Consider the following 55,477-nt stretch of genomic DNA (forward strand, 5'->3'; position numbering starts at 1 on the left):
TTCCTGCTGGCCGTGCTCACCTTCGGCGTCGGACTGGCCGCGCGCCGCCGCCACCTGCCGCGCGCGCTGACCGGCCTGGGAACCATCAGCTACTCGGTCTACCTGATGCACCCGGTGCTCCTGGCGGCGATCGACGACACGGTCGGCCGGTGGCGACGGGACAACCTCCTGCTCGAACTGGCCTTCTTCGCCACGCTGTTGCCCCTGAGCGTGCTCACCCACCGATGGATCGAAGCGCCGGGCCAGAGATGGGGCCGCGAGCTGGCCCGGCGAGTTCGCTCACCACGACGGCGACGAGTTGCTCAGCCCCGCCAGTCGTAGCGGGCGCGTGCTCGGACGACCGTCTCGGGGTCGACGGCTCCGGTGCGTGCCAGCTGGTGCAGGGCCGCGACGACGATCGACTCGGCGTCCACATGGAAATAGCGGCGCACGGCGTCACGGGTGTCCGACAGCCCGAAGCCGTCCGTGCCGAGCGACGCGTAGTCCTGCTCGACCCACTGGCTGATCTGGTCGGGCACCTGCCGCATCCAGTCGCTGACCGCCAGGACGGGCCCCGGTGCGCTCGCCAGCGCCTCCGTCACATACGGGACGCGCTCCTCGCCCCGCAACTGCGCGCTGTCGGCACTCAGGGCGTCTCGGCGCAGCTCCGTCCAGGACGTCACCGACCAGACGTCGGCGCGGACTCCCCAGTGGGACGACAGAAGTTCCTGGGCCTTGAGCGCCCAGTGGATGGCCGTGCCGGAGGACAGCAACTGGATACGCGGTCCGGCGTCCTGGGGCTCCGCCCGCCGGAACCGGTACATGCCGCGCAGGATCGCCTCCTCGATCAACGGCGCCTCGGGCATGGGCGGTTGCCGTTTGGGTTCGTTGTAGACCGTCAGGTAGTAGAAGACGTCCTCGGGCCGGTCGCCGTACATCCGGCGCAGGCCCTCCTCGACGATGACCGCGATCTCGTACGCGAAGGCCGGGTCGTAGCTCACGGCGGCCGGATTCGTGGAGGCCAGCAGGTGCGAGTGACCGTCGGCGTGTTGCAGTCCCTCGCCGGTCATCGTCGTACGGCCGGCCGTCGCACCGATCACGAAGCCGCGCCCCAACTGGTCGGCCAGGGCCCAGAACTGGTCGCCGGTGCGCTGGAACCCGAACATGGCGTAGAAGATGTAGAACGGGATCATGGGTTCGCCATGGGTGGCGTACGACGTCGCCGCGGCCGTGAACTCGGCCATCGACCCGGCCTCGGTGATGCCCTCGTCGATGAGCTGGCCGTCCGTGGCCTCCCGGTAGTGCAGAAGCTGGTCGGCGTCGACCGGCTCGTAGGTCTGGCCCTTCGGCGAGTAGATCCCGGCCGTCGGGAACAGGGACTCCAAGCCGAACGTACGTGCCTCGTCGGGGACGATGGGCACCCAGCGCCGCCCCGTCCCCTCCACGCGCATCAGGTCCTTGACCAGCCGGACCAGCGCCATGGTGGTGGCCACCTCCTGCTTCCCGAACCCCTTCCGGAGGGTCTCGAAGGGGCCGGCCGGCGGCTGCCGGAGCGGCTTGGCCACCACTCTCCGCACCGGGACGGGGCCCGCCAGCGCGGTACGCCGCTCGCGGAGGTACCGCACCTCGTCCGAGTCCTCACCGGGGTGCCAGTACGGCACCAGGTCGCCGCTCAACGCGCTGTCCGGGATGGGGAGTTCCAGGGTGTCGCGCATCCGGCGGAACTGCGCCATGGTCAGCTTCTTCATCTGATGGTTGGCGTTGCGGGACTCGAAGCCCGACCCCAGCGTGTGGCCCTTCACCGTCTGGGCGAGGACCACGGTCGGCTGCCCCCGGTGCTCGACGGCGGCCCGGTAGGCGGCGTACACCTTGAGGGGCTCGTGCCCGCCCCGGGAGTTCTCGAACAGATCGGTGAGCTGGGTGTCGCTCAGGCCTGCCGCGAGGTGGGACAGCTCATCGCCGACGAAGAAGTGTTTGCGTATGTAGGCGGCGTCCCGTGCCGCGTACGTCTGGAGCTGGGCGTCGGGCACCTCGCCGAGGCGGCGGACGAGGGAGCCGTCCGTGTCCTGCCGCAGGACGGGATCCCAGGCCTCGCCCCACAGTGTCTTCACCACATGCCAGCCGGCGCCGCGGAACCGCGCCTCCAGCTCCTGCACGATCTTGGAGTTCGACCGAACCGGGCCGTCCAGCCGTTGCAGATTGCAGTTGACGACGAAGGTGAGGTTGTCGAGATCCTCACGGGCGGCGAGTTCCAGCGCGGCCGTCGACTCGGGCTCGTCCACTTCTCCGTCGCCCAGGAAGGCCCAGACCCGTGACCCGGAGGTGTCCTTGATGCCCCGGTGGTGCAGATAGCGGTTGAATCTGGCCTGGTAGACGGCGGCGAGCGGGCCGAGTCCCATGGAGACGGTCGGGAACTCCCACAGCCAGGGCAGACGCCGGGGGTGCGGGTAGGACGGCAGGCCGTGACCGTCGGCCTCCCGCCGGAAACCGTCCAACTGCTCCTCGCGCAGCCGCCCTTCCAGGAACACCCGGGCGTAGACGCCGGGCGAGGCATGGCCCTGCAGATACAGCTGGTCCCCGGACCCCTCGCCGTCCTTGCCCTGGAAGAAGTGGTTGAACCCGATCTCGTAGAGCCAGGCCGCCGAGGCGTAGGTCGAGATGTGACCGCCGAGACCCAACGGGGAACCACGGGTCACCATCGCGGCCGCGTTCCACCTGTTCAGCGCGGTGATACGGGACTCCATGGCGAGGTCGCCCGGGAAGGCGGGCTGGGCCGACGCCGGGATCGTGTTGATGTAGTCCGAGGACAGCAGCCCCGGGAGGGCCACCCCGGACCTGGCCGCGTACTCGTGCACGCGCCGCAGCAGATACACGGCGCGATCGGGCCCCGCGTGACTGATGACGGCGTCGAGCGAGGCCCGCCATTCGGCGGTCTCCTCGGCGTCACGGTCGGGCAGCTGATCGAGCTCACTCGTCGCGGAGAACGCCGCGGGGATCTCCGCGTGGGACTCCGGGGGGAAGTCCGCGAGGGACTCCGGAGGGAACTCCGTGGGGTAGGCCGGGTCACTCATGGCGATCAGCCGTTCGTGGGGACGACGGGCCGGGCGAGCCACTCGGTGAACGACACATGGCCCACATGGGCGTCCGCCCCGGGCAGCAGCGTCCGCTCCCGCAACTCGGCGCCGAAGTACCGCGCCTGTGCGTCGGGGACCACGACCCGTTTGTCATCGCGGGCGGTCAGCACCTCGGACGCCAGCTCGTCGAGCCGGCGCACATCCGGGCCGGCGACCTCGCGGAGACCGAACAGCGGGAGACCCACGGCGACATGAGCGACGGTGACGGCGACGTCCTCCGTCGACACGGGAGGGACGAGAACCGGCGCGACGCGGACCCGGTCGTAGTAGGTGTTCTTCTCCACCATGGCCTCGATGGACTCGAAGAACGGAGTGGCCCGCACGACGGAGTGGGGGACGGGCGAGTTGCGCACCATGTCCTCCTGGAGCAGCTTCGCGCGGAAGTAGTCCGACCACAGCAGGTTGGCCCCGACGGCGGAGAGGACCACATGGTGCTCGACACCGGCCGCGACCGCGGCGGCCAGCAGATTGGTCGTCGCGGTACGGAAGAAGTAAAGTCCCGCCCCCTCGGTGCGCGCGGGCGCGTCGGTGACGTCCACCAGTACCTCGGCGCCCCGCAGCGCCTCGTCCAGACCGTCCCCCGTGATCACATCGACACCGTGTCGGCGGGAGACGGGGACGACCTCCACACCGTGGTCCCGGAGCCTCGCTACCGTCCTGGAGCCGATCCGACCGGTGGCCCCTGCGACAACTACCCTCATCTGGATCCCTTTCCCTGAGTCTCCGCATGCACCACAGCGTCTCCGCGTGCACACATACGACAGGTCAGGTCCCACTGTTGTGACAGCGAGCACGAGGAGTGTCACAGAAGCACGGTGTGCCCGGTCTCCCCGTCGAGGCAGTGCGCGAAAGGCCTCGTACGCGAAACCGACGGAGGTGCGACAGTGTCAAGCAACGACTCGACGGCCACGACGACCGACGACCAGCCGCGTTCCGGGACCTGGCAGACCGCTGCGACGGTGCTCCAGGACGCCGAGCCGCCCCATATCCCCGAGGGCGCCTCGGGGATGACCCTCCTGGTCGAGTGGCCGCCCGGTGACGTCGGCACCCCGCCGCACCGTCACTCGGGGCCCGCGTTCGGGTACGTGATCGAGGGCGCGGTGCGCTTCGAACTGGAAGGAGAGCCGGAGCGCGTGGTCAAGGCCGGGGAGACCTTCTGGGAACCGGGCGGCGACGTCATCCACTACCAGGACGGCAACGCCCTGACGGACGCACCCTGCCGGTTCGTGGTGACCATGCTGTGCGCGCCGGGCGAGCCGATGCTCACCCTGGTCGACGAGGAGGAACTCGCCCGGCGGGCCCCGCTGCGCGCACCGCGCCCCGAGCGCTGACCCGCCCCCGCTCGTCGGCCCGCGCCTGACGGTCTCCTTGGGCCTCTTGTCACAGCGGGGCGAGGACGGTTGACGCCGCACATGGTCCGTCTCCCCGCCGAAGCTCGGGGCGGCGGGGAGACGGACCATGTGCACCTGGCGGGGGTGTCTAGCCGAACTGGCCCGGCTGGTAGTCCCCGGCAGGCTGCTGGTTGATGACGTTGATGCGGTTGTAGGCGTTGATGATGGCGACGAGGGAGAGCAGGGCGACGAGTTGCTCCTCGTCGAAGTGCTTCGCGGCGTTCGCCCAGGCCTCGTCGGTGACACCGCCGGCCGCGTCGGCGATACGGGTGCCCTGCTCCGCCAGTTCCAGCGCGGCGCGCTCGGCCTCGGTGAAGACCTTGGCCTCACGCCAGGCGGCCACCAGGTTGAGGCGCTGCTGGGTCTCTCCCGCCTGGGTGGCTTCCTTGGTGTGCATGTCGGTGCAGAAGCCACAGCCGTTGATCTGGCTCGCGCGGATCTTCACCAGTTCCTGGACCGCGGCGGGCAGCGTCGAGTCCGAAACCACCTTGCCGGCCGAGTTGATGTGCTTCAACACCTTTCCCGCGAGGGGGTTGCCGAAGAAGTTGAGACGCGATTCCACGGGGATCTCCTTGCCGTGTGGCGGATACACCCTACTGACCAGGTGGGCCCGGCGATGTGTGACAACAAGACGGGTGTGACGTGCGTCTCATGGGTGGTCGCGCCAGAGGTCGGGGCCGAAGACCTCGTAGTGGATGGCGGAGGGGTGCAGTCCCTTGGTCAGCAACTCGCCCCGCACCATGCGCATGAAGGGCAACGGTCCGCAGAGGTAGGCGGTGGTGTCGGGGGTGGGGGCGAGGTGGTCGAGGGTGGCGCGGCCGGTGAAGACGTTGGCGGCGGGGGAGCGGTGGGCGTCGTTCTCGTACCACAGGTGCAGATCGGCGCCGGTCAGACGGCTGACGAGGTCTGCCTGTTCGTCCCCGTGGACATGGTCGTGCGGGCTGCGGTCGGCGTGGACCACGGTGACGGGACGCGTGGAGGAGGTGAGCGCGAGATGGCCGAGCATCGACAGCATGGGGGTGATGCCTATGCCGGCGGAGGCGAGGAAGAGCGGGGTGCCGGCCTCGGGCAGTACGAGGTCACCTGCGGGCAGTGACACATCCAGGAGGTCACCCACCTTGGCGTGGGCGTGCAGCCAGGACGAGACCTCGCCGTCGGGCACGGTGCCGTCGGCGGCCTTCTCCCGCTTGACGGTGATGCGCCAGGTCTTGTGGTCGGGCGCGGTGGACAGGCTGTACTGCCTGATCTGGTGGGCGCCGTCGGGCAGTTCCACGCGGACACTGACGTACTGCCCGGGCCGGAACGCGGCGGTGGGACGGCCGTCGGGCCGGCGCAGGACCAGGGAGACGGCGTCGGCGGACTCCCTGCGCAGCTCGGCGATCTCCATACGCCGCCACACATCGCCGTTCTCCACACCGGCCTCGGCGTACAGGCGGGCCTCGATGGCGATCAGGGCGTTGGCCATCAGCCAGTAGACCTCGTCCCAGGCGGCGCCGACCTCGGGTGTGACCGCGTCACCGAGGACCTCGGCGACCGCGCCAAGAAGGTGGCGGCCGACCAGGGGGTACTTGTCGGGGGTGATGCCGAGCGAGACATGCTTGTGGGCGATACGCGCGAGGATGGCGTCCGGGCGTTCGTCGGGCCGCTCGACCAGCAGGGTGGCGAAGGCCGCCACCGAGCCGGCCAGGGCCTCGCGCTGGGCGCCGGTGGCCTGGTTGGTCCGGTTGAACAGATGCCGCAGCAGCTCCGGACGCTCCTCGAACAGCCGCCGGTAGAACAGCTCCGTGATCGTGGCCAGCGAGGCTCCCACCACGGGAAGCGTCGCCCGGACGACGGGGGCCGACTGTGCGGAAAGCATTAGGCACACTCCTGGATCGACGATGATCGACTTAATTGGTATTCAGAATGCGTATTTTTGGTCGCGGCAGCTCTGTCCGCTGGTCGCGATCCAGCCTTGTGAAACGATGGGATGTGATGGCCCCGTGGTGTCACCGGCGGCCGAGTGGTCGGGTCAGCCCGGGGGAGCGCCCAGTGACAGCAGTACCGGTCCCGTCGGTGAGGTCACCAGATCGGCCACGGTCACCCCGTTGAGCGAGGAGTAGAAGGCCTCCTGCGCCTCCCGCAGCGCTCTCCGCAGCCGGCAGGCACCCGCGAGGGGGCAGGGGGCGTCCCCCTCGCACACCACGGCTTCCCGGTCCCCTTCCAGCGTCCTGACCAGGTCCCCCACCTGGGTTCTCCGGCCCGCGTCGGTGAGCGTCAGCCCGCCGTTGCGTCCCCGCCGCGCCTCGATCACCCCCAGGTGCTGCAACTGCGCGATGGCCTTCGCCATGTGCGTATAGGGGACGTTCATGGAGTCGGCGATCTGCCGTGTGGTCAGCAACTCCTCGCTGTCCACGACGGCCAGGCGCATCACTGCCCGAAGTGCGAGATCCGTGTATCTGGTCAGCCTCACGGTGGCAGCCTATCAATGTTGCATCATAGATGCGTATTTGAGGCGCGTGGTCTACGTCTCCTCAGCACAAGGACGGCCTTCGCCAGGAAGGCAGCCAGGACGATGCCGACGACCCAGTGCTTCCACGGGCCGGACGACGCCAACAGAAGTCCCCCCAGCCCCAGATGGACGGCCACGACCACGGAGACCACGGCGACGAGGCCGAGCGTCGTCCGCGGACGGTGGCGGGGACGACGGAGGAGACGGGGACGGGGGTTCTCGACGCCCATGATGAGGAACTCGCCTTCCGCGATTGCACTGGATCTCCTCCACAAGACAAGGCGGCATGGCGATGTGTGACAGCCGCACCCCGGCCCGCGCCTTGAGGACGGAAGATGACCGCAAGCCTTCCTACGGTCGGGCCATGACACAGACGCAGAAGATCCTTGTCACCGGCGCCACCGGAACCGTCGGCCGTCAGGTCGTCGCCGAACTCCTCGCCCGCGGCCACACGGTCCGCGCCCTCACCCGCGATGCGTCGAAGGCCGCCCTCCCGGCCGAAGTCGACGTCGTCCAGGGTGACTTGACCGAACCCGACAGCCTGATTTCGGCCCTGGAAGGCGTCACGGGGGTCCATCTGATCACCTTCGGCGGGCCCTACTTCGCCCCGCTGGAGACCGGCCCGCGGATCCTGGCCCTGGCTCGCGCGGCCGGCGTACGCCGGGTCACGGTGCTGCACGGTGGCGGCCCGACTCCGCTTGAGGACAGCGTACGCACCGCCGAGGGAGTGGACTGGACCGTGCTGATGCCGGTCGAGTTCATGTCCAACGCCCTGGAGTGGGCGGACGGCATCGTGGCCTCCGGCGAGGTCCGTGAGCCGTTCGTCTCCCGGCTGAGCGCCATGGTCCACGAAGGCGACATCGGCGCCGTCGCCGCGGTCGCGCTCACGGAGGAGGGTCACGCGGGCCAGGAGTACGTGATCACCGGACCCGAACTGCTGACCGTGGGCGACAAGGTGGCGTCGATCGCCGCAGCCCGGGGCCGGGAGATCGCCCTGATCGAACTCACCGAGGAAGAGGCCGTCGCACAATGGCGCGCGGCGGGCCAGCCGGAGGACGTGATCGACTTCCTGCTCCAGGTGTACGGGGACACCCCGGAGGCGGGCCGTACGGTCGTCGACACCGTGGAGAAGGTCACCGGCCGTCCGGCCCGCACATTCGCCCAATGGGCCGCGCAACACGCTGATGCCTTTACGGCGACGGCGCCCGTGTAACGCGTAGTACGGGGACTTGGGGTCTTTGGGACTTGAGGCCGGGGGGCGCGCCGCTCCACGCATCATCAGGACCGCATCATCGGGACCGCATCATCAGGACCGCATCATCGGGACCGCATCATCAGGACCGCATCATCGGGACCGCGTCAGCAGGACCGCGTCGTCGCGACCGCGTCGTCAGGGCCGACCGCACCTGACGCGCCGCCCCCGCCCCCGGCCTGCTACCGCACGCGCCCGGACAGCCGCTTCACTTCCCGGGTGGCCTCGCGGGCCGCCTCTTCGGCCCGGGAGGTGGCGTCGCCGGCCGCCTGGCACCGTTTCTCCGCCTCCCGCTGTTCCTTCTCCGCCCGCTGAAGCTCCTCGCGTGCCTCCCGCAGCCGCTGCTCGGCGGCGGACATGTCCCTCCCGGCCCGGTCGTGCCGGTCGCGGGCCCGCTCCAGTCGCGCTTCGGCGTCCGCTCGTGCGGCACGCAGATCACGCAGCTGCCGGTCGGCGGCCCGGGCCGCCTCGCGGGCTTGGCCGAGCCGCTCCTGCTTCTCGCGGCGCCGCTCGGCGACCTCGTCCTTCGCGCGAGACCGAGCCGGAGCCGGTGCGGCCGTGGCTCGGGCCGGCTTCCGGGATGTGCCGGTCGTCGCGGTCGTACGGCCGGGAAAGTCCGCCGGCGGCGTCAGGGCGCTCTCCAGACGGCCGGTGGCCCACCGGTCCGCCGCGTCCTGGTCGGTGAGCACGGCACGCAGGGTGGCCTCGACGTCTCGCCGTACCGTGTCCGAGAGCCGGTGCCCGGCCTGCGCGGCAAGCTCGGCGGCCTGTCGCGACATCGCGGCGACGATGCTGCGGCGCTGCTCGGACAGCTCCTTGACCCCGCCGGCATCCAGGTTCAGGTAGGCCTCGCGCAGCGCACGGCCCAGCTCCAGGAACCGCCGGCTCTCCTCCGGCTCGGAACGCAGCAGCAGGTTCGCCGACCAGGCGGCGAGGGAGGGGCGGCGAGCGGCGTGGATCCGACGAGCATCCTCCGCGCGTCCGTCCGTCTTGGCCTCGGCCGTCAGCACCTCGCGACGCGGGACGAACGCGGTTGGCGGCGTGGCGTAGAGCTCGTCGAGAGCCTGCTCCACGTCGGCCTTCTCCGCGTCAGCCTTCTCCACGTCGGTCATTTCCAGGCCGGCCTTCCTCACGTCGGCCTTCTGAGCGTCGTTGCCTCCGCCGCCCCGCGCACCCTTACCCCGCATGTTCCTCAGATTCGCTCGCCCGGGACCGCCACGCACCTCGGGGCCGATACCCGACGCGATGCCGGTGGTCGATGCCGGGCCCAGCCGCAGACGGGTCGGAGAGGCTCTGGCGCAGCCGCCGGGCCTCGTGGAAGAGGCGGTTCGTGTGGTCCGCCAGTACGCCGCCCAGGAGGAGTTCCGGGGTGTAGAAGGACCGCGCTGCGGCGGCCACCTCGCGTGCGGACAGGGCGATCTGGATGATGTCGGTGCGGCGGATCTCGTCGATCGAGCTGGCCCAGACGACGCGTCGCAGATTCGCCCAGGCCATCGCGCTCATGCACATCGAGCAGGGTTCACCCGTGGTGTAGAGGGTCGTCTCGGCCCAGCCCTGGTTGCCGTGGCGGTCCACGTAGTCGTTCATGGCGACCACCTCGCCGTGCAACAGCGGACTGTCCGCCCCGGTGTTGACCCCGCTCCCCAGGACCTCACCGGTACGGCTGTGGACGATCACCGCGCCGAACGGCCACTCGGGGTTCCTCCGGGCCTGCTCGACGGCCAGCCACATGAACCTCTCGTGACCGCCACCGCCACCGCCACCGCCGTCGGCGTCGCTACCGGTACGGGTACCGGCGTCGGGAGCCGGGCGGGCGTGGCTCTCCTGGAGCATGTGCCGGGGGAGGGCGAGCGGTGCCGCGGCTCCCGTCACCACGGCTCCCCACTTCCCGAGAAACCGCCGCCTGCCTGAGTCCACACGCTTTTCCTCGCCTGACGCGGACCGTTCCGCAGAGTGATCGAGTCATCACACACCGTGCCCTCCTCGGCTCTGGCTCATGCACCATGCCGTCACCGGGTGTCGAGCGCTCGGCGGCTCTAGCCGCCCGGGGTCGTGGTCCTGTCCGGGTGGCCGCCCGGGCCGAGAAGGCCGGTGGGGTGGACGAGCTGTTCGGTTTCGAGGCGGGGGAGGGTGCGGCGGGTCGCGCGGAGGACGAGGGGCGGGATCGCGGCTCGGGTCAGCTGGGTCAGGCGTAGCCATCGGGGGATGTAGACGGCGGTCCGCCGTTGTTCCACGGCGTGTGTCAGACGGGCGGCGACGATGTCGGCGGGTTGGACGCGCCGCGCGGGGCCCGGCATGTGAGCGCGCAGCTCCCGCAGGGCCGCGTACCGGTCGGCGTCGCGGATCAGGTCGGTGTCGGTCCAGCCGAGGTAGGCGATGCCCACGGCCACACCGTGGTGGGCCGTCTCGGCGCGCAGGGTGTGCGTGAAGGCTTCGACGCCGGACTTGGAGGCGCAGTACGCGCTCATCAGGGGAGCGGCGCCGATCGAGGCCAGCGAGGCGATCTGCAGGTGGTAGCCGGCGGTCCGGATCAGGTCCGGCAGGAACGCCCGTGCGGTCTGGGCGCTGCCGATCAGGTTGACGTCGATCACCCGGCGCCATGTGGCGGGGTCCGACTCGGCGAAGGAGCCGCCTTCGGCGATTCCCGCGTTCGCCACGACGGCCGACGGCGGGCCCAGACGCCTGCGGACGGCTTCGGCGGCGGCGTGGAGGGCCTCTCCGTCGGCGACATCGACCCGGAGGGCAAGCGTCGTGCCGGGGAGGGCGGCGGCCGTCGCCTCCAGTGCCGGTTCGTCGTGGTCGAGGAGGGCCAGTCGTGCGCCGCGCCGGGCGAGCGCGGTCGCCAGCGCCGCTCCGACGCCGCGTGCCGCTCCGGTCACCACGACGGTGCGGTCCTTGAGGGGGCTGTCGTCCACGGCTGGTCCCTTTCTGCTCCGCTTCTGCTTCTGCTCCTCTTCTGCGCGGTGTCGGATTCTGCTCGGTGCCGGGCGCGCCCCGGCCGCTGTACGGGAGGGAACCTCAGCGGGGGAGGTCCGGTTTCCGTCCGGTGCGGTCCCGGTGGGCGAGGACGCGCTGTGCGCGGGTGAGGCCGGGCAGCCGGTGCCGGCGCAGCGCGGCGCGGGCGGCGTTGGCACCGGGGGCGCCGTGGACCCCGCCGCCCGGGTGGGCGGAGGCGGAGGCGAGGTAGAGGCCGTCCACGGGTGTCTCGGGGCGGCCGGTGCCGGGGGCGGGGCGGAAGAAGAGCTGCTGGTGCAGGGCCGCGGTGCCGCCGTTGATGGCGCCGCCGTGCAGGTTGCGGTCGAGCGACTGGAGGGTGGGCGGGGCCAGCACACGCCGGGCGCGGATACGGGAGCGGAAACCCGGCGCGAACCGCTCGACCTGGCGTTCGATCCGGTTGGCCATCACCTCCTGCTCCGTGCGGCCCCAGGTACCCGTGAGGCCCTCTTCGCCCGCGTCGGATCTGATGACGTGCGGCACATGGGTGTAGGCCCAGGCGGCTTCGGTGCCCTGGGGAGAACGGGAGGGGTCCGCGGTCGTCATCTGGCCGAACAGGGCGAAGGGTCGGTCGGGTACCTGGCCCATGGCGATCTGGGCGGCGCAGCGGGTGAGTTCGTCCACGCCGTCGGCCAGGTGGACGGTCCCAGCCCGGGCCGCCGCCTCGGCCTGCCAGGGCACGGGCCCGTCGCAGGCCCAGTCGACCTTGAACGTGGCGAAGTCCCACTGGAAGCGCTTCAGGTCGGCCATCAGCTGGGCCGGGAGATCGTCGGCCTCGACGAGTCCGCCGTACAGGGCCGGCGCGGACACATCCGCCAAGACGGCGCGGCGCGCGGTCACCGTCTCGCCGTCGGCGGTCAGCACCCCGGCGGCCCGTCCGCCGCGCACGAGGACGCGGCGCACCCGCTGCCCACAGCGGAGGCTGCCGCCACGCGCCCGCAGCCGGCTGACGAGGGCCGCTGTCAGGGCGCCCGCCCCGCCGGCCGGTACGGGGAAGCCGTGCGTCTGTCCGAGCATGCACAGCAGCCAGCCGTAGCCGCCGCTGCCGGCGGCCTCCGGTCCGAGGTCGGCGTGCAGCGCGTTGCCGGCCAGCAGCAGTTTTCCGCCTTCGCCCCCGAACTCCTCGTCCCCCATCCGGCGCACCGGCGTGATCAGGGTGCGGGCCATCCGCAGGCCGCCGGCCGCCTTCAGCCTGACGGCGAGGCGGGCTGTGGCGCGCAGCGGCGGGAACGGGGTGAACAGGGCGTCCACGATGTCGGGGCCGAGGCGTTCCCAGGTGCCGTGCAGGCGTTTCCAGGCGTCTCCGTCGCCCGGGTGGAAGGCGTCGAGGGAGTCGGCGGTGGCGTCGATGTCGCGGGAGAGGACCGCGCACCTGCCGTCGCCGAGGGGGTGGGCCAGTACGTGGGGCGCGTGGCTCCAGCGCAGGCCGTACGCGTCGAGGCCGAGACGTGCCAGTACCGGGGACGCGGCGGCGAGCGGATAGAAGGAGCTGAAGAGGTCGCTGACGAAGTCGGGGTCGACGCCCCTGTCGTGGCGCACCGCGCCGCCGGGCTCGGGCTGTTCCTCAAGGACCTCCACGGTCCAGCCGGCGTCGGCCAGCAGGTTGGCGGCCACCAGCCCGTTGGGGCCGGCGCCGATCACCACCGCGTCAGGCATGGCCGCCGGTGCCGTGGGCCGCCGCCCTGCGCCGCGCGTGGAGACTCGTCGGCCGGTCGGCCTCGGTCCCGGGCTCGGCCTGGGTCTCGCAGAGCCGGGCGAGCCGGGCGAGCATCGCGCGATGCCGCAGTTGGATCAGCGCCTCCACACCGACGTTGTGGAGCACTCCGCCCATCCCCTGCAGCGGGTGTTCGTCCGCGATCACCAGGCAGTACGACCCCCAGGGGCGCAGCTTGATGAAGATCCGCGCCGTCCCCAGTGCGCCCGCCTTCGCCTCCAGCTCCAGTTCGGAGCCCTCCACGCAGTGCCGTACGACCGTTTCGTTGGTCAGTCGCAGGGGGCCCACCCGGACCTCGTACCCGATCGCCGAGTCCACCCGCGGCCACTGCCCCCGTACCGGCTCGGAGGCCGACGTGCCCACCACCCACTCCGCGTACCGGGAGCCGTCCGCGAGAACGGCCCACACGGCCTCGGGACTCACCTTGATCAGACGATGCCGTATCGCCATGCCGCACCTCCAGCCAGCCCCGCCTCGGTCGCCGCACGAGTGCCCGGCCCGCCGAGATCCACACCAGGCCGTACGCGGCCCGAGTGAGGGACCCCTCATGGACACCTCGTGCACAGGAGTGGACCCGCCGCCTCCCCCGAGCCGATCGTGGGCGGATGAACGATCACTCCAGGTCACCCGGCGACCCGGCTGACCCCGCCGAACCCGTCCCCGTCCGAGTCCCCGTCCCGGTCCCCGCCCCCGGCATGGGCGAGGAGGCCGGTGAGATCCGCCGGTTCTGGCAGTCGCTCGGTCTCCCGGGGCTGGTCGACGTCCACACGCACTTCATGCCCGAACGCGTCCTGCGCAAGGTGTGGGAGTACTTCGACGCGCTCGACCGCTGACCGGCGGGATGGAGTGGCCGATCACGTACCGCCATGAGGAGGCGGAACGGGCGGCCCTGCTACGGGAGTTCGGCGTGTGGGCCTTCACCGCGATGCTCTACCCGCACAAGCCGGGCATGGCCCGCTGGCTCAACGGCTGGGCGGCCGACTTCGCCCGCCGCACCCCCGACTGTCTGCACACCGCCACCCTCTACCCCGAGCCGGGTGTGGAGGCGTACGTCCGGGAGGCCGTCGAGGCGGGCGCGCGTGTCTTCAAGGCGCATGTGCAGGTGGGGGCGTACGACCCGGCCGACGAACTCCTCGACCGGGCCTGGGGGCTGCTGGCCGAGGCGGGCATCCCCGTGGTGATCCACTGCGGCTCGGGCCCCGCACCCGGCAAGCACACCGGCCCCGAGCCGGTCACGCGGGTGCTGGCACGACACCCTCGGCTGCGGCTGATCGTCGCGCACCTGGGGATGCCCGAGTACGAGGAGTTCCTCGGCCTCGCCGAGCGGTACGGGGAGGTACGGCTCGACACGACGATGGCGCTCACCGACTTCACCGAGGCGTTGATGCCCTTCCCCCGCTGCGCCCTGCCCCGGCTCGCCGCCCTCGGCGACCGCGTCCTCCTCGGCTCCGACTTCCCCAACATCCCCTACCCGTACCTGCACCAGCTCCGCGCCCTGGAACGGCTCGGCCTGGGGGAGGAGTGGCTGCGGGCGGTGTGCCACGACAACGGGGCCGAGCTGTTCGGGCTGTGAGAGCCGGGGCCTGCTGCCCGGCGAGCGGTGCGCGGGATCGTCGTCCGGGTGCTGCCCTCGGTGGACTTGATAGGCAAGTGTTTGCTTGCCTATTGTGGGGTCGTGGCCGACGACCTGTTCAAAGCCCTGGCCGATCCCACCCGCCGGATCATCCTCGACGAGCTGACCGAGAAGTCCGGACAGACACTGTTCGAGATCTGTTCGCGGCTGAGCATGAGGCATCAGCTCGGCATCTCGCGCCAGGCGGTCTCCCAGCACCTCGCGGTGCTGGAGGCCGCCGGGCTCGTGGAGACCAGGCGGGAGGGCCGCTACAAGTTCCACGACCTGAACACGGCCCCGCTGCGGCGGATCGCCGAGCGATGGCTCGTGGCCGACACCCCCGGACCGCAGGAGAGCACCCCATGAAAATTCATCTGACCAGCGTCTTCGTCGAGGACCAGGCCAAGGCCGAGCACTTCTACACCGAGATCCTCGGCTTCGTGAAGAAGTACGACGTCCCGGTGGGCGAGAAGGACCGCTGGCTGACCGTCGTCTCGCCCGACGAGCCCGACGGCACCGAACTCCTCCTGGAGCCCGCCGGCCATCCGGCCGTCAAGACCTACCGGGACGCGCTCGTGGAGGACGGCATCCCGCTCGCCCAGTTCGCCGTCGACGACGTGACGGCGGAGTACGAGCGCCTGCGCGGCCTCGGCGTGCGCTTTACCCAGGAGCCCCTGGAAATGGGCCCCGTCACCACCGCCGTCTTCGACGACACCTGCGGCAACCTGATCCAGATCGCGACGAAGCCGCAGTAGAGGGCGCGGGCCGGGGGCGGACAGGCGGCGCCGACTCCTGGTGGAGGCGATGGCCGAGCGTTCGTGTCAGCAGCCCTACGGTCCCCAGCTCAGCCCGGGGCTCAGTCCCAGCTCAGCCCGAGGTCGGCGAGCCGCTGGAGCTTGTCGGCGCCGAGCTTGGCACGCCTCGTTTTCGTGTTCGACAGAAACACCCCGAGCTTCACCTCGGTGCCGTCCGCCAGCCGCTCCACATGGGCCCGGGGGACCGTCACGGAACCGGTGCGGGCCCGGTACTGCGCCAGGGCCGCGACGCCCCGATCGAAGGCCCCGGAAGCCGTCCGGGACGCCTCCTTCGGCGCTTCCTCCTGCGGCGCGGGCAGCGGTACGACACCCAGGGCTTCGAGGCGTTCCCGCTGACCGCCCGTCAGCCCCGTCCAGACGGTGTGCTGACGCTGCTTGCGGAGCCATCGCCCGACGTCCTGGCCATGGACCGTGACCCCCGGCAGGATGTCCGCCCCGTCCTCGTCACGCAGGAGCTCGCGCACGGCCGCGTAGTGCCGCTGCCAGTCGGCGGGCCAGGCGGGGTTCCAGTCCGGGTCGATCTCGCGCAGCGCGGTCTCCCACTCCGGGTGACCGTCCAGCGCGCCGGGACGGCGGAGGTTGGACAGCCACTGACCGAGGGGCCGGTCCAGCGCCGTCGCCGTCCGGGGCGCGCAGAGCGTCCAGCGCTCCTCGTAGTACACCCGCGCGGCCGCGAGGTTCTCCTGGAAGCGTTCGTCCGCGAGGCTCCAGACCATGCCGAGCGTCTCCAGCCGCCGGGCACGCCTGCCGGGCATCTGCCCGGCCCCGTAGGCACGCCGCTGTTCCGCGACCCACTGCCCAAGAGGCTGGGCTCCCTCCTTGTGGTCGTAGGGCACGCGCGCGTGCCCCTCGCGTTCCACATAGCGCCGCAGCGCCATGTAGCCCCGGGCCCAGTCCTGGCGCTCGGTGTCGATCACGTTGAAGCTGACCCACTGCGCGACCATCACCGGATCACGCGGGGCCGCGAAGCGCAGCAGCAGACGGGATTCCTCCCCGCCCTCCTCCGGCGCCGCGCCGATGTGCGTGGACGGCTGTGCCACGCCCTTCTGGGGCTCCTGAGGGATGGCGAGCAGTTCCACGGCCTCCTCGTCGTGAGCACGCAGCCCTTCGAGCACCTTCACCAAGGGCCGGTACGACCCGGAGGTGAACATGTCCTCCGGCCGCTCTCCCGGCCGAAGGAACACGGGCACGATCAGTGACGCCACTTTCCCCTGCCCCGGCTTCTGCCGCAGGGCCCGGCCGATCGCCTGCACGATGTCGTGCGGAGCGCCCTTCGGATCCAGCAGGGCGACACTGTCCACACTTCTGATGTCGACGCCCTCGCCCAGGACACGGCAGTTGGACAGGACCGCCCGCCGCCCCGTCGAAGCGAAGGCACCCAGCACTTCGCGCCGGTGTTCGGGCGCGTGTTCGCCGCACAGCCAGTCGGCCCAGATCCGCTCCGGGTACCTCTGCGGCTGGTCGGCGTGCAGCTTGGCCGCGACCCCCTGAAGGCCCTCCGCATACGCCTGCGCCTCCATCGTCCGGTGGTGGAACGTGATGCACGTGTTCAGGTCGTGGTCCGCCATGGTCCGCAGCAGCGCCGCGTGAAGTGCCCCGAGCCGCTGCCCGCGCACCTCCTCGCCACGCCGCTCCTCACCCATCAGCCGCTCCGGGGTGACCACCGGGTCCTGGAGCTCCACGACGACGATCTGGTACCGGGCGAGCAGGCCCCGGGAGACGGCCGACGCCAGCGACAGCCTGTACAGGACCGGCCCGAAGACCTCCTCGTCGTCCATCGAGGCCGCCAACTCCTCCGGCAGCGCGTCCCGTACGCCCTCGGCGACCTCCCAGTGCGGGGGCCGCTCCTGCCAGATCCGGGGCGTCGCCGTCAGATACAGCCGCCGGTGCGCCGGGATGACGGTCTGGTCGTGGATGCCCGCCCAGGCCTTGCCCAGCGAGCCGCTCGTCCTGTGGGCCTCATCCACCACCGCGAGGTCCATCGGGGCCAGCCGCTGGCCGTACGCGCCCTCGAAGGCCTCCGCGAGGACGCCCAGGCTGGCGTACGTCGCGTAGACGGTCACCGGCCCCTGGCCGTGCCACAACGCCAACTGGATGGGGTTGGTGGTGCACCGGACCCGCAGATTCCACAGCTCCGGGTCGTCGTGGAGCGAACACACCGCGACCGCCGGACCCTTGTGCCCGGCCGCGTGCCACGCCTTGACCGTCTGGGTCAGCAGCTCCAGCGTCGGCACCACGACGAGAACCCGTCCTCTGGGCACCATCCGCTTCGCCGACGCGGCGGCGATGACCGTCTTTCCGGTCCCGCACGCGGCATGCACCTGCCCCCGCAGACCGTTCGCGGGAATGCCCCCGGCCGGCGGGACGTCCAGGCCCCGCACGATCGCGGCCACCGCCTCGACCTGATGGTTCCGAAGCCGAATACCGGTCACCGACCGTCCCTTTCCCCGCGCCGTACAGCCGGGCCCACCGTTCCGCATCACCGCATCCGTCCGTGCCTGACGGAGACCGGCCTCCCGGACAGGGCCGGCCGGGGTCGACTGCCGGGTGCAGCCCGCCTACTTGTCCTGCTGCCGGCGTACCAACTCGGTGATCCAGACGGGAGCGAACGGCGAAGTACAGCCCGGGGAGGTCGGGTAGTCCTTGAGCACCTCCAGGCGCTCACCGATGTCGATCGCGCGGGCGCGGTGCTCGGCGTGGTCGATGCCGATCTGGGCCAGGCAGTGGTTCATCGCCCACTGCAGGCGGTCCGGGGCGTCCTTCATCTCCGCCTCGATGACGTCGAGCAGCCCGGGGAGGTCGAGGCCCTCGGGCTTCTTCGCCACGCGCTCGGTGGTCAGCGCCCAGCCCGCGCCGGCGACCACGGGATCCGGATCGGCGGACCAGGACAGGCGCAGCTCCTCGGCGTGCGGGTTCTTCTTGACCACGTAGTTCACAAGCCAGTCGTGCACCTTGGGCGTGCGTGCCCCGCGCAGCATGCCGTCCAGTTCGTCGCGCCCGAACTCCTTCGGGCGGCAGATCAGGAGCGCCAGCAGCCTTGCCGCGCTGTCGTCGGTCGCCCACAGCCGCCGGGCGAGTTCCTGCTGTGTCTTCAGCCGTTTCGCGATCGCCCGCAGTCTGCCGAGGTTCACACCGTGATCGTCACCGTGTCGCTCGTTCACCTCGCGTGCCTTCGGGTCTTCGAGCGCGGCCAGCTCGGCCAGCACCTCGGCGACCGTCGTCCCGGTCGGAATCGTCTCGGCCACGTCGGTCTCCTGTCCGTCACGGGGGAGATTCAGCCTATCGGTGACGTAAGGACGGGCTTGCCGGCCGCCCCGCCCCGCTCCGCCCGGCCGCCAGGTCAGTCGCTCTTGTCCGGCGCGGGGGCGGTGGGCCCCGCCGGGCCGGCGCGCAGCATGGCCTTGTAGAGGGCGTCGTGTTCGGGTGAGGGGGGCAGGGGGCCCCGGGCGGGGGTTTCGAGGGACTGGACGATGAGGGCGACGACCCGGCGCCAGGCGTCGGGGGCGGCGTCGCCGGTGGCGTTGACGACGCCGGCGTTGGCCATGTGGATCAGGACCAGGTCGGAGGGGTCGAAGTCCTCGCGGAGTCGCCCGGTGGCCTTGGCCCGGTTGATCAGCTCGACCATGGACGCGTACGCCTCGTCGCGCCGCTTCTCCATGGCCTTTGCGGTGGGGAAGGTCATGGTCAGCACATCGGCGAAGCCGTAGTCGGCGGCCTGCATCGCACACGCGGTCTCGATGTAGCCGGTGAAGCCGCGCCAGGGGTCGGGGTCGTCGAGGGCGGCGGCGACCGCGTCGGCGTAGGCGTCCATGCGGTCGGAGAAGACCGCGGCGACCAGTTCCTCCTTCGTGGGGAAGTGCCGCAGGATCGTCGCGATCCCGACCCCTGCCTCACGGGCCACGGACGCCATCGAGGCGTTCAGGCCGTCCCGCGCGAACACCGAGCGACCGGCGGCGATGATCCGCCCCCGGTTGCGCTCGGCGTCACTGCGCAACCGAGGCGCGGCGGGATCGTCAGGATGTCGGGCGCCAGAGGTCATGACGGTCATTCTAGCGATCGGATCACCCTATCCATTTGTGCTGCTTCCGCATCCAGGAGCAGAGCAGAGGCATCCCTGACAGCGGATCCATGACAACGACGTCCATGACAACGGCACCTAGGACAACGAGCAGCGCGACCTGCGTCAGGTTCCGCATGGGTGACACCATCAGGCCCCGCACCCCACGCCCAAGGAGAGCCCGCTCCCATGAACCTGGTGGAATCGCTCCGCGCCCACCGCCTGCTGGCGATCGTCCGAGGCAAGGACCCCGTCGCGGCCCTGCGCACCGTACGCACCCTCGTCGAGGAGGGTGTCGCGGCCGTCGAGGTCTCGCTGACCACCGCCGACGCCCTGACCGTGCTCAGGCAGGCGCGCGCCGAACTCGGCCCCGACGCCCTCCTCGGCGCCGGGACCGTACGCTCGGCCGCCGACGCCGAACGCGCTCTGGACGCCGGCGCGGCGTACCTCGTCACCCCGGCCCTGGTCGACGGTCTGGAGGCGTACGGCGTCCCCGTCCTGATGGGCGCCCTGACGCCCACCGAGATCGAGACGGCCCTCGCACGGGGCGCCGACGCGATCAAACTCTTCCCCGGCTCCCTCGGCGGCCCCGGCTATCTGCGGGCCCTGCGCGACCCGTTCCCCGAGGTGCCCTTCGTGCCCGTCGGGGGCGTGGACGCGTCGGCCGCCCGTGCCTATCTGGACCGGGGCGCCCTCGCCGTCGGCGTCGGCTCGCCCCTCGTGGGGGACGCGGCCGACGGCGGCGACCTGGAGCAACTGCGCGCCCGCGCGGCCGAGTTCCGCAGGGTCGTCGCGGGGGAGGGACGGTGACGGAACCGGCCGCTCCGGAGGTGGTGACCTTCGGCGAGACGATGGCGGCGCTGCGCGCCCAGGGCGCGCTGCGGCTCGGCGGCAGTCTCGGTCTGTCCGTGGCGGGAGCCGAGTCCAACGTCGCCATCGGCCTCGCCCGGCTCGGGCACCGGGTGCGCTGGGCCGGGCGGGTCGGCGCGGACGAGCTCGGCGCGCTGGTCCTGCGCACCCTGCGCGCCGAGGGCATCGACACCGACTTCGCGGTCAGCGACGACACCGGCCGGCCCACGGGACTGCTGCTGACCGAACCCCGCCTGGGCACACTCACGCGGGTCAGCTACTACCGCACCGGATCCGCGGGTTCGGCCGTCTCAGCGGCCGACGTACTGCCCGCACTGGCCTGCGGAACCCGCGTACTGCACCTGACCGGCATCACCCCGGCGCTCGGCCCGTCGGCGGCCGAGGCCGCCCTGACCGCCGCGACGACGGCGCGGGCCGCCGGAATCACCGTCTGCCTCGACGTCAACCACCGCTCCCGGCTGTGGACCGCCGACCGGGCACGGTCCGCCCTCCGGCCGCTGCTGGCGCACACCGACCTGCTCATCGCCTCCGAGGACGAACTCCCGCTGGTGCTGGAACGGCCCGCCGCGGGCGAGTCCGAGGCCGTGCACGCCATCCTGTCCGCCGGAGTCCACGAGGTCGTCGTCAAGCGTGGCGCACACGGGGCGACCGGCTTCACCGCCGACGGCTCGACCGACTGCCCGGCCCGGGAGGTCGTCGCGGTCGACCTGGTGGGCGCGGGCGACGCCTTCGTGGCCGGATACCTGTCCGGCCTCCTCGACGGCGCGGACGTTCCGGCCCGTCTGCACCGAGCCGTCACCACCGCCGCGTTCGCCGTCGCCACCCGGGGCGACTGGGAGGGCCTTCCGACACGGGACGAACTCGGCCTGCTCGACCAGCCGGACGGCACGACCATGCGCTGACCGGGATCGTCGGAACCCGCTGACGCGGGAGCGTCAGAACAGGATGATCTCCGCCCCCTTCCGGTGGTGGATGGCGATCTTTCCGTGCCGGCCGGTGCCGAATGCCCGGATCGCCACGGGGGCGTAGTCCAGGGTGAAGGTCCGCGCGATAGTCCAGGGTGAAGGTCCGGGCGATCGGGAGGCGCAGACGACCCGCCACGACCTCGGTGGCGAGATGGTCCAGCACCGTGGCGCCGAGAGCCCGCATGAGCGCTCTTCCTTTCGTGCTTCCTGGCCCCGGAGGGCGCGGTGCGATGTCAGCCGCGAGGAAAGCCCTCGTCCCCGAGCTTGAAGACGAGTTCGGCCTCGTCACGCCTGGTGGTGTGCAGGTCCCAGTAGAGAGGGGTGATCTGCTCGGGCCGGGCCGCCTCGATGCCGGGGATGACGGAGACGCCGATGGAGGAGTCGATGCCGATGTGGGCGGCCTGGATGCCGGTGCCCGCGTCGGCCAGCTGATTGTGCAGGTTCAGCACCCAGTTGCGCAGCGCGGCTGCGGCGGCGTTGACGTTGGCGACCCGCGGGTCGGGCCGGATCGAGCCGGCGCCGGTGGTGTAGAGCAGGGTGCCCGCGCCTGCCGTGCGCATCGCGGGCAGGACCGCCTGGGTGGCGGCGATGGCTCCGTACAACTGGAAGTTCATCTCGAACTCGACGTCCGAGGGTTCGGTGGTGGCCGGAGCGGTCAGGGTGGTGACGCCGAACGTCCCCACCGGGGAGTACTCCAGGACATCGATCCCGCCGAATCGGTCGGCGGCGTCCTTGAGGGCCTGGGCGAGCCCCGCGCGGTCGAGCACATCGGCAGGGAACGCGGCGGCGGTGACGCCCTCGGCCCCGAGCTCGCCCACGAGGTCGTCGAGCTTGTCGCGGTTGCGGGAGATCAGGGCGACGTCGAAGCCCTGGGAGCCGAAGGTACGGGCGATGGCCAGGCCCATCTGGGGGCCTGCTCCGACGATGGCGATGCTGGTCACAGCGATCCTCCGGGAAGGGAGACAATGAGAGAGTAGTCGGATAGGTCTATCCGTTTCTGATTCGGATAGGTCTCTCCGGTTCGATGTGGCCACAGTAGCACGCCAAGCGGATAGGGCGATCCGATTGCCGGGCCGACCGGCCTGACCGCTGGTGCCCGGCCGTGCGGCGGCGATGCCCAGGCGGGCGAACCGGCCAAGGAACTGCCCGGGAGCTGGAACCGACCGGAGTCCCACAGCATGGTGGAGAGGTTCCGGCGGCGAGGTCCTCGGTGGCGTCGAAACGGGTGTGCCCGGTGATGTGCCGGACACATGCGCATCAGCCTGCTCGGGAAGCTATCCGGCGTGGGACGACAGACTTTCGTAGCGGTGAAAGGACCCGATGAGGGTGACGAGCGTGTCCGAGACGGGAACCACCTTCAGCAACCCGGTGATTCCCGGCTTCTACCCCGACCCGTCCATCTGCCGTGCGGGCGACGACTACTACCTCGCGTGCTCCAGCTTCGAGTACTTCCCCGGCGTCCCCATCCTCCACAGCCGGGACCTGGTGCACTGGACCCAGATCGGCAACGCGCTCGACCGCCCGAGCCAACTGCGTCTGCCGCCGGACACGGCCTCCTCCGGCGGGATCTACGCCCCCACCCTGCGCCACCACGACGGCCGCTTCTGGCTGATCGTCACCAATGTCAGCGGTGACGGCAATCTGCTGTTCACGGCCACCGACCCGGGCGGCCCCTGGTCCGAGCCGATCCGCCTGCCCGGGGTCCACGGCATCGACCCGGACATCGCCTGGGACGACGACGGCACCTGCTGGTGCACCACCGCCGGCGTCGGACAGATCCGCCTCGACCCCCACACCGGGGAGACGTTCGGCACGCGCCGCCAACTGTGGTCCGGAGCGCCCGGCGCCAAGGCTCCCGAAGCACCCCACCTGTACCGGATCGGCGACTACTGGTACCTGCTCATCGCCGAAGGCGGCACCGAGCGGGGCCACGGCGTCTCGATCGCCCGTGGCCGCACACCCACGGGCCCGTTCGAGCCCTGCCCGGCCAACCCGATCCTCACCCACCGCGGCGCCGACCACCCCATCCAGAACACCGGCCACGCCGACCTGGTGCAGGGGCCCGACGGTTCGTGGTGGATGGTCCTCCTCGGCGTTCGGCCGGGCGGCGGCACCCCCGGCTGGCACGTACTCGGCAGGGAGACCTACCTGGTGCCGGTCGAGTGGGTCGACGGCTGGCCCGTGGTCGGCGACCTGTCGCCCGTCTTGCCCGCACCATCCTGGCCCCTCCAGCCGCCCGCCGCTCCGCCGCAGCACCGGGACGACTTCGACGCGCCCGAGCCGGCCGTGCAGTGGATCTCGCTGCGGCAACGGCCCGCGGAGGACTGCACCACGAAGCAACGGCCCGGCTGGCTGACCCTGCGCGCCCGTGGCGGATCACTCGACGACGCCGATGTGACGTTCATGGGCCGACGGCAACAACATCGGTCGTGCCGGGTGCGCACCCTCGTCGACGCGGCGGCGGGGCAGGGCGACGGCGGCCTGGCCGTTCGCCTGGACGAGAGCCACCACTACTCCGTCGAGGTCACGTCCGGGCAGGTGCGAGTCCGGGCCCGCATCGGCCCGTTGAACACGGTCGTGGCCTCCCGGCCGACGCCTCCGGGTCCCGTCGTACTCCGTGTCGAGACGACCCCCGTGGCAACCGTGAACGACCCGCGCTCCGGCCCCGACTCCGTCTCCCTCGGCTTCGAGGAGCCGGACGGCACCTTCGTCGAACTCGCCTCGCTGGACGGCCGCTACCTGTCCACCGAGGTCGCCGGCGGCTTCACCGGCCGGGTGTTCGGCATGTACGCCACCGCCGGCACCGTTCACTTCGACTGGTTCGACTACGAGCCGCTGGAGGACTGAAGCCGCCGACCGGCCCGGGGCACTGAATCAGCCGGGCGCGCGGGCCGGCTGTCATGGGCGACACCCACGTCCGACACCCGCGTCCCGCCCCGCCGGCGCTTCGGACCAGCGCTTCGGACCAGTGCCTCGGACCAGTGCCTCGGAGCAGTGCCTTGGATCAGTGGTCGCGCACGGCCGCGTAGACCCCGCCGTCGACCAGGATGTCGACGCCGCTGAGGAAGCTCGCCTCGTCGGACAGCAGGAAGGCGACGACCGAGGCGATCTCCTCCGAGCGGCCGGTACGGCCGAGGGGTGTGGCGTCGATCAGCCGTTGCATGGACGGATGGTTGGTCGCCTCCTGTCGGCCCTGCGGGGTGTCGATGACACCGGGGGAGAGGGAGCAGACACGGGCGCCGGCCGGGCCGAGCCGGACCGCCTCCCTGCGGGCGAAGCGGTGCACACCGTGCTTGGCCCAGGGGTAGGCGAGCGCGGTGTTCTCGATGTCGGGGCCGACGGCGTCACGGATCCGGTCGAGGAAGTCCGGGTGCAGCGGGTCGTCCAGGATCGCGGCGATGTCCGGGGTGGGGTCGATGCCGGCGATCATCGGGGACATCGAGGCGAAGTACACATGGGCCGTGCCCACGGTGGCCAGCGGGCGCAGCGCCTCCGCCAGGAGCGCCGTGCCGACGAGGTCGACCTCGAAGATGCGCCGCCAGTCGGCCATCGTGGGCGAGATACCCGCCGCATGGGCGACGGCCCGCAGCGCGCCACGCTCCGCGACCCGGTCGGCGAGCCGGCCGAGGCCCGCCCCGTCGGTGACGTCGACGGCGAACGCCTCGGCGGTGGCCCGGTGCCCGGCCGCGTTGAGGTCCTCCGCGACCGACGCCGCGGCCGCCTCGTCCCGGTCGACGAGCAGCAGTACGTCCACGAGATCGGCCAGCCGCCGCGCGCACGCCTCTCCCATCCCGCGTCCGGCGCCGGTGGCTATCCCTACAGTCGTCATGATCACTCCGCTGTCGAAGAAGGAAGGGGCCGCGAAGGCGCACGAGCACGGAAGTGGCACTCGTCCGCGCGACCACCAGCAGCTAATCGAGGAAGGCTGACTTCTTCCGGACAGCGCGGTGCGGGCCTTCGGAGGCGGCTGTCGTCACGCTCCCGTTCGCCCGAGTACGTAGCCGAACCCCCGGCGTGTGCGGATCAGAGCGGGTTCCTCCTGGTCCACTTTCCGCCGCAGCCGGGAGATGAGTTTCTCGATCGCCTCGGTCGCGCGGAAATCGCTCCACACATGCGCGCTGATCTGCTCCTTCGACAGCACCTGTCCCGCGTTGACCAGCAGGTGGCGCAGCAGTCCTTACTCGGCGGGGGTGAGGTCGAGAGGTCTGGCGCCGCGCCGGGCACTGCGTGTCACATCGTCCAGGACCAGCGTTCCGTACCGGGGCATCCCCGAACACGGCTCGGGGCGCCGGCCGCGCAGCAGGACCTGGGCCCGCGCCAGGATCTCGGTCGTCCGGAAGGGCCTGGTGACATAGTCCTCTCTCCCTCCGCCGAGTTCGGGGAGGAGGGTGTGGAGGTAGTCGCAGGTGATGAGGAAGAGGACGGGCGGCCGGTTGTCCAGGACGAGACGGCGGCCCCGGGCGAGTTCCTTGTTCTCCGGCAGGGTGGCGTCCCACACCACCAGATCGAACCCCGACCGCCGCAGCCGCGCCACGCCCTCGGCGGCGCCGCTCGCCGAGTCCACGCGGTAGCCCGCCGAATCCAGTGCCCGGGTCAGCCGCTCGACGTCCCCGGCATCGCCCGCCACGACGAGCACACTCGGCTCGTCCCCCTGGGACGACGTCGGCCCCTCGTCGTTACCGCGCATGCTGGACCCTTATCAACCCTTATCACCGCCGGTTGCGTGACTTAGGCAAGGATACGGCGATGGACGGCGGCGGCCTGTCGCCCGTCCCTACGGAGCCCTCTGTCAGTCTCCCGGCCTCAGCTGTTCGCTTGCGCGGACTCGGACGCTGATTCGGACTCGGACTCGGACGCGGCCTGGGACGAGGTGGCCGGTTCCCGTGCGTCGGGAGCGGTGTAGTAGACGGACGAGCCCTGCCTCGTACGCTGCGCGTTGCTCTTGGCCACCAGCCCTTCGAGAGTGGTGCGCACGACGTTGGTCTGGATACGGCGGTCGGGGTGGGCCTGGGTGAGCGCGGTGGCGACCTCGGCGGCGGAGCGCGGTTCGCTCTGCTCGGTGAGGTGCCGGCGGATCAGCTCGACGAGGGTGGGCTGGCCCTTCTTGGGGGTTGCTGCCTTCGACGTCGCGGTCTTCGGCGTGCCGGTCTTCGGCGTCCCGCTCTTCGGGGCCGCGGTCTTCGGGGCCGCGGTCTTGGTGGCGGCGGTCTTGGCGGTGGTCGGCTTCTTCGCCTGCTTGCCGCCCTGCGCCGGAGCGGCCTTCTTCGTCCGGGTCCGCTTGCCGGGTTCCGGGGTGGTGGCGGACTTCTGCCGGGGAACGGAAGGTGTGGTGACCTCATCGGCCACGGCAGACGTGGATGCCTCGATGCCGAGTGCCTGCTGCATGTTCGCCAGCACGGTCTGGTCCTGCTGCAGACTGCGGAGTTGGTCCGCCAGGGCGTCGATCTCCCCGCGCAGACGCTCCTGCTCCTTGGCGTTGCGCTCAAGGTCGGCGGCGACCTGAGCGGTGTACTGCGCCTTGAGGTCGGTTGTGTCCGACGGTGTTTCGGTCATGGCGGTTACCTCCCGGCAAACGAATGGGTTGAGTGCGGATGTTACTCACCATCGCCTGTTCAGAGCCCATGTGTCCGCAGGGATTCATACGAACTGGGGTGCCGCAGCAGCAGGAAGAAGATCATCGGGTTGCCCGTGCTTGCTCGGAGGGGGTATCTCAGTGCCAGCGACCGCTTGACTTCGCTCAGCCCATGCCACCGACGAGGCCTTGGGGGAATGCGCGTTCCACCTGGGCGCCAACTTGCCTCCCCCTACCGGGGTATGACAGTTCTCGCCATGCTGACCAGCCCCAATTCATAGGCGAAGACGACCAGTTGCGCTCGGTCGCGGGCGTCGAGCTTGGCGAGCAGCGCATCGCCGGAGGTCATGCCCCGTGCCGCTCGGAGGAGGAACCCGGATCGAGGCCGCTCGCGCCGGGCAGCCGAAGCCCGACGGAACGTGGGTCGGACTGGCATCGGAGACCGGGGACGGGCCGACTGGCTGCGTGCCACGGTGATGAGTGCCACGCTTGTCCTGTAGCTCGGCATTCACCGGGGTGGCGAGCATGCCCGGGCGGCGGCGATCACCGTCGCGGGGCCATGGGCACGGCCATCACCTGTGCGGAAGGTGGCAGACAGTGAGCACAAAGCCTTATTCCGAGGACTATCCGCGGGTCACGCCGTACATCTGCGTCGACGGCGCGGCGGCCGGGATCGACTTCTACGTCGCTGTCCTGGGCGCCACGGAACGCACGCGGATGGCGTCACCCGACGGCAAGGTCCATCACGCGGAGCTGCAGATCGGCAACTCGGTCGTCATGATCGCGGACGAGTTCCCGGAGCTGGGGTTCCGCGGGCCGAAGACGCTCGGCGGCACGCCGGTGAACCTCTATGTGTACGTCGAGGACGTGGACGCGGTCTTCGCCGAGGCCCTCGCCAGGGGCGCCACGGAGTTGATGGCGGTCAAGGACGAGTTCTACGGCGACCGGGTGGGGCAGTTCGAGGACCCCTTCGGTCATCGGTGGCATGTCGCCACGCATGTGGAGGACATCTCGCCGGAGGAGATGGAGAAGCGGGCCAGGGAGGCCATGCCGGGCTGAGTGGGCGGCCCCGCTCACTCGGTGGGGGTGCCGATCCGAAGACGATTGCCGTCGGGATCCCGCACCTCGATCTCGCGTGCCCACGGCGCCTCCTCCACCCGTACTCCGAACTCGGCGGCGACGGCGTCGACATCGCGGACCCGCAGATAGACCAGCGTGTCGGGGCGGGCGTCGCCCGTGTGTTCGGACAGGAACAACGTCACCGGGCCCCGTGCGATCTCGACGAAAGCGGGCAGCCCCGGCTCGAAACGGTGCTCCCACCGGCTGCCGAAGCCGAGCCGCTCGTACCAGGCGACCGCCGCGGCGGCATCCGCGACATTCAGGATCGGAATGACTTCCTCATGCACGCGGCTCGTCCTCACTGAAATGGGACCCCAACATAACAGCGCCTCTCCGCGCTTCTTGTCCCCTCCTGGCCGTCCTGGTCGCGGCCTGCGCGCCTACCCCAGCGACCCGGCGGCGGACACCCCTTCGAGGTGCTGGTCCGCTTCAAACCGTATCCGCCTCTGCCGGCTTGAAGGTGCAGGTCAAAGGGCTGGTGTGGCGGTCCTCTTTGACTGCGAGGTTGGTCATCGATCGGACGACGGATCTGGCTGATGTTTCCGTGGTGCGTTACGTGATTCCACGGATGTTGCTTCATGAGGCGATGCACGAGGGTTGTACTCGCGCTGGGGCCATGCGTTGCACGTGGTCCATGCACTGCACATGCCCGCGGCCCCTTCTGGTTCGAAAGGCGCTGGTACGTGGAGCAGTTGCTTGACGGCCCGCTGCGCAGCGACGAGTCCATGCTCGACGCCGACCGGTTGGCGTTCCTGAAGGCGATGAACGCCGTCGACGAGGCCCTCCCCGAGGAGCCCGAGGACGATGCCGAGGAGGACCTGGACGCCAGCAGGGACTGGGCGGCCGACGTCCGGGACGTGCTCGCGAACAGTCCGACGCACTGCGCGGCCACACCTGGCCGGCCGACGCGGAGAAGTCCGTCAACGCCCTGATGAAGGACATGCGGAACGCCCGCGCGGACTGGGCGAAGACCGCCACGGCGAGTGACGCCGACACGTACCACCTGCACTACGACAACGGCTGCGAATACGTCGAGGGCGACACCACCGTCGGTGCCCGCGAGTCCCTGGGGCTGGCGTTCACCCCGCCTTCGAGGGTTCCCAAGCCGAGCCGACGGCCGTGATGCTCGGATGACGAGCAGGGCCGCCTGATCTGGATATCCGCGCGCCCTGCTCGTCGCGGCTTCGAGTTGGCGGAGGCACACTGCGGCTCCACTTCCGGCAGTCCCTAGGCACCTGCGAAGGGCGTGAACTCGGCGGGCGCGTGCTCGATGGGCAGATCGCGCCACGCGGTGAGGCACTGGGCGCTGGCGGTGAACAGCCCGTCGGGGAGCTGGTCGAGCGGATACCAGCGCCAGTCCCCGACGCTCTCGTTCTCCTGGTCGGCGGGCTCGCCCTTCCACTCGGTGACGACCGCGGCCACGGTGACACGGAGGACACCGCCGACATCGTCGAGGAGCGTTCCGAGGAGGACCACATCCTCCTCACGGGCTGTGCAGCCGGTCTCCTCGGCCAGCTCGCGAACGACCGCATGCTTCAGTGACTCGCCCGGGTCGACCTTGCCGCCGGGGAGTTCGCGTGTGCCCCGGCGGTGGAGGCCGAGCAGCAGGCCCCGGGGGCCGTACAGGATGGCACCGACCCCGAACACCCCGTTCGGCTCCGGGGGTTGGCCGGTGCGGGGCCGGCTGGTCACGCGGGCACGTCGGCGGACCTGGAAGAGAGTGCAGGCGACCGGGTTGTCCTCGCCGGGGGCGGTGAGGATGCCCATCTGCTCCACGACGAGGCCGTACTCCGTCAACAGGTCTTCCCACAGGGCCGGAGCGAGCACCCACATCCGAACGGTGAGCCGCCCGCCGCCGGCCAGCGGCAGGATCTCTGGCCGTGGCGCGACCGCCGTCGACGGGCCGAGGCCGGCCGCGTTGGTGTGCAGCACGGAGAAGACCAGGCGCCCGCCGGGTGCCAGCGCTGTCGCGAGGACGGGCAGCAGCCGCCTGGGATCCATATAGGCGAGGCCATGGATGGAGTAGATGACGTCGTACTTCCCGGCGTGCTCAAGGTGCTGCACGGCGTCGGCGAGGATCAGGTTCAGGCCCGGCTGAGAGCCGTACCGCGCGGTCGCCCGCTCGTGCTGGGACGGTGACACATCGACGGCGTCCACCAGGGCGCCGCACTCGCGCGCGAGGTATGCGGCGTGCTTGCCCAGTCCCGCACCGAGGTCCAGCACACGCCGGCCGACGAGGTCGCCGAGCACTTCGGCACCGGGTCCGCTCGGCCAGAACCCCCAGGCAAGACGGTCGACGTCAGGAACGTCGGTGCCACGTGTGAGGTGATGCGTGCCGTACGCGGTCCAGGCATCGAGGTTGGTCTGCTCGCTGCTCAAGTGGTTGCCTCCGGTGGGTGTGGGTGTGGGTGTGGGTGTGGGTGTGGGTGTGGGTGTGGGTTGTCCGACGACGGTCCGGGCCCAGTCAGGGGGACGGGGGTGGGGACGGGATTCATGGGTTCCTCCTGGACCGAGGGCTGTGATCCGGGCAATCGATGGCGCCGACAGCCTTCCAGCCACAAGACTGTCCCGGTGAACACGCTGCCGCCGCCCCTGCCAGGCCCGCTCCCAGCCCCGGACCCCCGCGTACACGACCTCGTGCTCGACTACGCGGGCATGCACGCCATGGTGGACGACCTGGTGCTGCCCCGTGACGCGTCCATGTATGTGATGAGTGTGCTGGAGACCTCCCGCGAGCTCATCCGGCACTCCTACTACCGGTACGAGTTCGCCACCGTCGCCGTCACGCATGCGCTCCTCGCCCTGGAGCACGTGCTTGCCGAGCGGCTGGCCGTCGACGAGCCGCTGACCCTTCAGGAGCTGATCGAGCGGGCGGCCGACGCGGGGCTCATCGGGGCCGAACTCGCCGCCGAGGTCGACCGTGGCCGGGTGCTGCGTGACAAGCTCACTCGGGGCGCCACGACCAGTGCCGCCGTCCGCCCGGCCAGAGCCGTCGACATGGTGCGTGCCGTCTTCGAGGCTGTCTCCCTGCTCCTTCGCCCGGCCTCTGCGGCAGAAGCGACAGTCACCGACCTGGCCGGACCGCAGTCCGAAGAGGGACTTGCCCGGCTCTGGGAGGAACACCTGCGCGCCCCCTTCCCCGCGAGTTTCCGTGGCGTGGACATCGAGGGCGTGGAGCTGGTCCTGCTGGACTCAGGCGTCGCCGGCCTCGTCCAGGGGGAGCTGAAGGGCGGGCTCGACGACGGGGACATCGCCGATCTCTGGGGGTGTGTCGCCGACCTGGACAAGATCATGCCCCTGATCAACGAGGCGTACTGCGCTGCCTACTTCGCGAGGCTGCGCACAATGGCCGGACTGGTTCTGGGGTAAGGCAGGTCGAAGTGGTGTGGGGCGATGACCAGTTCGCTGCCACGGTCATCGCCCGATCGACGTCGCCACCACCCCCGCCGAATAAGGCTCCGGGTGGCCGGTGCTCATCGGTCCGCGTCGTGCAGCAGCGCCGCGTCCGGGCGCCAGCCCAGTTCGGGTGCGATCAAGTGCCGTACGTCGTGCAGGATCTGTTCGTAGTCGGCCTGCTGGAACTCGTACGGCAGTTCCAGGCGCAGCTCCGAGACAGCCCTGACCACCGGGTCCGCCGTCAGCTGTTCCAGGATCTGGTCCGCGGTCCCCACCACGTCCGGGGCGAACAGGGTCCGCCTCGGGCCCTGTGGTGCCAGGGTGCGGGCGTGGCGGGTGGCCGCGTACTCCCGGTAGCGGGCCCGCGTGGTCGCGTCCGCGCCGTCGAACGGGACGATCACCCGGCCGAGCGCCACCCGGGTCGGGCGGTCCCCGGTGAGGGCGCGCCGGTACTCGGAGAGCAGGGTGAGCTGGGCCGTGGTGAAGTCGTCGGTGCCCTCCCCGGTGACGATGTTGCCGGTGAGCAGGTTCAGCCCGTGCTCGGCGGCCCATCGGACCGAGCGCAGACTGCCTCCGCCGTACCAGACCCGGTCCACCAGGCCGGGGTTGTGCGGCTGAAGGCGGGGCCGCTGGGTGTTGCCGGGGGAGTGGATCACCGTGTCCGGGCCGCCGAGGAAGTCGCCGCGCAGGTGGTCGACGACGCGGGCGATCCTGCCGTACGACAGGTCGAAGCCGCGCCAGTCCCCGTCGTACACCAGGTCGCCGAGGAGTTCGGCGTGCGGCATGCCGGTGCTGAAACCGGCCTGGAGCCGGCCCCGCGACAGTACGTCCGCCAGCGCCAGGTCCTCGGCGAGCCGGAACGGGCTCTCGTACCCGATCGGGATGACCGCCGTGCCCAGCTCGACCCGTTCGGTGCGCTGGCCGGCGGCGGCGAGGAAGACCGCCGCCGAGCCGACACCGTGTTCGAGATGCCGTTGCCGGATCCACGCGCCGTCGAAGCCCGACTCCTCGCCGTACTCGAAGAGTCGGAGCGTCTCCTCCAGACCGGTGTACGGGTCGTCGTCGGCGAAGTTGCCGGGGGTGAGGAAGGACAGCGAGCTGATCGCGGGGGTGCTCATGCGGTCTTCGACCCTCTCGGTCGTGGCCTCGGTGGCGGCCTCGGTGGTGGCCTTGCTCATGGCTGTGGTCGTGGCCGTGTGGTCTCGGTGGGCGCGCCCGGCACTCAGGATCCGCCGCGCTCGCGGGGGATCTTCTCCCCGGCCTCGATCGCCACGGGCAGCCTGTTCTCGGCCGGCGGCAGCGGGCAGGTGGCCAGGTCGGTGTAGGCGCACGGCAGGTTCGTCGCCCGGTTGAAGTCCAGGACGACCGTGCCGTCCTCGGCGGGCGGGGCGAGGGCGAGAGCGCGGTTGGCCGCGTACGTGGTGACCCCGGAGGTCGCGTCGGTGAACAGCAGAAGCAGGCTGCCCGGGCCGTGACCGGGGAACGCGGTCAGTGCCAGGGGACGCCCGTCCAGCTCGAACTCGACCCGGCCCGGCGCGTCGTACACATGCTCAAGGCCCTCCACCGCCGCGCCCACGGTCGTCGGCCGGGGCTCGTCGAAGGCCGTGTAGCGGCCGGTCACCGCCCAGCGGGGCTGCGGGGCGTAGGCGGGCGTACCGGTGAACGCGGTGCGCAGCGGCGCGTCCGGGTGCCGGGGGCGGACGATGTCGTGTCCGCCGCGCCTGGCGACCTCGATCACGGCCTCGCCCCAGACCGCGTTCACCCCGCCGCGCTCCGGGAGCACCCCGAAGCGATGCTCGCCGTGGACGGGGGTTCCGTCCACGACCAGTTCCTCCCCCTCATTGAGGACCACGACGACCCCGTCGGCGCCGGTCGACCAGGCGCCCGGAGCGTCCGGGAAGCGCTGCGGCTCGTCGCCGAGCCAGTGCAGGCCGGTGACGGCGAGGAAGCCGTGGGGGTCGGCGAGCCGGGCCTCCTGCCCGGTGTGCCACTCCTGCCAGTCGCGGGTGAACGCGGCCAGGTCCGTGGTGGTGTCCTGAACGGTCATGCGTGCTCCTTCGTCGTCTTCTTCTTCGGTGGTTCGGGCGTGGCCGTGGTGTGTCGGCCGCCGGGGATCGCCGCGAGCAGTTCGCGGGTGTAGTCGTGGCGGGGTCGGGTGAAGAGTTCCTCGGCGGTGCCCGTCTCGACGATGCGGCCGGCCCGCATCACGGCGACCCGGTGCGCGATCTGGCGTACGACGGCCAGGTCGTGCGAGATGAACAGGTACGCCACGCCGGTGTCGGTCTGCAGTTCGGCGAGCAGGTCGAGGACCTGGGCCTGGACGGACACGTCGAGCGCGGACACCGGCTCGTCGCACACCACCAGATCGGGGGAGAGCGCGAGGGCGCGGGCGATGGCGACGCGCTGCCGCTGGCCGCCGGACAGCTCCGCCGGGCGGCGCTCCAGCGTTGCGGCGGGCAGCGCCACCCGTTCGAGCAACTCGCGGGCCCGGGCCAGCCGGGTGGCGCGGTCGCCGACCCTGAACGCGCGCAGCGGCTCGGTGATCACCTCGCCGATCGAGAACCGGGGATCGAGCGAGGCGTACGGGTTCTGGTACACGAGCTGGGCCCGCCGGCGCAACTGCCTCGCCCGGGTCCCGCGCGCGCTCGTGACGTCGGCCCCGTCGAACACGACGCGCCCGGAGGTCGGGTCGGTCAGCCGGAGCACCAGACGGGCGGTGGTGGACTTCCCCGAGCCGGACTCGCCCACCAGGGCCAGCGTGCGCCCCCGGTGGAGGGTGAAGCTCACGTCGTCGACGGCACGCAGGGTGCGGGCCGAGCCCTCGGCGCGCGGGAGACGGAACTCCTTGACCGCGTTGTGCACTTCGACCAACGGCGCCGCCGCGGCCCCGGGGGCGGAGGGTGTCGTGACCGTGGCCCGGGGGCGGGCCGTGGTCAGGCTGGGAGCGGCGGCCAGCAGTCGCCGGGTGTACGCGTGGCGCGGGTGGTCGAGGATGTCGCGGGTCGGACCTGCCTCGACGACCCGGCCCTCGGACATGACCACGATCCGCTGTGCCCGGTCGGCGGCGACGCCGAGATCATGGGTCACCAGCAGCACGGCGGTGCCGGACTCCTCCGTGAGGTGCTGGAGATGGTCGAGGATGACCCGTTGCACGGTGACGTCCAGGGCGCTGGTCGGCTCGTCGGCGACGATCAGCCGGGGTCGGCCGGCGATGGCGATCGCGATCAGGGCACGCTGCCGCATCCCGCCGGACAGTTCGTGCGGGTACTGCCGGGCGCGGGTGGCCGCGTCGGGCAGCCCCGCCCGGTCCAGGATCGCGATCGCCTCCGAGCCGGCGGCGCGGCGGGTCGCCAGCCGGTGGATACGCAGCACCTCCGCGACCTGCTCGCCGACGCGTTTGACGGGGTTGAGCGAGACGGTGGGGTCCTGGGGCACCAGACCGATCTGGGCGCCGCGTACGGTGCGCAGTTCACGCTCGGACAGCGCGGTGAGGTCGTGCCGGCCGAAGCGGACGGTGCCCGCGTCGATGCCGCCGTTCGCCGCCAGGAGCCGCATGATCGCGTGCGCGGTCGTGCTCTTCCCGGAGCCGGACTCGCCGACCACCGCGGTGACTTGGCCCGGCCATACGTCGAGGTCGACGCCCCGCACGGCCCGCACGGTGCCGCCACGGGTGCGGTACGACACCGACAGGCTCCGTACCTCCAGCAGTGGCTCCGGCGTGTTCGTCACGTTCCCATCCGTTCCGGGGTCGTTCGTCGGGGGCCTGTCTGTCCTGGACCTGTTGGTCATGGGCCCGTCCGTCATGGGCCCGTCCGTCGCGGGTCCGTTCGTTCCAGGCCCGTCTGTCGCGGGTCCGTTCGCTGTGGGGCCGGTCATGGCTGTCGGAACCCGTCGCCGTCCTGCCGGGACCACTCGCCGTCCAGCGCCCGCGCGACGCGGTTGGTGGCGAGCACGGTCGCGGCGATCGCCAGGCCGGGCAGCGCGGTGAGCCACCACGCGTTGCCCAGGTAGTCGCGCCCGTCGGAGATCAGCGTGCCCCACTCCGGTGCGGGCGGCGGCGCCCCGTAGCCGAGGAAGCTCAGCGACGACACGGCCAGGACGGACGCGCCGAAGTCGAGGGTGGCCAGGACGATCACCGGGCCCGCCGCGTTGGGCAGCACATGCCGGCCGAGGACCGAGTACCAGCGGGCCCCGCACGAGCGCGACGCCTCGACGAAGACCGCCTGCCGTACCCGCAGCACCTCCGCGCGCGTCACCCGGGCGAAACCGGCGACACCGGCGGCCCCGACCGCCACCGCGACCTTCACCGTTCCGTAGCCCAGCGCCGTGACCAGCGCCAGGGACAGGAACAGCGCCGGGATCGACAGCAGTACGTCGACGCAGCGCATCAGTACGTCGTCGACCCAGCGGCCGACGAAACCGGCGACCAGACCGAGCAGACCCCCGACCACGAAGGCGACCGCCACCGCGATCAGCGTTGCCTGCAAGGAGAGTTGCGCCCCGTGCACCACACGGGAGAACAGGTCGCGCCCCAGCTCGTCGGTGCCGAACCAGTGCGCTCCGCCGGGGCCTTGGAAGTTCTGTGTCGGCACCCCGTGCAGGGGGTCCTGCGAGGTGAACAGTCCCGGCCGGAACGCGGCCAGCACCACGAGGACCACGACGAGGACGGAAACCAGCAGTCCGGGCCGGCGCAGGAAGAACCGCGGGACGCGCCGGAGTGCGTGAACGCGCCGGGTGCGTGGGCCGATACCGGATTCGACCGGGCGCGCCGAGGCGAGCGCGGCGCCGGTCGCCGTACCGTCGGCGTCGCGGACACCACCGACACCACCGATGCCATCGACATCACCGATGTCACCAACGCCACCGACGTCGTCGACAAGGGGCCGGCTCATGCGAAGCTCCCCTTCCGGCCGGAGGCCACCACGATCCGTGGGTCGAGAAGCGGGTACACGAGATCGACGATCAGGTTGGCCAGTACGAAGATCAGCGCTCCGAACACCACCACTCCCTGGACCAGCGGGATGTCCTGGGCGGTGACGGCGGCAACGGTCACCCGGCCCAGGCCGTCACGGGAGAACACGGTCTCCACGACCACCGAACCGGCGATCAGCTGCCCGGCCAGCAGCCCGACGACCGTCAGGGCGGGCAGCGACGCGTTGCGCAGCGCGTGCCGTAGATGGATGCGCGGCCTGCTCGCGCCCTTGGCCCGCGCGGTCTCCACATAGGCCTGATCCAGGGTGGTGAGCAGGCTCTTGGCCAGCACCTGCGCGACCTGCGCGCCCGTCGGGATCGCCAGGGTCAGTGCCGGCAGCACCAGTCCCCGCCATCCGTCGTTGCCGAACGCCGGGAACCAGCGCAGCCGGAACGAGAACAGCTCGACCAGCAGCAGTCCGACCCAGAAGGTCGGTACCGAGACACCCAACGGCGGCAGCGACAGCAGCAGTTGCCGCAGCCACCGCCGCGAGGTGTAGGTCGCCGACAGCGCGAGACCGCCGCCGAGGACCACCGCGAGCAGCAGCGCCGTACCGGTCAACGTCAGGGTCTGCGGCAGCGCGTCCCCCAGCGTCGTGGTCACCGGGCGGCCGGTGGAGATCGAGTCCCCGAAGTCCCCGCGCACCGCCCGGCCGAGGTAGTCGGCGTACTGCGCCAGTACGGGCTTGTCGAAGCCGTACTCGTGCCGGAGTCTGGCGAGCTGCGCCGGATCGACCTGGTTGGACTCCGCCCCGGCCCCGGCCATCGCCGACACCGGATCGCCGGGCAGGAGGACCAGCACCAGGAACGAGACCGTGTACGCCGCCCACAGCACCCCGAGCGCCTGCGCGACGCGTTTGATCACATAGCGGCGCATGCGTCAGCCGATCCAGGTGTCGTGCAGCTGGATCCGGCTGGACGCCTCGAAGTCGAGGCCGTGCACCTTCTTCGCCACCCCGAGCTGGGTCTGCAGCTCCACCACCGGGACCACATACGCGTTCCGTACGATCAACCGCTGTGCCTGCTCGACCAGTCGGGCACGCTCGGCCGCGTCGGTGGTCGCCGCCTGCCGGGTCAGCAGGGAGTCCAGCGGGCTCGCCGGCAGGTGGTAGAAGTTGGCCAGCTTCGTGGAGTAGGAGCTGCGCAGGATGTCGGGGTCGGCACGGGTCACATTGCCCCATACGGCGTCGAAGTCACCGGACTGGAGGGTCGGGGCGAACTGGCTGATCTGCCGCTCCTTGAGCACGATGTCGATGCCGACGGCCTTGAGCTGCTGCTGGATCAGCTCCAGGGCGGGCTGGTTGGTGGCCGCGTTGGCGAACCAGGAGACGGTCAGGCGCAGTTCGTCGCCGTTCTTCGTCCGGATGCCGTCGCCGCCGGTCCTCCAACCGGCCGAGTCCAGCAGGGACTTCGCCTTGGCGGCGTTGTGGGTCAGGTCCGGGCCGAGGTCCGCGTAGTCGGGGGTGGTGTGCGCCAGGATGCTCGTGGCGGGCTGTGTGCCGGTCGGGAACACGGCGTCGACGATCTGCCGCCGGTCGATGGCGAACAGGATCGCCTGCCGCACCTTCACGTCCTTGAGCAGTGGCCGGGAGTTGTTCAGCCCGAGGTTGAACACATTGCCCGGGTTGGCCCGCCGCAGCAGGTTCACCTGACCGCCCTTGAGCGCCGCCTCGTTGGCCTTGCCGACGCTGCTGATCGCGTCCACCTGACCCGACTGCAGGCTGCCGGTGCGCACCCCCGCCTCGGGCACCACCTTGAACACCAGTTTGTCGAGGTACGCCTCGCCCTTCTTGCTCCACAGCGAGGAACCCCAGTCGTACGAGGTCCGCTTGGCCAAGGTGATCGACTGGTTCTGCACATACTGCTTCAGCGTGAACGGACCGCTGCCGACGACGCCCTCGCTGCACTTCTGCTGCGGCGTCCTCTTCACGCTCGCCGACGACTCGATGCCCAGCGAGAACGTGGAAGTGGCTTGCAGGAACTGGGCGTTGGGCTGCTTGAACTTCACCCGTACCGTCAGCGGGTCGACCACGGTGGTGCTCTCCACACCGCTCAGATACCCCTGGGCCAGGGTCCCCAGGGCGCCGAGCTCGGGCACCGCGTCGAAGTTGTCCTTGACCACCTGCGCGGTCAGCGGTGAGCCGTCGCTGAAGGTGACCCCCGATCTGAGGTGGAAGGTGAAGGTCGTCGTGTCCGGGCTGATGTCCCAGCTCTTCGCCAGCCACGGCACGATCCGGCCGGTCTTCGGGTCCTGGTCGGTCAGGGAGTCGACGACCTGGCGCAGGGAGTAGATGGTGTCGTTGCTGCCGACCTGCTGCGGATCGACGCAGCCGGCGTCGGAACCCACCGCGAAGGTCAGGGTGCCGCCCGACCTGGGCTTCCCGTCACCACCGCTCGAACTGCCGCCGCTGCCGGACGAGCAGGCGGTCAGCAGCACACCGGTGGCCAGAAAGGCGGTCAGTGCCACCCATCGAGCAGGGCGAGCACGACGAGGTGGGAGGGCAGGGCGAAGTGGGAGGGCAGGGCGGGGAAGGCGGGAATCCGGATGCGCTGTCACGGAACGAGTTCTCCTACGCGAAAGTCGTCGCGCACGCGGGCGTACGGACAACGGCAGAGGTGCGGACGGTGCCGCTCCCGAGGCAGGGCGGCACGGTTCACATGGGGAAGGACGCGAAGAGGTTCAGGAGGTCGCCGGGGGCGTCAGAACCAGCGGTGAACGTCCTCGGACAGCCGACGGGAAGCAGTCGGTGTCGGCGACCGGAACGTGGTCAGCCGAGACAGAGGGAGCTGGTGATGCGCTGCAGATCGATGTGGCGGCGACGGGAGAACCGGGAGAGGGCCGCCGCGACCGTGAGGGAGGAACCGGAGACGCTGCTGTGCCGCACGCTCACTCCTCCACTTTCCGGGCCCCTGCCACGGGCCCACGCGCTTGCCGGATCGGCGATCCGGCCGGGCTTTCACCTGGAGCACCCCACCGCGTCGGAGGGTTGCCGGTCAGCGAGCCAGGGCTTGACGCTGACACTCAATGCCAGTTGAAACTTTAGCGATCGCCTTCGCGACCCGTCAACGCCGCATGGCGATTCGGGCACTGTCCCCATACTGCGGGAAGGCTCGGCACTGTGCGAAGGTTCCGTACCGTGCCGACGAGAACGCTCCGTTGACACCCTCCGCCCCACATGCTTGCATCCCGCCATGCCGTCGCCGGAGCCTCTGACTCGCCGCCGCGCCGTGGATCTCGTCCGCGTTGCCGCCGCGCTGTGTCGGACGACCGGCTGATCGCGCGCCTCCCGGGGTCGGTGCCAACCGCCTTGCCGCGCAGGCCAGTTGGGTAGGCCCCGCCTCTCCCCGACGGATGCCGCGCCCTCGCCCGCGCCGCCCCTTCTCGTGCCCCGCCGTGCTCCCTCATGTCCCTTCGCCCGCAAGCTCATGACGAGGATCCGCCATGCCATCTCCCACCCCCACCGGTCACCGCCACGAAACCGACTACGACCGCCGCCGCCTACGACAGTGGCTCGCCGGTGAGGCCAGGGCCGACGGAGTCACCCGCCGTCGGCTGCTGACCCTGCTCGCCGCCACCGCCGCCGGGACCGCACTCGCCACCGCACGGCCCGCCCACGCCGCCGACGCAACGATCGTCAAACCCCTGCCGCCCGAGTGGTTCATCCAGCGCGGCACCAACGCCGAGACCCGCTGGGAGGCCCTGCGCGGCACCGGCCACCACACCCCCAACGAACTGTTCTTCGTACGCAACCACACCTCCACCCCCGTCCTGGACGCCGACGACTGGCGGCTGCGGCTGTGGGGCACCGGGCTGCGCGGCACCCCCGGCGAGGACCGGCCGGTGGAGTTCGGCTACGACGACCTGCGCGCCCTGCCCGCCGTCACCCGTACCGCCTTCGTCGAGTGCGCCGGAAACGGCCGCTCCTTCTACACGGCCCAGCAGGGCGAGACGGTCACCGGCACCGCCTGGACCCTGGGGGCGATCGGCGTCGCACGCTGGCGCGGGGTGCGCCTGGCCGACGTACTGCGCAGGGCCGGGCTGTCCCCGTACGCCGTGGACGTGCAACCCCGCGGTCTGGACGCCGAGTTCGTCAGCGGGGGCGAGAGCCTGGGCCGGGTACGCCGTCCGCTGCCGCTGGCCAAGGCGCTGGACGACGTCCTGCTCGCCTACGAGATGAACGGTGAGCCGCTGCCGTACGACCACGGGTACCCGGTGCGGGTGCTGGTGCCGTCCTGGATCGGGATCGCGTCGATCAAGTGGGTCGGCGACATCGAGGTGTCCGCACAGCCGCTCTACTCACCCTGGAACACCACCTTCTACCGGCTGTTCGGCCCCGCCCACCCAGAGGGCGGCAGCGCGCCGCTCACCCGGCAGGTCACGAAGAGCGCCTTCGAGCTGGCGCGCGGGGCCACGTTCACGGCGGGGCGGAGACACGTCCTGCACGGACGGTCGTGGTCGGGTGCGGGCCCCGTCGCCCGGGTCGACGTCAGCACCGACGGCGGGACGAACTGGCGGCCCGCCCGCCTGCACGACCGCCCCCGCGCCGCCACCTGGACCCGCTGGTCCCTGAGCTGGCACCCCGAAACACCCGGCGCCACCCACCTGCTGGCCCGCGCCACGGACACGACCGGCCACACCCAGCCGGACACCGCCGTCCCCAACACACAGGGCTATCTGTTCGACGCGGTGGTACGGCACCCGGTCAGCGTGGTGTGACCGGCATCCGCCCAGGTCACAGGGGCGTTCTCAGTGCCGGGTGATAGGAAGCCGGGATGACCCGGACACCTGACTTCGAAGACCTGCTCACCTTGATCCAGGACCGCTCAGCCGCCCTGCGCGACAGCGTGGCGGGCTCTCCCGATCCGGAGGTCCGTGTCCGCAGTTGCCCCGACTGGTCGCTCCGCGACCTCGTCGAACACCTCACCGAGGTGCACCGGTTCTGGGCGGCGGCGGTCGTGGCCGGCCCCAGCGAGAAGCCGCCGACCGTGGCATCGGCCGATGACCTGCCGTCAGCCGGCCTTCTGGCTCGCTCGGCCGCAGCCACCCAGGAACTGATCTCCGCGCTGCGAGCCACAGGTCCCGCGGCGGGCTGCTGGACCTGGTGGGCCGGTTCCGAGGTCCCGACGACGAGCGGCGCCGTGGCACGCCATCAGGTCCAGGAGGCCGCGGTCCACGCCTTCGACGCCCAGCTGGCCTACGGAACTCCCCAGCCCCTCCCGGCGGTTGTCGCACTCGACGGCATCGCCGAGTTCATCGGCGTCAGCCACGGCACCGCCGGCCCCTGGCCGTACGAGCCGGCCCGGATCGGCCTGCACACCACCGAGGGCGAGTCCTGGCTGCTCGACCTGACGGCACCCGGAACACACGCCACCGCCGACCACCACGAGACGCACGCCGACCTCCACGGAACGGCGAGCGACCTGCTGCTCACCCTGCACGGCCGCCTCCCCCTCGACACCCTGCGCAGCGAGGGCGACCGCGCCACCCTGGAGAACCTCCTGCGCTGGCCCGACCTGGACTGACATCCCGACCGGCTCCCTTGGCCGTTCACATCTGAGCGTCTTAGCGCCGGAGCGCCGGAGCGCCGGAGTTGCCGGGCCACGGCCGGATCTCATCCATGATGTCGAAGTGAGAGAACCCTCCGCCCGGCCTCCGTGATACACCGGAAAGATCACCGCGACGCGAGCGGACGAGCAGAGAGGGCATCGCCCATGGGTTGGCCGACGACGTCACACCTTCTGCCGAGGGACACGAAGATACTGACCATCGGGCTGCACCCCGGTGCGCTCGACTACAGCCGGATGCCCGACGGTGTGGACGAGGCGGCACTCACCGCCCGGATCGACGCCGCGAGGACGGCGCTGCGCGAGGCGGGGTTCGATGTCGTCCAGTGCCTGATCGACACCTCCCCGGACCGCGCCGAGGAGGCCGTCCGGAAGCGCCTTCAGGAGCATGAGTTCGGCCTGGCGATGATCGGCGGCGGCGTACGTATGCTGCCGGAGAACACCCTCCTGTTCGAGCGACTGGTCAACGTCCTCAGCGAGGCGGCACCCGGCATCCGCCTGTGCTTCAACTCGGCCCCGGAGAACACGGTCGAGGCACTGGGGCGGTGGATCGAGGCCTGAGGGGCAGGCGCATGAGGGCATGGGGTGAGGCCGACTGGACGGGACCCCGGTTCGAGAAGCTTCTCCGGGGGATGGTGCGGCGGGTGCTGGCGGGCAGAGAGCCGCAACCCCGGTGGATGCCCCGGCGCGTGCTGACCGTGGTGTCGGCCGACGTCGACGCGGCTGCCGGTGTCGGGGCGATCTGGATCGTATGGCGTCCGAAGTCACCCCGGACGCGTGAGCACATCGCGCTCCTGGAGTGGTACGGGGAGCAGTGGCGGTATGCCGGGGGCAGCAGCGGTTCTGGAGACGATTTTGTCGACTCCGAAATGCTCGATGTGCTCGATGTGCTCGATGTGCTCGATGTGCTCGATGTGCTCGATGTGCTCGATGTGCTGGATGTGCGCAACGGTGGGGCCGCCCGCAGCCTCACACGTCGGCTGGATCCTCCGCGCTCCCTCACCACGGCCCCGTGGATCGGTTGCGCACTGGTGTGTCTCGGACGGGATGTGGATCACGTGGTCATCGGTGGCCGCCGGTTGGAGAATCCCGAGCACTGCCGACTGATCGCCGTCTGGACGTCCCCCGGCACCAACCCCAGAGACCGGCCCGTCATCGTGGCTCTCGGCAGCGACGGAGTCGAACTCTCCCGCATCGGCCCCCATGACGGCCTGGACACTCACACCTGGGCGCAAGTGAGGGAGGAGCTGTAGTCGGTCCGTTTCCGGGGCCTGTCGTACTGACTCCAGACCGCGAGAGCCCCTGCCGCTGTGGCGCGGCCGACGGGGGCAGGCGCGGGTCATCGCGGACTCTCCCTCCCCGGTTTCCATCCCCAGACGGTGAGCGTCCCGGCCGACAGCGCGGCGCATTCGTCGGAGACGAGCCCCACCCCACGCTGCAGTTGAGGGTACGACGGCACGTCAGGTCGACCGCGTCGCTGAGCACCAACACACCGCCGGGTGCGACGAGTTCGGCCAATGCCGTGATCAGACGTTCGCGCCGGGGGAGATGCGTCAGCACGAACCGCGCGGGGACGAGCCGGAACCGGCCGGTGACGAAATCCGGGGCGGTGATGTCGGCCTCCAGCACGTCGAGCCCGGGCACGGGCCGAGCATCGAGGAAACGTACGTCACGGTCCACAGCGAGCACACCCGCAACCCCGGCCTCGCCCAGCAGCCGGCGCGAGACCGTGCCCGTACCGGCACCCACGTCGATCGTGGTCCTTGACGGGTTCCAGCGCCAAGGCGGTGAGGGTCCGGCACAGCGGGTGGTCGAACGCGTTCATGGCCGGACCTCTTCACACGGTGGGGCGGTGCCGGGCGACCCGTCCCGAGGCCGCCACCTCACCGATCCTCCACCGAAGGCCGCCACACGGCCGAGGCGCGCCGTGCCAGAGCCGATCGGACGCCGCCCGCCGGCTGACACGCGCATGTTGTACCCGTCGCTGTGCGGGTGCGCCGCACACCAGCCGGCCTCGCCACCCGCTGATGTTCCCTCGCGGACAGGTCGAGCGATACGCCTACTGCTCGGGGCGCGGCATCCGTACGACCGCCGTCCCCCCGGCCAGATCCACCGTCGTGCGATGCGGCGGCGCTCCGTCGTCCTCGTTGTCCGGCAGGACCAGCGCGGACTGCCGCTCCTTGAGCTCGTTCTGCTTGCCCGGCGAGAAACTCGCGTGCAGCTGCTCGAACCCGGTCGCCGATATCTGCCCCTGACGCGCGCTGTTCCGCCACGGCAGCGCTCCGGACCGGCCCGCGCGCAACAGCAGTTGGTCGACGAAGGCCAGCAGGGTCAGCACGGTGACCAGCCCCGGCAGTGTCATGAAAAAGACGAACTCCATACCCGCAGTATCCGAGTCGCGGGTGTCAGGCGCTGCCGATTCCCGCGTCGCGCCGCATGTGCCTGTGCGTCGGCCGGTCGAGGAACCAGCGGTAGGCGGCACCGAGCACGTACGCCTGCGTCACGGCCCCGACGGCGATCCCGATGAAGGGCAGCGCGCCGGGAAGGGTCACGAACAGGAATGAGGTGGGGCCGGTGACGAGGAAGAGCCAGATGCCCGCGAAACTGCCGTCCACGTGCTCGACGAAGAGGGCGTCCACGCCGACCCAGACGCCGACTGCGGCCACGAGGGCCAGATAGCCCAGGGCTGCGGGGTTCACGAGGGTGTGGCGAAGGATCTGGGGCAGGGATCGTGACGAGGCGGCCATTGTTGAACTCCTTGGGTACTGCACGGTGTTGGTGGGGTGCTCGGTCGTGGTGTCGGGGTCAACGATGCCGTGGGGAAGGGGTTGCCACCTGAGTACGCGTACCTACGTACGCCTGCGCGATCGGACGTGTTTCGTGGGCCGCCGGCCCCACTGCTGGGCGGCTCACCAGCAGTAGGGCTTCGAGATCCGTCGTGCGTCGGCTCGGATCAGTGGCAGGCTCGGATCCGCGTCAGGCTTCGAGACGCTCGGCGTATGCCTCGGTCGGAGGGTACGGGGCGGGACGCGTCATGCCCACCGACCAGAATCCCGTGGTGCCGGGTATGGACGTCACGTCATTGACGTGCGGCGCCGGGGCCGTGTCGGCAGGGCCCCGGACGATCGTCCAGGTCTCGCCGTCCCGGCGCAGATACGTACTGCGGCTCTGGTCCTGGAAGTTCCAGCCCGAGATCCAGGCGGCGCGGCCCTGCGTGTCGCCCGTGATTCCGGTCAACGACCCGAGGGTGAAGCCCGCTTCCAGCCGGGTCCAGGCGGTGCCGTCCCAGTGGCTGAGGGCGGGGTTGCCGGGGCGCCCCGGTGGCCCGCCGACGCCGGCCTCGGTGCCCACCGCCCATACGTCGTCGGGACCGGCCGAGTGGAGGTCGGCGATGCCAAGGCGGAGGCCCGCGATCGGGGGGAGGACCGTCCACGCTCCGTCCCAGCGGGCCACGAGCCCGGACCAGCCGCCGCCGTTCGACCGGTCGCCGCTCACCCAGACCTCGCCCGGCGAACGCACCACGACCCGGTAGAGGTTCACGCTGGCGACGGGCAGCGGATCCAGCCAGCGCCATCGTCGCCCGTTCCCGTGCAGCAGACGGGCGGCGCCGCCCCGGCTGCCGCAGATCCACACCTGCCGGCCGGGGCCGACGGCCACCGAGTTGAGCCGAACGTCCGCCTCGCCCTTGCCGGGGAAGGCGGCTTCGCACCAGGTGGTTCCGTTCCAGCGCAGCAGGGGGCTGCCGTCTCCGACGGGCTGGCCCACACTCCACGCCGTGGTCCGGCCGACACCGGCGACGTCGGTCAACCGTGTGTGGCCGAGATGCGAGAGGTCGGTCTTCGTCCAGGTGTCTCCGTTCCACAGCATGGCCAGGGCGCGTTGCTGGGTCTGCGCGCTGAGGTTCTCCTCCCCTACGGCCCAGGCCAGTCGGGGCCCGGCGGCGGCGACACGGCGCAGCTGTGCGGCGGGAGCGCTGCCGGGCGCCGGCACGGCCTGCCAGCCTTGCGTACGGGGTGCGGGCACGCCGGCGCGGGACGGAGCCGGGCCGAGCGTGGCCCCCGCGAGTGTGCCGATCGTCCCTGCCACAAATCGCCTTCGTCTCACTGCTGGATCCCCTCCAGGTGGATCGGGCGGATAGGAGCGACCACCGTGAGTCAGCGAACTCGAAACTTCTAGCCATTCATGTGACAAAGCGCGCAGTTCGCGCAGTTCGTTCGGCCCGGTAAAGGGGCCCGGACAGCGCCGACGGGGCGGCGTACGCCGACGCGGTGTCGGGGTACGCCGCCCTGGGGCGCTACGGGTGCGGGTCAGGGCCCGTTGTCTCCTGGCGTTACTTGGGGTCGCTGTTGAACTTGGCGGCGGACCAGAAGTAGCCGAGGACGGCGAGGCCGAGGCACCAGGCGAGGGCGAGCCAGCCGTTGTGGCCGATCTCGGTGCCGAGGAGGAGGCCGCGGAGGGTCTCGATGGCGGGGGTGAAGGGCTGGTACTCGGCGATCGGCTGGAACCAGCCCGGCATGGAGTCGATCGGGACGAAGGCACTGGAGATGAGAGGCAGGAAGATCAGCGGCAGGGCGTTGTTGCTGGCGGCCTCGGCGTTGGGGCTGATGAGGCCCATACCGACGGCGATCCAGGTGAGGGCCAGGGCGAACAGGGTGAGCAGGCCGAAGGCCGCGAGCCATTCCAGGGCGGAGGCGTCGGTGGAGCGGAAGCCGATGGCCACGCCCACGGCGCCGACGAGGACCACGCTGGCGACGGACTGGAGCACGCTGCCGATGACGTGTCCGATGAGCACCGACCCGCGGTGGATCGGCATCGTACGGAAGCGGGCGATGATGCCCTCGCTCATGTCCATCGAGACGGACACGGCGGTCCCGACCGTGGTGCCGCCGATGGTCATCAGCAGGATGCCCGGAACCAGGTACGCGATGTAATCGGAGCGGTCCGCCCCGCCGCCACCCATGCCCGCGCTCATCACGTCGCCGAAGATGTAGACGAAGAGCAACAGCAGCATGACCGGGGTGAGCAACAGGTTGAGGGTGAGGGAAGGGTAGCGCCGCACGTGCAGCAGGTTGCGCCGCAGCATGGTGGACGAGTCGCGCACGGCGAGGGAGATCCGGGACGGGCGGGTGGGGGCCAGAGGGGTGCTCATCGGACGTTCTCCTTGGGCTGGCTGGGCACGTTGGTGGCGCTGGTGAGGGCGAAGAACACGTCGTCGAGGTCGGGGGTGTGCACGGTGAGTTCGTCGGCCTCGATACCGGCCGCGTCCAGCCAGTCGAGGATCGAGCGCAGTTCGCGCTGGGTGCCGCCGCTGGGGATCTGCAGGGCGAGGGCTTCGTCGTCGCGGGTGACCTCGCGCAGCGCGGTGGCGGCGGAGCGGTAGGCGGTGGGGTCGGTGAAGCGGAGGCGGACGTGTCCGCCGGGGATGAGCCGCTTGAGTTCCTCGGCGGTGCCCTGGGCCGCGATCTTCCCGTCGTTCAACACCGCGATGCGGTCGGCGAGTTCGTCGGCCTCTTCCAGGTACTGGGTGGTGAGGAAGACGGTGACGCCGCCGGTGACGAGTTCGCGGATGATCTGCCACATGTTGTGGCGGGAGCGGGGGTCGAGGCCGGTGGTGGGTTCGTCGAGGAAGATGATCCTGGGGTCGCCGACCAGGGTCATGGCGATGTCCAGGCGGCGTTTCATGCCGCCGGAGTAGGTGGAGGCGGGCTTCTTCGCGGCCTCGACCAGGTCGAAGCGTTCCAGGAGTTCGGCGGTGACCCGGCGTCCCTCGGCCCTGGACAGGTGGTGCAGGTCGGCCATGAGGAGCATGTTCTCCTCGCCGGTGATCAGGCCGTCGACGGCGGAGAACTGCCCGGTCACACCGATCGCGGCACGCACGGCCTGGGGGTCGGCGGCGAGGTCGTGGCCGCCGACGCGGATCTCGCCGGAGGCGGGGTCGGGGGTGATGAGGGTGGAGAGGATCTTGACCGCGGTGGTCTTGCCGGCGCCGTTCGGCCCGAGCAGCGCGAACACGGACCCGGCCGGGATGCGCAGGTCGATGCCGTCGAGGACGACCTTGTCGCCGTAGGACTTCCGTAGACCGCTGGCGGAGATGGCGGAGTTGGTGGCCGGCGACGGGCGACCGTCGCCCTGGCTGGACGTGGGCATGACAGAAGAAGGCATGTGGCCCTCCCGTTCGAGGGGTGAAGTGACAGGGAAGTCGGAGAGAGATGAGGCTGGTACCGGCGGAACGAGAGTGCTCAGGCCTTGGCGCGGAGGACGTCGATGTTGCCCCAGTTGGTCCGCGCGCGAACCTTGACGGTGTCCTCGGCCTGCTCCGGAGCCTGGGACGCGGCCACCATGTTGCGCACCTGTCCACGGTTGGAGCGGACGTCGAGCCAGGCTGCGGTGCCCTCGCGGATACCGACCTCGATGGAGCCGTTGGAGGTCTCCAACTGGACGGTGCCGCGGGCCACTTCGGCGACGCGAAGGATGCCGTGGGTGGTGGTGCCGGTGACCGAGGCCTCGGCGCGCGCGATGTCGATGGCACCGTTGGCGCCACTCACCCGCAGTTCACCGGTCACGGTGCCGACGTTCGTCGTGCCGTGCGAGTTCTTCAGGACGGCGGCGCCTTCGATGATGCCGACGCGCACATTGCCGGTGCTGCTGGTGATCTCGGCCGGGCCTTCGACCCGGTCGACGCTGCTGGTTCCGTGTGACGCCTTGAGCCGCAGCGGGCCGGTGGTGTCGAGGCGGACGTCGCCGGCCGAGGTGTTCACCTGGACCTCGCCGAGCCGGCCCTCGCCGAGCACCCTGGCCGCGGCGCCGGTGACATCGATGTGCGAGCCCGTGGGCAGTTCCACCGTCACGTCGACGGTGCCGCCGCGCCCGAGCAGATTGGCTTTGGGAGTGGTGACGGTCAGGACGCCGCTCGCGTAGGCGACCTCCGTCTGGTCGGCCGACCGTACGTCCTGGTCCTTCTTCGGGTCGCGGGGCCGCACCTCGACGACGGTGTCGAGGCGGTCGCTCGCGGTGAGGTGGAGGGATCCGGCGTACACGTAGGCGGTGACCGAAATCGGTTCGGGGGTGTCGAAAGAAGGCATGGCTGTACCGTCCTCGTGAGTCCTTGGGGCGTCCCCGCTGGTGGGACGTGGTGTGGGTGAAGTGGTGCGGGCGAGGCGCGGCTAGCGCACCCAGCCCGTGAAGCTCTGTCCGATGCTCTGGGCCTTCTCCGGCGTACGCGGCCGGGTCCCGCCGTCGACCGCGGCCGACACGGCCCGCACCAGCCACGCGTTGACCGACAGGCCCTCGCGGGTCGCCGCCTCTTCGGCGCGGGCCTTGAGGTGGGCCGGCAGCCGCAGGTTCACACGGGCGATGCCGCCCTCGTCGCCGTCGGCCGGCGCGGGCGCCGCGAGCGGCTCGACGGGCGCGGCCGGCTCCGCCGGGGCGTGACCGTCGGTGGGCGGCGGTGTCACCACGAAGTCGGGGTCGAGTCCGCGCAGCCGTACGTCGACCGAGCCGGGGGCGAGTTCACGGGTGATCTCGTCCGTGGCGGCGGAAAGCACATTGAGCATGATCAGTCGGGTCGCCGACTCCAGGGGAGCGGTGAGCCTCTCCGCCAGCTCGCGGGCTTCCTCGCCGCCGGCCTCGGCGGCCACCGCGAGTTCGCGGCGGAGGGTGTCGACATACGGGGTGAGGTCCATGACGCCATCATGGCACCACAATGGCTCCACTCGCAAGCCGTCGGTTGATGCTTCCGGCTCGGAGTTGACTGACGACGGCTTTGACCTGCGAAAATGCTGTGGTGCCGAGCTGGGTGAGTGTGGCACCAGGCGTGCTCCTGCGCCCTTGGGGGCCTGGGGTGGCGCCGGATGGCACTATGTGGCACCCCCTTGGTGTCACGTGGCGCCAAGGGGGTGCCGCGCAATGCCCTGTGGTGTCGCACCGGTCGGCAATTCACTCGCATGCCTGGTCGGTCTGCGACGAGAATGCCCTGGCCACCCCATCACTCAGAGGAGCCTTCCGATGACCAGCCCGCAGCACGCCCACGCCAGCCTGGACGGCCTTGTGATGGGCGATGCCTTCGGTGACAGCTGGTTCACGCGCTCCGACGAGAACGCCGAGGAGCAGTGGGCCGCCCGGAAGCCGCGTCCACGGCCGTGGTTGTGGACGGACGATTCCGCCATGGCCTTCGTGCTGTTCGCTCATCTGATGACCCATGGAGAGATCCGTCCGGACGGTCTGGCGGACGAGTTCGCCGCCGAGTACGACCGGGACCCGGGTCGCAAGTACGGGCCGTCGATGCACGGTGTGCTCCGGAGCATCCGCGAGGGCGGGGACTGGCGGGCCGTCACCACGGCGCAGTTCGGCGGGCAGGGCTCCTACGGAAACGGTGCCGCGATGCGGGTAGCCCCTCTCGGGGCGTGGTTCCGGGGCGATCTGCCGGCGGCCCGCGAGCAGGCCCGCCTGTCCGCGCTGACGACCCACGCTCACCCCGAGGCCGTCGCCGGCGCCGTGGCCGTAGCGGTCGCCGCGGCGCTGGCCGCCGCCGGCGAGGGGGCGGACACCCCGCCGCGCGCGGAGTTCCTGCGGGAGGTCGCCGCCCATGTGCCGGACAGTGACGTCCGCTCAGGGCTGCTGGTGGCCGCGAACTTCTCCGACCGTACGTCGGTTCGCCACGCGGCGTCCGTGCTGGGCTCGGGGACGCTGATCTCGGCCCCGGACACGGTTCCGTTCGCCCTGTGGTCCGCGGCGGGACATCTGGACGACCTGGGCGAGGCGCTGTGGCAGACGGTCGCCGGCTGGGGTGACCGCGACACCACCTGCGCGATCGTGGGAGGCGTCGTCGCGGCCCGCACCGGCACCGGCGGGGTTGACGCCGCATGGCACGAAGCCCGCGAGGACATCCCCGCCTGGAGCCGCTGGGAGGCTCCCGCGGCCCTCCCCGTCGATGTTCCCGCGTCCCTCCACGCGGATGCTCCAGGCCTCCCCACCGCAGGCTGACGTTCCGGGGGCGCACCGGGTGGCCGGCCCGCGCCCGGGCCCGGGGGAGTGCGGGAAGGGTGCGCAGGACGGTGTCGGGGGCCGTGGCCGCCGCGCACCCTCATCGGACACGCTGTCGGCGCACCCCGTCGGCCTCCGGCGCCGGCCGTCGCAGCAGGTAGACACCCGCGATGGACACCAGAAGGGCCATGCAGGCGATGAAGACCAGCCCGGCGCCCTCCAGACCCATGGGCTCCGCCAGGAGCCCCACACCGATGACCGGAACGGAGATACCCGTGTAGGCCACCACGAACAGCGTCGAGATCACGGCCGCGCGCCGGTCCGCCCCGGCCGCCGCCGCCACGGCGGACAGCGCGCCGCGAAACGCCAGCCCCTGCCCCGCCCCGCCGACGACTGCGCTCAGCACCACCAGGGGCAGCAGTTCCCATCGCAGGGCGCCGGCCAGCAGCCCCAGCCCGGCCAGAAGCCCGGCGCAGCCCAGCGGCAGCGACCGGCGCATCCCGACCCGGTCGACGGCCAGTTGCCCGGCAGTCGAGGCGAAGAAGGCCAGCGCGACGATCAGCCCGCTCACCGCGTGGTTGTGGACGTCCAGGGACTGGGCGAGAAAGGCCGGACTGACCGAGGTGAACACCCCGAACAGGGCGAACCCCACGAAGGAGGCGGCCGCCGCCGGTCCGAAGACCGCCCGCACCCGCGGGGGCAGACTGGGGCGTTGCGGCCGTACGGTGCTCAGGGGCCGGCGCTCCCGTACGGTCTCCGGAAGCCGCAGCAGGACGGCGGCCGAGCAGGTCACCAGGGCGAGGTGGACGGCGAACGGCAGATACAGCGGCCAGTCGGCGTACTGCGCGAGCACCCCGGCGAGCAGCGGGCCGCAGCCGAGCCCGCCCATGTTCGCGGCGGTCGCCACGAACGTGGCCCGAGAGGCGCCGCCCTCGGGTGCCAGCTCCATGACGTACGCCGTGGCGGCCCCGGTGAACAATCCCGCGGACAGTCCCGACAGCAGCCGCCCCGCGTACAGCCAGCCCAGCGCGGTGGCACACAGGAAACAGACGGCACTCGCGGCGGCGAACCCCAGGCCCCACAACAGCACCGGCCGCCTGCCCACGGCGTCCGAGGCGTTGCCCGCGAGCAGCAGCACCCCGATGACTCCGAAGGCGTAGACGGCGTAGACGACGGTCACCGTGAGCTCGTCGAAGCCGAACTTCTCCTGGTAGAGGCCGTAGAGAGGAGTCGGCAGCGTCGTACCGGCCATGCAGACGGCGAACACCGCCCCGCTGAGCAGGCACCGGCGCCGGCTTCCAAGATCACCGTCCATACCGCCGACGGTAACCGCGCCCACCGCCGCACGCGCCCCGAGCCGGATCACCCGACGGCGAGGGAGACCTCGGTCGACTTGACCAGCGCGGTGACGGAGGAGCCGACGGTCAGGCCGAGGTCGTCGACGGCGTCCTTGGTGATGGCGGCGGTGAGTTCGCCGCCGGCGACGCTGACCTTGACGGAGGCCATCGCGGCGCCGACGGCGAGGCCGCTCACCGTGCCGGGCAGCCGGTTGCGGATGGACAGGCCCTCCACGGAGCCGGTGGCGAGGGCGACCTCCGTCGATTTGACCAGGGCGTTCACCACCGATCCCGTGGCGAGGCCGAGCTCCCGCACGGCATCCAGGGTGATCGCCGAGGTGAAGTCCTGGCCCCCGTCCAGACGGACCTTGACCGTGGCCATGGCTTCGCCGGGGGTGATGGAGGTGACGGTGCCGGGGATCTGGTTGCGGATGCTCAGGCTCATGGGAACGCCTTACCGAGGAGGGGGGGATATGCCGGTTCTGCTGCCTTCTGTCTGGTGTGCGGATCACGGTAGCCGGGCCGGACACGAATGTTCGGCCAACAGGCACGGGCGGCACGGCGGCAGTGCGGCAGTGCGGCAGTTTCCCCGCCTACCTCCTCAGACGGGATACGCGTGCGTCTGCGTCGCCTTCACCGCCGCCCAGACCTCAGCGCCCGGGTGCAGTTCGAGTTCGGCGGCGGCGACCGTGGTCAGATCCGCGGCGAGCGGAAGGTCTCCCGCGAGGTCGGCGCGGATCTGGTCGCCGTGGGTCTCCAGACCCGCGACCTCGCAGCGCCAGAGGTTGCGGGCGCTGGCGCCGCTCGGGCGGTCGCGGTACAGGGTGACCGCGCTCGGCGGGAACGCCACGAACACCGGGCCGGACAGGACCTCCGTGGTGGTGAGGGAGGGGCCGGCGTCCAGGCGGACGGTGTGGCCGTCGGCCTCGCCCCGGTAGAGGTTCAGGCCGACCAACTGGGCGATGTAGTCCGTACGAGGATGGCGGGCGATCACGGCCGGGACGCCCTCCTGGACGACCCGGCCGTCCTCGACGACGACCAGCCGGTCGGCCAGCACCATGGCATCCAACGGGTCGTGCGTGACCAGGACGGCGACGGCCTCGAACTCGGCCAGATGGCGCCGGAGTTGGGCGCGCACCTCCAGGCGGGTACGGGCGTCCAGCGCGGCCAGCGGCTCGTCCAGGAGCAGCAGCCGGGGGCGGGTGGCCAGGGCGCGGGCCAGGGCGACACGCTGGGCCTGGCCGCCGGACAGCTTGCGCGGCTTGGCACCGGCGTGATCCGCGAGGCCCAGCCGGTCGAGCCACTCGGCGGCCTGCGCTCGGGCCTCCGCCTTGGTCGTGCCCTGGCAGCGCGGCCCGAACGCCACGTTGTCCAGAGCGGTCAGATGGGGGAAGAGCAGATAGTCCTGGAAGACGACGCCGACCGGGCGGGACTCCGGCGGCGTACGCTCCAACGCCGTACCGTCCAGCCGCATATGCCCGCCGGTGAGCGGGGTCAGACCGGCGAGGGCGCGCAGGGCGGTGGTCTTCCCGGCACCGTTCGGGCCGAGCAGGGCGACGACCTCGCCGGGCGCGACGCTCAGCGCCACGTCGAGCCGGAAGGCGCCGCGCTCGACGACGAGGTGGGCGTCGAGCCCGTCCAGGGCCGTGCCGGCGTCACCACCGTGGGCGTCGGTCATCGTGCTGTCATCCAACGGTCGCGCAGGCCCGCCAGCACCGCGACGGACACGGCCAGCAGGACCAGACTGAGGGCGATGGCGGCCTCCGGATCGCTCTGCAGGGCCAGATAGACGGCCAGCGGCATGGTCTGCGTACGGCCGGGGAAGTTGCCCGCGAAGGTGATCGTCGCCCCGAACTCGCCCAGCGCCCGCGCCCAGGCCAGGACCGCGCCGGCCGCGATGCCCGGCGCGATCAGCGGGAGCGTGACCCGGCGGAAGGCGGTGAAGCGGGACGCGCCGAGCGTGGCCGCCGCCTCCTCGAAGCGTGGGTCGGCGGCGCGCAGGGTCCCCTCGACGCTGATGACCAGGAAGGGCATGGCGACGAAGGCCTCCGCGACCACGACCCCCGCCGTGGTGAACGGCAGCGTGATCCCGAACCAGGAGTCCAGCGACCGCCCGACGATGCCGTTGCGGCCGAGTGCCATCAGCAGCGCCACGCCGCCGACCACCGGCGGCAGGACGAGCGGCAGAGTGACCAGGGCCCGTACGAGGCCGCGTCCGGGGAACTCGACGCGGGCCAGCAGCCAGGCCAGCGGCACACCGATGACCAGGCTCACCGCGGTGGCGGCGGTCGCGCAGACCAGGGACAGCCGGAGCGCCTGCCACACCTCGGCGCTGGTCAGCAGTTCGGGCAGACTGCGCCAGGGGGCCCGTACGAGCAGGGCGATCAGCGGCACGATCAGGAACGCCAGGCCGATCAGCGCGGGCACCAGCAGCGGCAGGGGCGCGCCTCGGCCCCGGCCGCCGCCGGTCCGGACACGCCGACGCCGCGACCCGCCTCGGAGGGTGCCGGTCGCGGCGTCGGACTTGTCTCCAGGCAGGGTCACGGCGTGAGGAACCCGGCGCCGGTGAGCACCCGCCGGCCCTCGGCGGACCGCACCAGCTCGATGAACGCCTTGGCGGCCTGGGCGTTCTGCGCGTCCTTGAGCCGGACGATCGGGTAGTCGTTGATGGCGTCGGCGGACTCGGGGAATTCCACGCCCTCCACCTTGTCACCCGCAGCGTGCACATCGGTCTTGTAGACGACGGCGGCGTCGGCCTCCTTCAGCTCGACCTTCGTCAGGGCGGCCTTGACGTCCTGCTCGTAGGAGACGGGCGTGAGCTTCAACTTGCTCGCGTCCAGGGCCTTCTGGGCGGCGGCGCCACAGGGCACCTCCTTGTCGCACAGCACGACCTTCAGACCGGACCTGGTGAGGTCCTCGAGGGAGGCGATCTTGTCGGGGTTGCCCGGCAGCGTCGCGATCTCCAGCTGATTGCGGACGAAGGTGACGGGTGTCCCCGACACGTCCCCGGCGTCCGTGACGATCGCCATCGTCTTGGGGCTGGCCGAGGCGAACACGTCCGCCGGAGCGCCGCCGGTGATGCTCGCGGCGAGGGAATCGCTCCCCCCGAAGCTGAAGGTGACCTTCGTACCCGGATGCGCCTTCTCGAACTCCTTGCCCAGCGTCGTGAAACTCTCCTTCAGCGACGCGGCGGCGAACACGGTCACCGTCCCGGACAGCTCGTCCGACGACGAGCCGGACGCGGAGGAGCCCGAGGCCGCC

At 71.1% G+C, this 55,477-nt stretch carries 56 protein-coding genes, 3 pseudogenes and 1 riboswitch (2 of these 60 running past the window's edge); of the genes and pseudogenes, 18 read left to right on the plus strand and 41 right to left on the minus strand.

Annotation, left to right across the window (positions count from 1 at the left end; all coding sequences use genetic code 11):
* On the plus strand, positions 1-321 hold the final stretch of the coding sequence (locus ABT147_RS21940; RefSeq protein WP_351408615.1) for an acyltransferase family protein. The gene continues 909 nt to the left of window position 1, outside the view; the window shows 321 of its 1,230 coding nt (coding positions 910-1,230); its start codon lies off the left edge, out of view; its stop codon occupies positions 319-321.
* Here the strand turns inward: ABT147_RS21940 and aceE are convergent.
* Together aceE and ABT147_RS21950 are read right to left on the minus strand one after the other, a co-directional pair.
* Entirely contained in the window at positions 303-3,050 is a 2,748-nt protein-coding gene (gene aceE, locus ABT147_RS21945; protein ID WP_351408617.1) for a pyruvate dehydrogenase (acetyl-transferring), homodimeric type, read from the minus strand. The genes ABT147_RS21940 and aceE overlap by 19 nt on opposite strands.
* 5 nt (positions 3,051-3,055) lie before the next feature.
* Entirely contained in the window at positions 3,056-3,814 is a 759-nt protein-coding gene (locus ABT147_RS21950) for an SDR family oxidoreductase (RefSeq protein WP_351408620.1), read from the minus strand.
* A gap of 183 nt (positions 3,815-3,997) precedes the next feature.
* On the opposite strand from ABT147_RS21950, the gene ABT147_RS21955 reads away from it, so the two are divergent.
* Positions 3,998-4,444, plus strand: coding sequence for a cupin domain-containing protein (locus tag ABT147_RS21955; protein WP_351408622.1), 447 nt, complete (start codon positions 3,998-4,000; stop codon positions 4,442-4,444).
* Between the two features lie 148 nt (positions 4,445-4,592).
* Here the strand turns inward: ABT147_RS21955 and ABT147_RS21960 are convergent, their stop codons facing one another.
* The 3 genes from ABT147_RS21960 to ABT147_RS21970 all read right to left on the minus strand — a co-directional run bounded on the left by ABT147_RS21960 (position 4,593) and on the right by ABT147_RS21970 (position 6,956).
* Positions 4,593-5,066: a carboxymuconolactone decarboxylase family protein gene (locus ABT147_RS21960; protein WP_351408624.1), complete on the minus strand. Its 474-nt coding sequence runs from the start codon at positions 5,064-5,066 to the stop codon at positions 4,593-4,595.
* Between the two features lie 87 nt (positions 5,067-5,153).
* Positions 5,154-6,362, minus strand: a complete 1,209-nt coding sequence (locus tag ABT147_RS21965; RefSeq protein ID WP_351408626.1) for a globin domain-containing protein — start codon at positions 6,360-6,362, stop codon at positions 5,154-5,156.
* Between the two features lie 153 nt (positions 6,363-6,515).
* Positions 6,516-6,956 (minus strand): RrF2 family transcriptional regulator, encoded by a 441-nt coding sequence (locus tag ABT147_RS21970; protein ID WP_351408628.1) that lies wholly within the window; start codon positions 6,954-6,956, stop codon positions 6,516-6,518.
* Positions 6,957-7,359: 403 nt separating this feature from the next.
* On the opposite strand from ABT147_RS21970, the gene ABT147_RS21975 reads away from it, so the two are divergent.
* Positions 7,360-8,208, plus strand: a complete 849-nt coding sequence (locus ABT147_RS21975; protein ID WP_351408631.1) for an NmrA family NAD(P)-binding protein — start codon at positions 7,360-7,362, stop codon at positions 8,206-8,208.
* Positions 8,209-8,429: 221 nt separating this feature from the next.
* Here the strand turns inward: ABT147_RS21975 and ABT147_RS21980 are convergent, their stop codons facing one another.
* The 5 genes from ABT147_RS21980 to ABT147_RS22000 all read right to left on the minus strand — a co-directional run bounded on the left by ABT147_RS21980 (position 8,430) and on the right by ABT147_RS22000 (position 13,405).
* Complete coding sequence (locus tag ABT147_RS21980) at positions 8,430-9,359, minus strand: hypothetical protein (protein ID WP_351408841.1); 930 nt, start codon at positions 9,357-9,359, stop codon at positions 8,430-8,432.
* 64 nt (positions 9,360-9,423) lie between these two features.
* Positions 9,424-10,119: a nucleoside deaminase gene (locus ABT147_RS21985; RefSeq protein WP_351408633.1), complete on the minus strand. Its 696-nt coding sequence runs from the start codon at positions 10,117-10,119 to the stop codon at positions 9,424-9,426.
* 164 nt (positions 10,120-10,283) lie between these two features.
* On the minus strand, positions 10,284-11,162 hold the full coding sequence (locus tag ABT147_RS21990; RefSeq protein WP_351408635.1) for an SDR family oxidoreductase: 879 nt from the start codon (positions 11,160-11,162) through the stop codon (positions 10,284-10,286).
* 103 nt (positions 11,163-11,265) lie between these two features.
* Positions 11,266-12,897: a phytoene desaturase family protein gene (locus ABT147_RS21995; protein WP_351408637.1), complete on the minus strand. Its 1,632-nt coding sequence runs from the start codon at positions 12,895-12,897 to the stop codon at positions 11,266-11,268.
* Entirely contained in the window at positions 12,890-13,405 is a 516-nt protein-coding gene (locus ABT147_RS22000; RefSeq protein WP_351408639.1) for an SRPBCC family protein, read from the minus strand. The genes ABT147_RS21995 and ABT147_RS22000 overlap by 8 nt, the downstream gene beginning before the upstream one ends.
* A 245-nt stretch (positions 13,406-13,650) precedes the next feature.
* Here ABT147_RS22000 and ABT147_RS22005 point away from each other — a divergent pair.
* The 3 genes and pseudogenes from ABT147_RS22005 (at position 13,651) to ABT147_RS22015 (ending at position 15,322) form a co-directional block, all read left to right on the plus strand.
* Positions 13,651-14,528 (plus strand): annotated as a pseudogene (locus ABT147_RS22005) (amidohydrolase family protein).
* 102 nt (positions 14,529-14,630) lie between these two features.
* Positions 14,631-14,933 carry an ArsR/SmtB family transcription factor gene (locus ABT147_RS22010; protein WP_351408641.1) on the plus strand — a complete coding sequence of 101 codons (303 nt, stop codon included), beginning with the start codon at positions 14,631-14,633 and terminating at the stop codon, positions 14,931-14,933.
* The gene (locus ABT147_RS22015) at positions 14,930-15,322 is read left to right on the plus strand and encodes a VOC family protein (RefSeq protein ID WP_351408644.1); all 393 of its coding nucleotides are present in this window, start codon (positions 14,930-14,932) and stop codon (positions 15,320-15,322) included. Before ABT147_RS22010 ends, ABT147_RS22015 begins: the two co-directional genes overlap by 4 nt.
* A 101-nt stretch (positions 15,323-15,423) precedes the next feature.
* Here the strand turns inward: ABT147_RS22015 and ABT147_RS22020 are convergent, their stop codons facing one another.
* From ABT147_RS22020 to ABT147_RS22030, 3 genes are all read right to left on the minus strand, one after another.
* Positions 15,424-17,814 (minus strand): DEAD/DEAH box helicase, encoded by a 2,391-nt coding sequence (locus tag ABT147_RS22020; protein ID WP_351408646.1) that lies wholly within the window; start codon positions 17,812-17,814, stop codon positions 15,424-15,426.
* A gap of 126 nt (positions 17,815-17,940) precedes the next feature.
* A complete protein-coding gene (locus tag ABT147_RS22025; RefSeq protein ID WP_351408648.1) occupies positions 17,941-18,627 on the minus strand; it encodes a DNA alkylation repair protein in 687 nt (228 codons plus the stop codon).
* 95 nt (positions 18,628-18,722) lie between these two features.
* Positions 18,723-19,421, minus strand: coding sequence for a TetR/AcrR family transcriptional regulator (locus ABT147_RS22030; RefSeq protein ID WP_351408650.1), 699 nt, complete (start codon positions 19,419-19,421; stop codon positions 18,723-18,725).
* 207 nt (positions 19,422-19,628) lie between these two features.
* Between ABT147_RS22030 and ABT147_RS22035 the strand changes: the two genes are divergently transcribed.
* Positions 19,629-20,249: a bifunctional 4-hydroxy-2-oxoglutarate aldolase/2-dehydro-3-deoxy-phosphogluconate aldolase gene (locus ABT147_RS22035; protein ID WP_351408652.1), complete on the plus strand. Its 621-nt coding sequence runs from the start codon at positions 19,629-19,631 to the stop codon at positions 20,247-20,249.
* Between the two features lie 41 nt (positions 20,250-20,290).
* Entirely contained in the window at positions 20,291-21,211 is a 921-nt protein-coding gene (locus tag ABT147_RS22040; protein WP_351408844.1) for a sugar kinase, read from the plus strand.
* 296 nt (positions 21,212-21,507) lie between these two features.
* Here the strand turns inward: ABT147_RS22040 and ABT147_RS22045 are convergent, their stop codons facing one another.
* Positions 21,508-22,215, minus strand: coding sequence for an SDR family NAD(P)-dependent oxidoreductase (locus ABT147_RS22045; protein WP_351408654.1), 708 nt, complete (start codon positions 22,213-22,215; stop codon positions 21,508-21,510).
* Positions 22,216-22,594: 379 nt separating this feature from the next.
* Between ABT147_RS22045 and ABT147_RS22050 the strand changes: the two genes are divergently transcribed.
* A complete protein-coding gene (locus ABT147_RS22050; RefSeq protein ID WP_351408656.1) occupies positions 22,595-24,121 on the plus strand; it encodes a glycoside hydrolase family 43 protein in 1,527 nt (508 codons plus the stop codon).
* A gap of 157 nt (positions 24,122-24,278) precedes the next feature.
* Here the strand turns inward: ABT147_RS22050 and ABT147_RS22055 are convergent, their stop codons facing one another.
* The 5 genes and pseudogenes from ABT147_RS22055 to ABT147_RS47360 all read right to left on the minus strand — a co-directional run.
* Positions 24,279-25,103, minus strand: coding sequence for an SDR family oxidoreductase (locus tag ABT147_RS22055; protein WP_351408658.1), 825 nt, complete (start codon positions 25,101-25,103; stop codon positions 24,279-24,281).
* 144 nt (positions 25,104-25,247) lie between these two features.
* A complete protein-coding gene (locus tag ABT147_RS22060) occupies positions 25,248-25,448 on the minus strand; it encodes a winged helix-turn-helix domain-containing protein (RefSeq protein WP_351408846.1) in 201 nt (66 codons plus the stop codon).
* Positions 25,449-25,451: 3 nt separating this feature from the next.
* Positions 25,452-25,961, minus strand: coding sequence for a response regulator transcription factor (locus ABT147_RS22065; protein WP_351408660.1), 510 nt, complete (start codon positions 25,959-25,961; stop codon positions 25,452-25,454).
* Between the two features lie 116 nt (positions 25,962-26,077).
* The gene (locus ABT147_RS22070) at positions 26,078-26,827 is read right to left on the minus strand and encodes a hypothetical protein (RefSeq protein WP_351408662.1); all 750 of its coding nucleotides are present in this window, start codon (positions 26,825-26,827) and stop codon (positions 26,078-26,080) included.
* A 251-nt stretch (positions 26,828-27,078) separates the two neighbouring features.
* Positions 27,079-27,177: pseudogene (locus tag ABT147_RS47360) on the minus strand (DNA-binding response regulator); the annotation flags it as partial.
* Between the two features lie 266 nt (positions 27,178-27,443).
* On the opposite strand from ABT147_RS47360, the gene ABT147_RS22075 reads away from it, so the two are divergent.
* Entirely contained in the window at positions 27,444-27,905 is a 462-nt protein-coding gene (locus tag ABT147_RS22075; RefSeq protein ID WP_351408664.1) for a VOC family protein, read from the plus strand.
* A 14-nt stretch (positions 27,906-27,919) separates the two neighbouring features.
* Here the strand turns inward: ABT147_RS22075 and ABT147_RS22080 are convergent, their stop codons facing one another.
* Positions 27,920-28,252, minus strand: a complete 333-nt coding sequence (locus ABT147_RS22080; RefSeq protein ID WP_351408667.1) for a glyoxalase superfamily protein — start codon at positions 28,250-28,252, stop codon at positions 27,920-27,922.
* Positions 28,253-28,648: 396 nt separating this feature from the next.
* Here ABT147_RS22080 and ABT147_RS22085 point away from each other — a divergent pair, with 396 nt between their 5' ends.
* Positions 28,649-28,897, plus strand: a complete 249-nt coding sequence (locus tag ABT147_RS22085; RefSeq protein WP_351408669.1) for a hypothetical protein — start codon at positions 28,649-28,651, stop codon at positions 28,895-28,897.
* Positions 28,897-29,088 carry a hypothetical protein gene (locus tag ABT147_RS22090; RefSeq protein WP_351408670.1) on the plus strand — a complete coding sequence of 64 codons (192 nt, stop codon included), beginning with the start codon at positions 28,897-28,899 and terminating at the stop codon, positions 29,086-29,088. Before ABT147_RS22085 ends, ABT147_RS22090 begins: the two co-directional genes overlap by 1 nt.
* 104 nt (positions 29,089-29,192) lie before the next feature.
* Here the strand turns inward: ABT147_RS22090 and ABT147_RS22095 are convergent, their stop codons facing one another.
* Positions 29,193-30,344 carry a bifunctional class I SAM-dependent methyltransferase/NUDIX hydrolase gene (locus ABT147_RS22095; protein WP_351408672.1) on the minus strand — a complete coding sequence of 384 codons (1,152 nt, stop codon included), beginning with the start codon at positions 30,342-30,344 and terminating at the stop codon, positions 29,193-29,195.
* A gap of 192 nt (positions 30,345-30,536) precedes the next feature.
* Between ABT147_RS22095 and ABT147_RS22100 the strand changes: the two genes are divergently transcribed.
* Positions 30,537-31,334 carry a hypothetical protein gene (locus ABT147_RS22100; RefSeq protein WP_351408674.1) on the plus strand — a complete coding sequence of 266 codons (798 nt, stop codon included), beginning with the start codon at positions 30,537-30,539 and terminating at the stop codon, positions 31,332-31,334.
* Between the two features lie 104 nt (positions 31,335-31,438).
* On the opposite strand, the gene ABT147_RS22105 is transcribed toward ABT147_RS22100, so the two are convergent.
* The 7 genes from ABT147_RS22105 to ABT147_RS22135 all read right to left on the minus strand — a co-directional run bounded on the left by ABT147_RS22105 (position 31,439) and on the right by ABT147_RS22135 (position 39,217).
* Positions 31,439-32,539, minus strand: a complete 1,101-nt coding sequence (locus tag ABT147_RS22105) for an LLM class flavin-dependent oxidoreductase (protein WP_351408676.1) — start codon at positions 32,537-32,539, stop codon at positions 31,439-31,441.
* Positions 32,540-32,583: 44 nt separating this feature from the next.
* Positions 32,584-33,408: a DUF1684 domain-containing protein gene (locus tag ABT147_RS22110; protein WP_351408678.1), complete on the minus strand. Its 825-nt coding sequence runs from the start codon at positions 33,406-33,408 to the stop codon at positions 32,584-32,586.
* On the minus strand, positions 33,405-35,150 hold the full coding sequence (locus ABT147_RS22115; protein ID WP_351408680.1) for a dipeptide ABC transporter ATP-binding protein: 1,746 nt from the start codon (positions 35,148-35,150) through the stop codon (positions 33,405-33,407). Before ABT147_RS22115 ends, ABT147_RS22110 begins: the two co-directional genes overlap by 4 nt.
* A gap of 83 nt (positions 35,151-35,233) precedes the next feature.
* Complete coding sequence (locus tag ABT147_RS22120; protein WP_351408682.1) at positions 35,234-36,253, minus strand: ABC transporter permease; 1,020 nt, start codon at positions 36,251-36,253, stop codon at positions 35,234-35,236.
* Positions 36,250-37,209 (minus strand): ABC transporter permease, encoded by a 960-nt coding sequence (locus ABT147_RS22125; RefSeq protein ID WP_351408685.1) that lies wholly within the window; start codon positions 37,207-37,209, stop codon positions 36,250-36,252. The genes ABT147_RS22120 and ABT147_RS22125 overlap by 4 nt, the downstream gene beginning before the upstream one ends.
* 3 nt (positions 37,210-37,212) lie before the next feature.
* Positions 37,213-38,799 (minus strand): ABC transporter substrate-binding protein, encoded by a 1,587-nt coding sequence (locus ABT147_RS22130; protein ID WP_351408687.1) that lies wholly within the window; start codon positions 38,797-38,799, stop codon positions 37,213-37,215.
* A gap of 301 nt (positions 38,800-39,100) precedes the next feature.
* Entirely contained in the window at positions 39,101-39,217 is a 117-nt protein-coding gene (locus ABT147_RS22135; protein WP_351408689.1) for a putative leader peptide, read from the minus strand.
* A 35-nt stretch (positions 39,218-39,252) separates the two neighbouring features.
* Positions 39,253-39,362: riboswitch (SAM riboswitch) on the minus strand.
* A 412-nt stretch (positions 39,363-39,774) separates the two neighbouring features.
* On the opposite strand from ABT147_RS22135, the gene ABT147_RS22140 reads away from it, so the two are divergent.
* The 4 genes from ABT147_RS22140 to ABT147_RS22155 all read left to right on the plus strand — a co-directional run bounded on the left by ABT147_RS22140 (position 39,775) and on the right by ABT147_RS22155 (position 43,150).
* Positions 39,775-41,049, plus strand: a complete 1,275-nt coding sequence (locus ABT147_RS22140) for a sulfite oxidase (RefSeq protein ID WP_351408692.1) — start codon at positions 39,775-39,777, stop codon at positions 41,047-41,049.
* Positions 41,050-41,105: 56 nt separating this feature from the next.
* Entirely contained in the window at positions 41,106-41,855 is a 750-nt protein-coding gene (locus tag ABT147_RS22145; protein WP_351408694.1) for a maleylpyruvate isomerase family mycothiol-dependent enzyme, read from the plus strand.
* Positions 41,856-42,044: 189 nt separating this feature from the next.
* Positions 42,045-42,458, plus strand: coding sequence for a hypothetical protein (locus ABT147_RS22150; protein ID WP_351408696.1), 414 nt, complete (start codon positions 42,045-42,047; stop codon positions 42,456-42,458).
* Positions 42,459-42,529: 71 nt separating this feature from the next.
* A complete protein-coding gene (locus ABT147_RS22155; RefSeq protein ID WP_351408699.1) occupies positions 42,530-43,150 on the plus strand; it encodes a hypothetical protein in 621 nt (206 codons plus the stop codon).
* A gap of 196 nt (positions 43,151-43,346) precedes the next feature.
* Here the strand turns inward: ABT147_RS22155 and ABT147_RS22160 are convergent.
* The 8 genes and pseudogenes from ABT147_RS22160 to ABT147_RS22195 all read right to left on the minus strand — a co-directional run.
* Positions 43,347-43,718: pseudogene (locus ABT147_RS22160) on the minus strand (class I SAM-dependent methyltransferase); the annotation flags it as partial.
* A gap of 238 nt (positions 43,719-43,956) precedes the next feature.
* Positions 43,957-44,277 carry a DUF6191 domain-containing protein gene (locus ABT147_RS22165; protein WP_351408701.1) on the minus strand — a complete coding sequence of 107 codons (321 nt, stop codon included), beginning with the start codon at positions 44,275-44,277 and terminating at the stop codon, positions 43,957-43,959.
* A 25-nt stretch (positions 44,278-44,302) separates the two neighbouring features.
* The gene (locus tag ABT147_RS22170; RefSeq protein WP_351408703.1) at positions 44,303-44,644 is read right to left on the minus strand and encodes an SCO4225 family membrane protein; all 342 of its coding nucleotides are present in this window, start codon (positions 44,642-44,644) and stop codon (positions 44,303-44,305) included.
* A gap of 229 nt (positions 44,645-44,873) precedes the next feature.
* Positions 44,874-45,983: a hypothetical protein gene (locus ABT147_RS22175; protein WP_351408706.1), complete on the minus strand. Its 1,110-nt coding sequence runs from the start codon at positions 45,981-45,983 to the stop codon at positions 44,874-44,876.
* 244 nt (positions 45,984-46,227) lie between these two features.
* Positions 46,228-47,046 carry an ABC transporter permease gene (locus ABT147_RS22180; protein WP_351408708.1) on the minus strand — a complete coding sequence of 273 codons (819 nt, stop codon included), beginning with the start codon at positions 47,044-47,046 and terminating at the stop codon, positions 46,228-46,230.
* On the minus strand, positions 47,043-48,059 hold the full coding sequence (locus tag ABT147_RS22185; protein WP_351408710.1) for an ATP-binding cassette domain-containing protein: 1,017 nt from the start codon (positions 48,057-48,059) through the stop codon (positions 47,043-47,045). The genes ABT147_RS22180 and ABT147_RS22185 overlap by 4 nt, the downstream gene beginning before the upstream one ends.
* 77 nt (positions 48,060-48,136) lie before the next feature.
* Positions 48,137-48,979 carry a DUF4097 family beta strand repeat-containing protein gene (locus ABT147_RS22190; RefSeq protein ID WP_351408712.1) on the minus strand — a complete coding sequence of 281 codons (843 nt, stop codon included), beginning with the start codon at positions 48,977-48,979 and terminating at the stop codon, positions 48,137-48,139.
* 81 nt (positions 48,980-49,060) lie between these two features.
* The gene (locus ABT147_RS22195; protein ID WP_351408714.1) at positions 49,061-49,579 is read right to left on the minus strand and encodes a toxin-antitoxin system HicB family antitoxin; all 519 of its coding nucleotides are present in this window, start codon (positions 49,577-49,579) and stop codon (positions 49,061-49,063) included.
* A gap of 322 nt (positions 49,580-49,901) precedes the next feature.
* Between ABT147_RS22195 and ABT147_RS22200 the strand changes: the two genes are divergently transcribed.
* A complete protein-coding gene (locus ABT147_RS22200; protein ID WP_351408717.1) occupies positions 49,902-50,879 on the plus strand; it encodes an ADP-ribosylglycohydrolase family protein in 978 nt (325 codons plus the stop codon).
* 100 nt (positions 50,880-50,979) lie between these two features.
* Here ABT147_RS22200 and ABT147_RS22205 read toward each other — a convergent pair whose 3' ends face one another.
* From ABT147_RS22205 to modA, 5 genes are all read right to left on the minus strand, one after another.
* Complete coding sequence (locus ABT147_RS22205; protein WP_351408719.1) at positions 50,980-52,194, minus strand: MFS transporter; 1,215 nt, start codon at positions 52,192-52,194, stop codon at positions 50,980-50,982.
* A gap of 47 nt (positions 52,195-52,241) precedes the next feature.
* On the minus strand, positions 52,242-52,661 hold the full coding sequence (locus ABT147_RS22210) for a TOBE domain-containing protein (protein WP_351408721.1): 420 nt from the start codon (positions 52,659-52,661) through the stop codon (positions 52,242-52,244).
* A gap of 156 nt (positions 52,662-52,817) precedes the next feature.
* Positions 52,818-53,894 (minus strand): ABC transporter ATP-binding protein, encoded by a 1,077-nt coding sequence (locus ABT147_RS22215; RefSeq protein WP_351408724.1) that lies wholly within the window; start codon positions 53,892-53,894, stop codon positions 52,818-52,820.
* On the minus strand, positions 53,891-54,760 hold the full coding sequence (modB, locus tag ABT147_RS22220; protein WP_351408726.1) for a molybdate ABC transporter permease subunit: 870 nt from the start codon (positions 54,758-54,760) through the stop codon (positions 53,891-53,893). The genes ABT147_RS22215 and modB overlap by 4 nt, the downstream gene beginning before the upstream one ends.
* Positions 54,757-55,477, minus strand: the 3' portion of a protein-coding gene (gene modA, locus ABT147_RS22225) for a molybdate ABC transporter substrate-binding protein (RefSeq protein WP_351408729.1). Its footprint extends 107 nt past the window's final position; only the last 721 of its 828 coding nucleotides appear in the window; its start codon lies beyond the right edge, outside the window; the stop codon is at positions 54,757-54,759. The genes modB and modA overlap by 4 nt, the downstream gene beginning before the upstream one ends.

It is taken from the genome of Streptomyces sp. NPDC001868 (assembly GCF_040297125.1).
Taxonomy (GTDB): Bacteria; Actinomycetota; Actinomycetes; order Streptomycetales; family Streptomycetaceae; genus Streptomyces.

Coding starts and splice junctions, on each gene's coding strand:
- aceE (WP_351408617.1), bottom strand. CDS start 3,050: ATGAGTGACCCGGCCTACCCCACGGAGTTCCCTCCGGAGTCCCTCGCG.
- ABT147_RS21950 (WP_351408620.1), bottom strand. CDS start 3,814: ATGAGGGTAGTTGTCGCAGGGGCCACCGGTCGGATCGGCTCCAGGACG.
- ABT147_RS21965 (WP_351408626.1), bottom strand. CDS start 6,362: ATGCTTTCCGCACAGTCGGCCCCCGTCGTCCGGGCGACGCTTCCCGTG.
- ABT147_RS21975 (WP_351408631.1), top strand. CDS start 7,360: ATGACACAGACGCAGAAGATCCTTGTCACCGGCGCCACCGGAACCGTC.
- ABT147_RS21980 (WP_351408841.1), bottom strand. CDS start 9,359: ATGACCGACGTGGAGAAGGCTGACGCGGAGAAGGCCGACGTGGAGCAG.
- ABT147_RS21995 (WP_351408637.1), bottom strand. CDS start 12,897: ATGCCTGACGCGGTGGTGATCGGCGCCGGCCCCAACGGGCTGGTGGCC.
- ABT147_RS22000 (WP_351408639.1), bottom strand. CDS start 13,405: ATGGCGATACGGCATCGTCTGATCAAGGTGAGTCCCGAGGCCGTGTGG.
- ABT147_RS22015 (WP_351408644.1), top strand. CDS start 14,930: ATGAAAATTCATCTGACCAGCGTCTTCGTCGAGGACCAGGCCAAGGCC.
- ABT147_RS22030 (WP_351408650.1), bottom strand. CDS start 19,421: ATGACCTCTGGCGCCCGACATCCTGACGATCCCGCCGCGCCTCGGTTG.
- ABT147_RS22035 (WP_351408652.1), top strand. CDS start 19,629: ATGAACCTGGTGGAATCGCTCCGCGCCCACCGCCTGCTGGCGATCGTC.
- ABT147_RS22040 (WP_351408844.1), top strand. CDS start 20,291: ATGGCGGCGCTGCGCGCCCAGGGCGCGCTGCGGCTCGGCGGCAGTCTC.
- ABT147_RS22050 (WP_351408656.1), top strand. CDS start 22,595: ATGAGGGTGACGAGCGTGTCCGAGACGGGAACCACCTTCAGCAACCCG.
- ABT147_RS22055 (WP_351408658.1), bottom strand. CDS start 25,103: ATGACGACTGTAGGGATAGCCACCGGCGCCGGACGCGGGATGGGAGAG.
- ABT147_RS22065 (WP_351408660.1), bottom strand. CDS start 25,961: ATGCGCGGTAACGACGAGGGGCCGACGTCGTCCCAGGGGGACGAGCCG.
- ABT147_RS22070 (WP_351408662.1), bottom strand. CDS start 26,827: ATGACCGAAACACCGTCGGACACAACCGACCTCAAGGCGCAGTACACC.
- ABT147_RS22090 (WP_351408670.1), top strand. CDS start 28,897: ATGAAGGACATGCGGAACGCCCGCGCGGACTGGGCGAAGACCGCCACG.
- ABT147_RS22105 (WP_351408676.1), bottom strand. CDS start 32,539: ATGAGCAAGGCCACCACCGAGGCCGCCACCGAGGCCACGACCGAGAGG.
- ABT147_RS22110 (WP_351408678.1), bottom strand. CDS start 33,408: ATGACCGTTCAGGACACCACCACGGACCTGGCCGCGTTCACCCGCGAC.
- ABT147_RS22115 (WP_351408680.1), bottom strand. CDS start 35,150: ATGACCAACAGGTCCAGGACAGACAGGCCCCCGACGAACGACCCCGGA.
- ABT147_RS22120 (WP_351408682.1), bottom strand. CDS start 36,253: ATGAGCCGGCCCCTTGTCGACGACGTCGGTGGCGTTGGTGACATCGGT.
- ABT147_RS22125 (WP_351408685.1), bottom strand. CDS start 37,209: ATGCGCCGCTATGTGATCAAACGCGTCGCGCAGGCGCTCGGGGTGCTG.
- ABT147_RS22140 (WP_351408692.1), top strand. CDS start 39,775: ATGCCATCTCCCACCCCCACCGGTCACCGCCACGAAACCGACTACGAC.
- ABT147_RS22145 (WP_351408694.1), top strand. CDS start 41,106: ATGACCCGGACACCTGACTTCGAAGACCTGCTCACCTTGATCCAGGAC.
- ABT147_RS22150 (WP_351408696.1), top strand. CDS start 42,045: ATGGGTTGGCCGACGACGTCACACCTTCTGCCGAGGGACACGAAGATA.
- ABT147_RS22155 (WP_351408699.1), top strand. CDS start 42,530: ATGGTGCGGCGGGTGCTGGCGGGCAGAGAGCCGCAACCCCGGTGGATG.
- ABT147_RS22165 (WP_351408701.1), bottom strand. CDS start 44,277: ATGGAGTTCGTCTTTTTCATGACACTGCCGGGGCTGGTCACCGTGCTG.
- ABT147_RS22170 (WP_351408703.1), bottom strand. CDS start 44,644: ATGGCCGCCTCGTCACGATCCCTGCCCCAGATCCTTCGCCACACCCTC.
- ABT147_RS22180 (WP_351408708.1), bottom strand. CDS start 47,046: ATGAGCACCCCTCTGGCCCCCACCCGCCCGTCCCGGATCTCCCTCGCC.
- ABT147_RS22185 (WP_351408710.1), bottom strand. CDS start 48,059: ATGCCTTCTTCTGTCATGCCCACGTCCAGCCAGGGCGACGGTCGCCCG.
- ABT147_RS22190 (WP_351408712.1), bottom strand. CDS start 48,979: ATGCCTTCTTTCGACACCCCCGAACCGATTTCGGTCACCGCCTACGTG.
- ABT147_RS22195 (WP_351408714.1), bottom strand. CDS start 49,579: ATGGACCTCACCCCGTATGTCGACACCCTCCGCCGCGAACTCGCGGTG.
- ABT147_RS22200 (WP_351408717.1), top strand. CDS start 49,902: ATGACCAGCCCGCAGCACGCCCACGCCAGCCTGGACGGCCTTGTGATG.
- ABT147_RS22205 (WP_351408719.1), bottom strand. CDS start 52,194: ATGGACGGTGATCTTGGAAGCCGGCGCCGGTGCCTGCTCAGCGGGGCG.
- ABT147_RS22210 (WP_351408721.1), bottom strand. CDS start 52,661: ATGAGCCTGAGCATCCGCAACCAGATCCCCGGCACCGTCACCTCCATC.
- ABT147_RS22215 (WP_351408724.1), bottom strand. CDS start 53,894: ATGACCGACGCCCACGGTGGTGACGCCGGCACGGCCCTGGACGGGCTC.